Annotated in this window: 31 protein-coding genes (1 of these 31 running past the window's edge); 15 read left to right on the top strand and 16 right to left on the bottom strand. The window is 71.9% G+C overall.

All coding sequences use genetic code 11. From position 1 onward, the window contains the following. The 3 genes from ACZ4D5_RS32655 to ACZ4D5_RS32645 form a co-directional block, all read right to left on the bottom strand. Positions 1-1,198 carry the 5' portion of a phenylalanine aminomutase (D-beta-phenylalanine forming) gene (locus tag ACZ4D5_RS32655; RefSeq protein ID WP_467776077.1) on the bottom strand. Its footprint begins 353 nt before the window's first position, so 1,198 of the gene's 1,551 nt are visible here — the first part of the coding sequence; its start codon is at positions 1,196-1,198; the stop codon falls past the left edge of the window. A 157-nt stretch (positions 1,199-1,355) separates the two neighbouring features. Further along, positions 1,356-2,558, bottom strand: coding sequence for a cytochrome P450 (locus ACZ4D5_RS32650; protein ID WP_467776076.1), 1,203 nt, complete (start codon positions 2,556-2,558; stop codon positions 1,356-1,358). Then, complete coding sequence (locus ACZ4D5_RS32645; RefSeq protein ID WP_467776075.1) at positions 2,545-3,201, bottom strand: TetR/AcrR family transcriptional regulator; 657 nt, start codon at positions 3,199-3,201, stop codon at positions 2,545-2,547. The genes ACZ4D5_RS32650 and ACZ4D5_RS32645 overlap by 14 nt, the downstream gene beginning before the upstream one ends. An 86-nt stretch (positions 3,202-3,287) precedes the next feature. Between ACZ4D5_RS32645 and ACZ4D5_RS32640 the strand changes: the two genes are divergently transcribed. Next, positions 3,288-4,742: an MFS transporter gene (locus ACZ4D5_RS32640; RefSeq protein WP_467776074.1), complete on the top strand. Its 1,455-nt coding sequence runs from the start codon at positions 3,288-3,290 to the stop codon at positions 4,740-4,742. A gap of 138 nt (positions 4,743-4,880) precedes the next feature. On the opposite strand, the gene ACZ4D5_RS32635 is transcribed toward ACZ4D5_RS32640, so the two are convergent. Continuing rightward, positions 4,881-6,437 carry an amidase family protein gene (locus tag ACZ4D5_RS32635; protein ID WP_467776073.1) on the bottom strand — a complete coding sequence of 519 codons (1,557 nt, stop codon included), beginning with the start codon at positions 6,435-6,437 and terminating at the stop codon, positions 4,881-4,883. 174 nt (positions 6,438-6,611) lie between these two features. Then, a complete protein-coding gene (locus tag ACZ4D5_RS32630) occupies positions 6,612-7,007 on the bottom strand; it encodes a RidA family protein (protein ID WP_467776373.1) in 396 nt (131 codons plus the stop codon). A gap of 185 nt (positions 7,008-7,192) precedes the next feature. Here ACZ4D5_RS32630 and ACZ4D5_RS32625 point away from each other — a divergent pair, with 185 nt between their 5' ends. Further along, on the top strand, positions 7,193-8,188 hold the full coding sequence (locus ACZ4D5_RS32625; protein WP_467776072.1) for a helix-turn-helix transcriptional regulator: 996 nt from the start codon (positions 7,193-7,195) through the stop codon (positions 8,186-8,188). A gap of 55 nt (positions 8,189-8,243) precedes the next feature. Continuing rightward, positions 8,244-9,227, top strand: coding sequence for an MBL fold metallo-hydrolase (locus ACZ4D5_RS32620; RefSeq protein ID WP_467776071.1), 984 nt, complete (start codon positions 8,244-8,246; stop codon positions 9,225-9,227). Here ACZ4D5_RS32620 and ACZ4D5_RS32615 read toward each other — a convergent pair. Continuing rightward, positions 9,211-10,110, bottom strand: coding sequence for an EamA family transporter (locus tag ACZ4D5_RS32615; protein WP_467776070.1), 900 nt, complete (start codon positions 10,108-10,110; stop codon positions 9,211-9,213). The genes ACZ4D5_RS32620 and ACZ4D5_RS32615 overlap by 17 nt on opposite strands. Before the next feature lie 69 nt (positions 10,111-10,179). On the opposite strand from ACZ4D5_RS32615, the gene ACZ4D5_RS32610 reads away from it, so the two are divergent. Then, positions 10,180-11,040: a LysR family transcriptional regulator gene (locus tag ACZ4D5_RS32610; protein WP_467776069.1), complete on the top strand. Its 861-nt coding sequence runs from the start codon at positions 10,180-10,182 to the stop codon at positions 11,038-11,040. Between the two features lie 14 nt (positions 11,041-11,054). Here ACZ4D5_RS32610 and ACZ4D5_RS32605 read toward each other — a convergent pair whose 3' ends face one another. The 4 genes from ACZ4D5_RS32605 to ACZ4D5_RS32590 all read right to left on the bottom strand — a co-directional run bounded on the left by ACZ4D5_RS32605 (position 11,055) and on the right by ACZ4D5_RS32590 (position 16,562). Beyond that, positions 11,055-11,651, bottom strand: coding sequence for a vitamin K epoxide reductase family protein (locus ACZ4D5_RS32605; protein WP_467776068.1), 597 nt, complete (start codon positions 11,649-11,651; stop codon positions 11,055-11,057). Between the two features lie 121 nt (positions 11,652-11,772). After that, a complete protein-coding gene (locus ACZ4D5_RS32600; RefSeq protein ID WP_467776067.1) occupies positions 11,773-13,062 on the bottom strand; it encodes an amidohydrolase in 1,290 nt (429 codons plus the stop codon). Between the two features lie 340 nt (positions 13,063-13,402). After that, the gene (locus ACZ4D5_RS32595; protein WP_467776066.1) at positions 13,403-14,767 is read right to left on the bottom strand and encodes a vanadium-dependent haloperoxidase; all 1,365 of its coding nucleotides are present in this window, start codon (positions 14,765-14,767) and stop codon (positions 13,403-13,405) included. 268 nt (positions 14,768-15,035) lie between these two features. Next, positions 15,036-16,562 carry an FG-GAP repeat domain-containing protein gene (locus ACZ4D5_RS32590; RefSeq protein WP_467776065.1) on the bottom strand — a complete coding sequence of 509 codons (1,527 nt, stop codon included), beginning with the start codon at positions 16,560-16,562 and terminating at the stop codon, positions 15,036-15,038. Between the two features lie 177 nt (positions 16,563-16,739). On the opposite strand from ACZ4D5_RS32590, the gene ACZ4D5_RS32585 reads away from it, so the two are divergent. Then, entirely contained in the window at positions 16,740-17,180 is a 441-nt protein-coding gene (locus tag ACZ4D5_RS32585) for a helix-turn-helix domain-containing protein (RefSeq protein ID WP_467776064.1), read from the top strand. A gap of 10 nt (positions 17,181-17,190) precedes the next feature. Next, positions 17,191-17,607: a VOC family protein gene (locus ACZ4D5_RS32580; protein WP_467776063.1), complete on the top strand. Its 417-nt coding sequence runs from the start codon at positions 17,191-17,193 to the stop codon at positions 17,605-17,607. A gap of 300 nt (positions 17,608-17,907) precedes the next feature. On the opposite strand, the gene ACZ4D5_RS32575 is transcribed toward ACZ4D5_RS32580, so the two are convergent. Continuing rightward, the gene (locus ACZ4D5_RS32575) at positions 17,908-18,330 is read right to left on the bottom strand and encodes a nuclear transport factor 2 family protein (RefSeq protein ID WP_467776062.1); all 423 of its coding nucleotides are present in this window, start codon (positions 18,328-18,330) and stop codon (positions 17,908-17,910) included. A 122-nt stretch (positions 18,331-18,452) separates the two neighbouring features. Between ACZ4D5_RS32575 and ACZ4D5_RS32570 the strand changes: the two genes are divergently transcribed. Further along, positions 18,453-18,995: a DUF6368 family protein gene (locus tag ACZ4D5_RS32570; protein WP_467776061.1), complete on the top strand. Its 543-nt coding sequence runs from the start codon at positions 18,453-18,455 to the stop codon at positions 18,993-18,995. 32 nt (positions 18,996-19,027) lie between these two features. Here the strand turns inward: ACZ4D5_RS32570 and ACZ4D5_RS32565 are convergent, their stop codons facing one another. Further along, complete coding sequence (locus ACZ4D5_RS32565) at positions 19,028-19,771, bottom strand: N-acyl homoserine lactonase family protein (protein ID WP_467776060.1); 744 nt, start codon at positions 19,769-19,771, stop codon at positions 19,028-19,030. A gap of 387 nt (positions 19,772-20,158) precedes the next feature. Here ACZ4D5_RS32565 and ACZ4D5_RS32560 point away from each other — a divergent pair, with 387 nt between their 5' ends. Continuing rightward, positions 20,159-20,506: a DoxX family protein gene (locus tag ACZ4D5_RS32560; RefSeq protein ID WP_467776059.1), complete on the top strand. Its 348-nt coding sequence runs from the start codon at positions 20,159-20,161 to the stop codon at positions 20,504-20,506. Positions 20,507-20,539: 33 nt separating this feature from the next. Here ACZ4D5_RS32560 and ACZ4D5_RS32555 read toward each other — a convergent pair whose 3' ends face one another. Beyond that, positions 20,540-21,331, bottom strand: coding sequence for a DJ-1/PfpI family protein (locus tag ACZ4D5_RS32555; protein WP_467776058.1), 792 nt, complete (start codon positions 21,329-21,331; stop codon positions 20,540-20,542). A 166-nt stretch (positions 21,332-21,497) separates the two neighbouring features. Between ACZ4D5_RS32555 and ACZ4D5_RS32550 the strand changes: the two genes are divergently transcribed. The 4 genes from ACZ4D5_RS32550 (at position 21,498) to ACZ4D5_RS32535 (ending at position 24,048) form a co-directional block, all read left to right on the top strand. Further along, positions 21,498-22,379: an alpha/beta fold hydrolase gene (locus tag ACZ4D5_RS32550; RefSeq protein ID WP_467776057.1), complete on the top strand. Its 882-nt coding sequence runs from the start codon at positions 21,498-21,500 to the stop codon at positions 22,377-22,379. 91 nt (positions 22,380-22,470) lie between these two features. Next, positions 22,471-22,851 carry an ArsR/SmtB family transcription factor gene (locus ACZ4D5_RS32545; RefSeq protein WP_467776056.1) on the top strand — a complete coding sequence of 127 codons (381 nt, stop codon included), beginning with the start codon at positions 22,471-22,473 and terminating at the stop codon, positions 22,849-22,851. A 1-nt stretch (position 22,852) separates the two neighbouring features. Further along, complete coding sequence (locus tag ACZ4D5_RS32540) at positions 22,853-23,338, top strand: SRPBCC family protein (protein ID WP_467776055.1); 486 nt, start codon at positions 22,853-22,855, stop codon at positions 23,336-23,338. Between the two features lie 89 nt (positions 23,339-23,427). After that, positions 23,428-24,048, top strand: coding sequence for an L-threonylcarbamoyladenylate synthase (locus tag ACZ4D5_RS32535; RefSeq protein ID WP_467776054.1), 621 nt, complete (start codon positions 23,428-23,430; stop codon positions 24,046-24,048). A gap of 77 nt (positions 24,049-24,125) precedes the next feature. On the opposite strand, the gene ACZ4D5_RS32530 is transcribed toward ACZ4D5_RS32535, so the two are convergent. Further along, positions 24,126-27,338, bottom strand: coding sequence for an amidohydrolase family protein (locus ACZ4D5_RS32530; RefSeq protein ID WP_467776053.1), 3,213 nt, complete (start codon positions 27,336-27,338; stop codon positions 24,126-24,128). Positions 27,339-27,718: 380 nt separating this feature from the next. Here ACZ4D5_RS32530 and ACZ4D5_RS32525 point away from each other — a divergent pair, with 380 nt between their 5' ends. After that, entirely contained in the window at positions 27,719-28,333 is a 615-nt protein-coding gene (locus ACZ4D5_RS32525) for an LmbU family transcriptional regulator (RefSeq protein WP_467776372.1), read from the top strand. Positions 28,334-28,424: 91 nt separating this feature from the next. Here the strand turns inward: ACZ4D5_RS32525 and ACZ4D5_RS32520 are convergent, their stop codons facing one another. Beyond that, positions 28,425-30,008: an MBL fold metallo-hydrolase gene (locus tag ACZ4D5_RS32520; RefSeq protein WP_467776052.1), complete on the bottom strand. Its 1,584-nt coding sequence runs from the start codon at positions 30,006-30,008 to the stop codon at positions 28,425-28,427. After that, complete coding sequence (locus ACZ4D5_RS32515) at positions 30,001-30,723, bottom strand: class I SAM-dependent methyltransferase (protein WP_467776051.1); 723 nt, start codon at positions 30,721-30,723, stop codon at positions 30,001-30,003. Before ACZ4D5_RS32515 ends, ACZ4D5_RS32520 begins: the two co-directional genes overlap by 8 nt. Positions 30,724-31,061: 338 nt before the next feature. Between ACZ4D5_RS32515 and ACZ4D5_RS32510 the strand changes: the two genes are divergently transcribed. Then, positions 31,062-52,136, top strand: a complete 21,075-nt coding sequence (locus ACZ4D5_RS32510; protein WP_467776050.1) for a non-ribosomal peptide synthase/polyketide synthase — start codon at positions 31,062-31,064, stop codon at positions 52,134-52,136. 58 nt (positions 52,137-52,194) lie between these two features. Beyond that, positions 52,195-57,671 (top strand): amino acid adenylation domain-containing protein (locus ACZ4D5_RS32505; RefSeq protein ID WP_467776049.1); only part of this gene is annotated, 5,477 nt, incomplete at its 3' end.

Here is a 57,671-nt window from a genome sequence, read left to right as displayed (position 1 = left end):
TCAGCCCCAGTCGCAGGCCCGGGTCGACGCTGCACAGGAAGGCGGGAAGGCCGTTGCTGTTGCTCTTGTCGAGGAAGCGGTCCACGCGGCGGTTGGCCAGGTTCGTCACCGTGGTCAGGGCGATCGAGAGGTGGTCCATGGCCATGGACACGTACTGCCCGTGGAAGTGGCCGTTGTGGAAGACCTCGGCCTCCTCCGGCAGCACGATCGGGTTGTCGTTGGAGGAGTTGAGCTCGTCCTCCAACGTCTCGGCGATCCGGGCGAGGCAGTCCACCACGGGGCCGAGCACCTGGGGCGTGCAGCGGATCGAGTAGGCGTCCTCGATCGCCAGGGATCCGGCCTTGGCCGAGGTGCCCATCTCCCCGGCGAGCGTCGCCTCGGTCTCCTGTTCGTTGACGGCCAGGCGGGAGTCGGCGAGCCCCTCCCACAGGCGCCGTGCCACCTCGCGCTGGCCCCTGTGCGGCTTGACGGTGTGCACCCGGGGGTCGAAGGGCTTCATCATGCCCGCGAGCCCCTCGACGGAGAGCGCCGAGACCCGCTGGTAGGTGTCCACCAGCCGCTGGGCGGCCCGGTACACCATCGTGCCGAGACCGACCATCCCGGAGGTTCCGTTGATGAGCGCCAGGCCGTCCTTGTAACCGAGCTCCATGGGCGGGATCCCCGCCTCGGCCAGTGCCTGGGCGCCGGGCAGCGTGCGGTCGCCGACCCGGGCCTTCCACTGGCCGGCGCAGACGAGGGCGATGGCCGCGAGCGGTCCCAGGTCGCCGCTGGTGCCCAGGGACCCCTTCTGCGGCACGCACGGCACGATGCCCGCGTTGAGCACGGCGACGAGCGTGTCCAGATTCGCGGGCGTGACCGCGGAGTTGCCGCGGGCCAGAGAGACGACGCGCGACAGCATGACGGCCCGGACCGTGGTGTCGTCGAGGTACTCCCCGACGTTGGTCGCGACCGCGTTGATCAGGTTCTCCTGGAGGCGGCGGGCCTGGGCCACCGGGACGAGATGGTCGACGAAGCCGCCCATGCTCGTGTTGACCCCGTAGATGACCCGCTCGTCCTCGACGAACTTCTCGAGGACCTCGCGCGAGGAGCGCACCCGCGCACGGACCGGAGCGGCCAGGTCGACGGGTGTGCGCTCCCTGGCGACGCTCTCGACCTGGTGAAGTCGGACACGTTCCCCTGACTCTACGACGAATGTCACGTTGCGTCCTTTGAGTTGCCGTGAAGCCCCCTTGCGGGGATCTCGATCTGCTTGCGTCTCACGGCAATGTGTCGCCACGCGATCCAGCGGTGCTCCAGGCACGAGCAAGCGGGCCTGGAGGTGGCCACAGCACACGCCCGCCACCCCCGGCCCGCGCTCACCACCGCACGGGCAGCCGCTCGGGTCCCCGTACCTGGAGCCCCGACTTCCACTCGATGCCCGTCTCCTCGTCCGCCGCCCGCAGTCCGGGCAGCCGTCCCAGCAGCGCTGTCATGGCGACGTTCAGCTCCATCCTGGCCAGTTGCGCGCCCAGGCAGTGATGCATGCCGAAGCCGAAGCCGAGGTGCGCGTTGCGCTCCCGTGTCACGTCCAGGCGCGCGGGGTCGTCGAAGGCCTCGGGGTCACGGTTGGCCGACACGGTCGGCGCGAACACCGTCTCCCCCGGCCGGATCCGCACTCCGCGGAGCTCCACTTCCTCGGTGGCGACCCGGGAGCGGAAGGCCCCGGAGCCCAGCGGCACGTAGCGCAACAGCTCTTCCACGGCGCGGGGCATCAGTTCCGGTCGCTCGCGCAGCCCGTCCATCTGCTCCGGGTGGTGGAGCAGGACGTAGGCGAAGTTGGCGATCTGGGCCGCGGAGGTCTCGTGGCCCGCGATGAGCAGGTCCCGCGCGAGGGCCACCACTTCTGTGTCGCCGAGGCGCCCGTCCCCTGTGTCGCGGATCCTCAGGAGCTCGTCGAGCAGCCCGTCGGCGAGCCCGCTCCGCCGGTCCACCAGCTCGGTGAGGTACCGCGTCAACTCCTCGTCGGCCGCCGCCCTTTCCCGCCCGTCGCGGTCCGTGGTGGAGAACAGGGCATGGGACCAGCGCAGCAGATCCGCGTGGCCGGAGTACGGGACGCCGAGCACCTCGCAGATGACCCGGACCGGCAGCGGCACCGCGAAGGCGCTCACCAGGTCCGCGGGCGGCCCCGGGGCCAGCATGTCGTCGATCAGCCGGTGCGCGATCGCCTCGGCCGCGGGCCGCAGGCTGTTGACGCGCCGCACGGTGAACGCCCGCATGACGGTCCTGCGCAGGCGGGTGTGGTCAGGGGGGTCCAGGGACATCAGGAGCCCCTCGCCCGCGGGGGCGGGCTGTGTCCGGGGGGCGTGGGCGTGCGCGGTGGCCGCGCGGCCGAACCGGGGGTCTCCGAGGACCCGCTTCACGTCCTCGTACCGTGTGACCAGCCAGGCGACGCCGCCGTACGGCAGACGCACCCGGCAGATCGGCTCGTTCGCGCGCAACGCGGCGAACTGGGGCTCCTCTTCCAGCCCGGATGCCGGCGCGAAGGGGAAGCTCCGGGGCCGTGCTTCATCGGCGGCCATGGGCGCTCCCGCCGCTCGCCGCCGGGGACGCCGTCCGCCCGGCCGGTCCGAAGACGCGGTCGAGGTGGTACTTGAGCACGCCCTTGGCGTCCTCGGCGGTGCGCTGTCCGACCAACACGCTGGTGCCGAGGCCGTGGTTGAGGCCGAGCAGGCGCGCGGCCTCGGCACGGACGTCCAGTTCCCGGTCCAACTCCCCCTCGGACTGGGCCTGTTCCAGTATCTCCGCCAGTTGCCGTTCGAAGCGGTTGGGGCCTTCCACGAACGGCTTGGCGGCGAGGTCCGGATCGGTCATCGCCAGCACGGCGTACGAGGTCCACACGAGGCGGAAGTTCCGGCTCTGCTCGGTCGTCGGCAGCGACTCGGCCAGGAGTTCCTCCACGTAGGCGCGCGTCGTCGCCGGGCGTGGCAGCTCGGCCAGACGGTCCGACCACCGCGCGTCGCTCTGCCGCTCCAGGTGCCGCAGCGCGGCGTGCATCAACTCGGCCTTGCCGTCGAAGTAGTACTGCACCACGCGGAGCGAGACACCCGCCTCGGCGGCGACCGATCGCATCGTCACCGCGTGCAGACCCTCGCGGCCCGCGAGGCGCACGAGCCCCTCGATGATCACAACGCGGCGCTCGGCGTGGTCGACGATCTTCGGCACGGTCTTCCTCCAAAGCCCGGGATCCTTTTAGGATACGCGTGTATCCAAAAAACCTACGCGAGATCGACGCGAAGACAAGAGGGCCCATGGGACATCTCGAACCGGACGACTCCTTACTGGCGGACACGCCGCGAAACGATCGGGGCAGGCGCGGCCCCGACGGCCGCGCGGCGACATCGGCGGTCCTCGCCCTCGCCTGCGCCGCACAGTTCATGGTCGTGCTCGACGTCTCGGTCGTGAACGTCGCGCTGCCGTCCATCCAGGACGCCCTCGGCTTCGACCCGGCCGGGCTGCAGTGGGTCGTCAACGCCTACGCGCTGGTCTTCGCCGGTTTCCTCCTGCTCGGCGGGCGCCTCGCCGACCTCTACGGCCGCAAGCGCGTCTTCGCCCTCGGGCTCTTCCTGTTCACCGCCTCGAGCCTGGTGGGCGGCCTGGCCAACAGCCCGGCCCTTCTCATCGCCGCCCGCGCGGTGCAGGGGCTCGGCGCGGCCGTCCTCGCCCCGGCCACGCTGACCATCCTCACCACCACGTTCCCGGAAGGGGCGGCGCGCACGCGCGCGGTGGCGACGTGGACGGCGGTGAGTTCCGCGGGCGGCGCCGCGGGCAACCTCATCGGCGGGGTGCTCACCGAGTCCCTGTCGTGGCGTTGGATCCTCCTGATCAACGTCCCGATCGGCGCCCTCGCCCTCGCCGCCGCACTCCCGCTCCTGCCGGGCGATCGGGAGCGCGGACGACGACAGCAACTGGACGTACCGGGCGCCCTGCTGGCCACCGTCGGAGTCGGCGCCCTCACCTACGGCATCTCCCAGGTCGAGAGCCACGGTTGGTCCAGTCCCATGACCACGGTGGCGCTCGTGGCGGGAGTGCTCGCACTGATCGCGTTCGTCGTGGTCGAGGCGCGCTTCGCCCGCGCTCCGCTCATCCCGCCGCGCCTGTTCCGCATCCGGGCGATCTCCGTGGGCAACTCGGTGATGCTGCTGGCAGGGGCCTGCTTCATCCCCATGTGGTACTTCCTGTCGCTCTACATGCAGAACGTGCTGCACTACGGAGCGCTCAAGACCGGCCTCGGCTTCCTCCCCCACACGCTGGTGGGCATCGCGGGCGCGCGCATGGCACCGCGGGTCATGGAGCTCGTCGGGGCCCGCAAACTGATCGTGGCCAGCGCCGCGGTCTCCGCGGCCGGCTTCCTGTGGCAGAGTCAGGCCACGCCCGGCAGCGGCTACCTCGTCGGCCTCCTCGGCCCCGCCGTCATCATGTCCGCGGGAATGGGCCTGCTGATCACCCCGATCACCACCACGGTCACCTCCGGCGTCAGCGACAGCGACGCGGGCGCCGCTTCGGGCCTGATGAACGCGACGCGCCAGATCGGCGGCTCCATCGGTCTGGCCGTCCTCGTCGCCATCGCCGCGGGCCGGCAGCAGACCGCGGCGGCGCTCTCCGACGACTACGGCCGCGCGTTCCTCGCCATGGCGGCGATGCTGCTCGCCGTCGTCGCGGGAGCACTGGCGCTGCCGAAGCCGCGGCAGGAGAGGCCGCACTGACACACCGGGCCTCTCCTGCGACCGGCCGGGAAGGGCGCCCGCCTCCCGCGCGACGGCCCCTCCCGCCCGGTCCTACGACAGGTCCCTCTGCTCGCCGTCGGGGCGCAGGTCACGTCGGATGGCGCGCCCAGCCGGTGTTCACCGCCCCGCGCCCGACCCGATCGTCGGCAGGTACTGCGGTGCCCGCCAGGCCTTCAGGCGGTTCTCCACCGCGGCCCCCAGGGACAGGAGCTCGGCGTCCTGGCGGTCACCGGCCATCAGGAGCACGCCGACCGGCAGTTCGCCCACGGACCCCGCGGGCACCGAGAGGGACGGATATCCGGCGACGGCGGCCGGCGTGGAGGACGGGATGACGTCGTTGTCGCCGCGCGCGCAGTCCGTCGTCCAGGCGGGCGGGTTCGTGGGCGAGGCGATGGCGTCGAGGTGGTGCTCGGCCATGGTCTCGTCGATGGAGCGCCGGGAGAGGTCCTTCAACTCGGCGCGCATCGCCCGGTACTCGGGGTCGGTGGTCGACGGCGCGGCGAGTGCCTGCTCGAACAGCTCCTGGCCGGCGAAGCAGGTCCGCTCCTCGGGGTGGGAGCGGTTGAACTCGATCAGCTCGGCGAGGTCCTCGGGGCCCTCGCGCGTACCGAGGTAGGCGTCGATGTCCCGGTGGAACTCGCTGAGCAGTGCCGGGAATTCGAGTTCGGCGAGCCGCGCCTGGTACGGAGGTGTCACCTCGACGACGACGGCTCCGGCCTTGCGCAGCTTCTTCGCCGTACGGGTCATCAGCGCGTCCACGTCGTGGCCGAGCGAGGGCAGGCGCCACAGCCCGATCCGCTTGCCGCGCAGACTGCCGCCGTGGCCTGCCGCCGCCTCCTTGGCCCTGCCCTCGCTCAGCACGGAGAACGTGAGCGCGGTGTCGATCACGTTGCGCGCCATGGGCCCGGCCGTGTCCTGCTCGGCGGAGATCGGCACCACGCCCGACTGGCTGACCAGGCCGAGGCTGGGCTTGTGGCCGACGACGCCGTTCATCCCGGCCGGGCACACGATGGAGCCGTCCGTCTCGGTGCCGATCGCCACCTGCGACAACGACGCGGCGAGTGCGGCGGCGGAGCCGGAGGAGGAACCGCACGGATTCCGGTCGAGGACGTAGGGGTTGTTGGTCTGCCCGCCCACTGCCGACCACCCCGACGTCGGCTTGGCCGCGCGGAAGTTGGCCCATTCGGACAGGTTGGTCTTGCCGAGGATCACCGCCCCGGCCCTGCGCAGCCGGGTCACCAGCGCGGCGTCGGTCCCGGGCGGGCTCCCGGCGAGCGCGAGCGACCCGGCGGTCGTCGGCATGTCACGGGTGTTCACGTTGTCCTTGAGCAGGACGGGGATGCCGTCGAGCGGCCCGAGGGGCTTGCCTCTTCTGTGCCTGGCGTCGCTGGCGGCCGCCTGGCGCAGGGCCGTCGGGCTGGTGCGCAGCACCGAGTGGATCTTGGGATCGACGTTCTCGATCCGCCGCAGATAGGCCCGGGTCAGGGCCGCCGAGGTCAGCGAACCGTCCGCCATGCGTGCCTGTAACTCCGGGATCGTGACCGTGTCCAGGTCGATCCCTGGTGTGAGCGACTTCCCACCCGTCGCCCCACCGGCCGACGTACGGTCAGTGGCTTGCGCACCGGCGTGCGGCACGCCCGTCAGAAGGGCCCCCGCGACAAGGGCGGCGGTCATTGCGGCAATGCTCCTCTTTCCCATGCGGATCAGCGGACTACACGGGAACCGTCCGGCGCAAGGGGCGCAGAGCATGTCTCCCCGGCCGATGGCCGGTTGACCGGTCCTTCCGGCTGCTCGACGTTCACCGTACGCACCGCTGAGCCGGGGCGAGTTCGCCCCGGCTCGGGCACGTCACGCGACGGCGGTCGCCTCGAGCTCGACCATCAGGTCGGGGATCGCCAGGCGCGTCACCCCGAGCATCGTGGTGGGCGGTGCCACCCCGGCGGCGCCCAGCCGCGAGGCCAGCACGCCGTAGTGCTCGAAGAGCCGGTCGACGTCGGTGGCGTAGACGTTGAGCCGGACGAGGTTCGCGAGGGTCATGCCCGCCTCGCCCAGCACGGCCTCCAGGTTGTCGAGGCTCAGCGTCAACTGCCCTGCCATGTCACCGATGTGCCGGGGCTTGCCGTCACCGCTCATCGCGGTCTGCCCGGAGCAGTACAGGGTCCGGGTCTCCCCGGAGACGATCTCGCCCTGGTGGTAGCCCAACTCCTTTGACCACGCCCACGGGTTGACGGCCGTTCGCTGCATCGCCACATCAGCTCCATTCGATCCACCGGCACCACGTACGCCCATGCGCACGTCCATGCTCGACTCCATGCGGACGTCCATCGGCTCGGTCGCCACCGGCCTTCTCGTCGCGGAAACGACCTTCGCAGCAGATACACGACATCCTGTGTCACGTATCCCTGTCCGCTTCCCTGGAAGGCCATCGCATGCGCGCCGACCGTTTGGTATCGCTGGTGCTCCTGCTCCGGCAGCACGGTCGGCTGTCCGCCACCGCGCTGGCCCGCGAGCTGGAGGTGACCACCCGCACCGTGCTGCGCGACATCGAGGCGCTGTCCGCGGCAGGCGTCCCGGTCTACGCCGAGCGCGGCCGGAACGGCGGCTTCGCGCTGCTGCCCGGTTTCCGCACCGAGCTCACCGGGCTGAACCACGACGAGGCCCTGGCCCTGCTGGTCGCCGGATCGCGGCGCGGCGCGCAGGCGTTCGGGCTCGGCTCCGCGCTCGCCTCGGCGATGCTCAAGGTGGTCGACGCGCTGCCGGAGAGCTATCGGGACACCGCGGCCGGCGCGGCCGAGCGGCTGCTCATCGACCCGGAGACCGACCTCCTCGCGCGCCGGCTGGTCGCCGACGAGACGCCGGACGCCGTCCTGGCCGAGGTCCTGCGCGCGGTGTTCGCCGGACACAAGCTGCGCATCCACTACGCGGCCGTGGAGCAGCCCCCGAAGTGGCGCACGGTGGACCCGATCGGCCTGGTGACCGTCCGCGAGCAGGGCTACTTGCTGGCCACGAGGTCCGGCGCCGACCGCACCTACCGGCTGTCCCGCATCCTGGCCGCCGAGGAACTCACCGTGCTCGCAGAGCGACCGGACCGGGTCGACCTGGGCCGGGCCTGGCAGGAACGCGGCACGCGGTTCCGGACCGGCGGCGACCAGGTCACCGTGCTGGTACGGGTGGACGCGGCGCGGCGGGAGGACCTGGTGGGCACCGCGCTGGCCGTCCTCGCCGAGGAGGCCGACGCGGAAGACGGCCGGCTGCGCCTCGAAGTGACCTTCCAGGACGCGAGGCACGCCGAATGGGCGCTGTGGCAGCTCGCCACGGACGCCGAGGCCCTGGCACCGCAGTGGTTGCGCACCTCGCTGCGCAACCGCGCCGCGGCGATCGCCGAGCGCTACGGAGCCTCGACCGGGCCGGACCGCGACCGCTGAGCGCAGGGCACCGCGCGCGGCACCGCACCCTCGCGACCCTGCATAATCACCTCCCATGACGATCACGGGCATGAGCGGGGAACTCCGCACCATCGCGCAGGACCTGCACGCCTGGCTGCCGCCGCGGCGGGGATGGGGCCTGGCGAACTGCGGGCTCCTGGTCTCCCGCAGCACCGCCCTGTGGATCGACACTCCCTACGACCACCGCCTGGCCGGGGAGTTCCTCGCGCGCAGCGGTGAGCTGCTGCCCGAGGGCGTGGGCATCGACCGGATCGTGGTCACCCACGCCAACGGCGATCACATGTGGGGTGCCGGGGTGCTGCCGGACGCGGAGGTCATCGCGACCCGGCAGGCGCGCGAGCACCTCCACTTCGACCCGCATCCGCAACAGCAGCACGCGATGCTGGGCGCGATCGACCCCACGACGCCATGGGGTGCGTACGCGGTGGAGCACTTCGGCGGCTACGACTGGTCGACGGTGCAGCCCGTGGCCGTGTCGACCGCGTTCACCGAGGAGCTCGAACTGACCGTGGGCGCCTACCCCGTCCGCCTGTCCGCGCTGCCGTCCGGGCACACCCAGGGGGACCTGTTCGTCCATCTGCCCGCCCAGCGCGTGGTGTTCACCGGCGACGCGGTCTTCTCCTCGACGCCGCAGCAGCCCGGCGACCATCCCGTGCACTGGGCGGGGCCACTGGCCCATCTGATCTCCTCGTGCCACCGCATGCTGGCGACCGGGGCGGAGACCTTCGTCCCCGGTCACGGTCCGGTGCTCGACGCCGCGGGCATGCGTGGGCACATCGCGTACCTGGAGTACGTCCAGGAGCGCGCCCACACCTTCCACGCCGCCGGGCTCACCGCGGCCGAGGCGGCCCGGCGTGTCATCGGCGAGCGGCGCTATCCCGAACTGGGGCTGCCCGAGCGGCTGTTGGTCACCATCGGCAGCGAGTACCGCGGGATCGACGGCAGCGGACAGCCCGACATGGTCGCCACCATGCAGGAGGTCGCCGCGCTCGCCCGGGAGATCAGCGCTTCCCGCTGAGCACCGCTCCCGCGCTCGCCGCGACCACCAGCGCGATCGCGGCGCACTGCGGCAGCGAAAGCCCCTGGTCGAGGACCAGGTAGCCGGCGAGGGCGGCGACGGCGGGCGACAGACTGGCCAGGACCGCGAACGTGGCGGCGGGCAGGCGGCGCAGGGCGAGCAGTTCCAGGGTGTAGGGAACGCCCGACGACATCACCGCGATCGCGAGGCCCAGCGCGAGCACTCCCGGTTCGAGGAGTGTGCCGCCCGCCGACCCCACGCCCAACGGCAGGCTGACCAGCGCCGCGACGGCCATGGCGAGCGCGACGCCGTCCAGGCGCGGGAAGCGGGCGCCGGCCCGGGCGCCCTGCACGATGTACGCCGCCCACATCGCACCGGCGCCGAGCGCGAAGGCCGCACCGGTGGCGTCCAACCGCCCGAAGCCGCCGCTGCCCAGCAGATACACCCCGGCCAGCGCGAGCCCGGCCCACAGGAGGCTGGCCGCGCGGCGGGCCGCAACGACCGAGAGCAGCAGGGGGCCGAGGACTTCGAGGGTGACCGCCGCACCCAGCGGGATCCTGTCGATCGCCTGGTAGAAGAGGATGTTCATGCCGCCGAGGGCCACTCCGTACCCGCCGACCGCGGCCCAGTCGGCGCGTGTGTGTCCCCGCACCCGGGGGCGGGTGACGAGCAGGAGCAGCGCCGCGGCGAGCGTCACCCGCAGCGCGACCGTGCCGAGCGCCCCGGCCCGGGGGAACAGCAGCGCGGCGAACGCCGACCCGAACTGGACGGAGACGGCCCCGGCAAGGACCAGGCCGACGCCGCCGAGGCTGCCGCGGCCCGGGGCGTGCCGGACGACGGTGGGCGCCTGCGTCGTTGGCGGGTTCTGCGCTGTGGAGGTCATGCGTTCCACGCTAGGAATCCGGCCGCCGCGTGTGAAATGCCGAGTTCAGCGCGATTATGCTTCTCAAGCATGACCATCGAGCTGCGGCATCTTCGTGCCTTTCTCGCCATCGCCGAGGAAGGCAACGTCACGCGCGCCGCCGCCCGCCTGCACGTCGCCCAGCCCGCGCTCTCCCGCACCCTGCGCCATCTGGAGGACCACCTGGGGGCACGCCTCGCCGACCGGTCCACGCACCACTTCGAGCTGACCGCCGAGGGCCGCGCGTTCCGCGACAAGGCGGCCGCCGCCCTCGCGGCCGTCGACAGCGCCCTGGACCCGGGCGCTCTCGGCAGCAGGCCCCTGCGCCTCGGACACACCTGGGCGGCGCTCGGCAACCACACCGTGCCGCTGCTGCGCCGCTGGGACGAGACGCACCCCGGCACTGCGCTGCAGCTGCTCCGCGTCGACGACCGCACGGCGGGACTCACCCAGGGCAAGGTCGACGCGGCCCTGCTGCGCGGCGCGGTCACCACGGCCGGGGTCCGCACGGAGCTCCTCGCATCGGAGGAACGGGTCGCGGTCATGCCGGCGGACAGCCCGCTGGCCGCGCTCCCCCGCGTCACACTGGCGGACCTGGCCTCGTACCCGATCGCCCTCAACACCGTCTCCGGCACGACGACCCTGGACCTGTGGCCGCCGAAGGACCGTCCGGTCGCGTCCATCGAGGTCACCAACACCGACGAGTGGCTCATCGCGATCGCCGCGGGCCGCGCCGTGGGGATCTCCACCGTGGCCACGCCGAGCAATCACGCGCATCCGCTGCTGGTCTACCGCCCGCTCGCGGACGCGCCGACGGTTCCGGTCGTCCTCGCCTGGCCCGAGGGTCCGGCCCACCCCGCCGTGCCCGACCTGCTGGCCCTCGCGCGGGACGTCTTCGCGGCCGGCGCCTGACAGGGGCCGGCCGGTCACCAGAGCCTGGCGCCGAACCGTGTCACGACGAGCACGGCCACCACTCCGTACATCAGCACCGGGCCCACCCACGCGTACGAGGACAGCGCCTCCGTCAGGCGGCGGGGAGCCGGCAGGAGGCCGCGGCGCAGGGAGTGCAGCGTGACGTACCAGAAAAGGGGCAGCACCACGGCCCACACGAGCATGCACCAGGGACACAGCGCCCCGATCACGTACAGGCACTGGCCGATCAGCCACACCACGAAGCCGAACGCCGCGGTGACCGCCGCCTGCACGCCCCACCACAGCCGCACCGGCACGGTGGCGCCGGTCGCGAGGACGAGGCCGAGCATGGCGAGCGCCGCGAAGCCGACGGAGCCGAGCAGCGTGCTGGGGAAGCCGAGCACGTCGCTCTGCCAGGCGTCCATGATGTCGCCGCAGTTGAGGACGGCGTTGATGGTGCAGCCCGGCGAGAAGGCGGGGTCGGCGAGCGAGGCGAGTCGGTCGTAGGTGAGCACGGTCGACGCGACGGCGCCGAGGACGCCCGCGCACAGCATCAGCAGACTCAGGGCGCGGCCGACGGGCACACGGGCGGAGGCGGAGGGCTCGGACATGATCCTCAAGCGTGCGTCCGCCCGGTGCGCGCGGGCAGGGGCGATGGTCCCGTGCGCGGCACGAGATCCGGCCCGGAGGAGCGGGGCGTACGTCCCCTTCTCCTCCCCCGGTGCGGAAACCTCACCCCCGTGCGGTCAGGGCCCCCGTGAGGTGGTCGTACGCCACATGGGCATGCAGCCGCACCCCGGTGACGAGGGTGTCGTCGTCGAGATAGAAGTGCGGGTTGTGGTTGACCACGAGACCGCGGCCCCCGGCAACGGGGACGGGAGCGCCCCGGTCGTTCAACTCGGCGTCCTGGACGCCGAGCATGACGTACAGGCCGCCGTATCTGTTCACGAACTCCGAGACGTCGTCGTAGCCGAGCGTCGCTCCCGTCTCCACGACCCTGTCGTCGCCGACCACGCGCCGGAAGGTCGGCAGGGTGGCGTCGATCCACGTCTGCCGGTTGTGCACGGCGGGCACGTCCTGCATGTACTCCACGGCGGCCGTGCAGTTGTACGCCCGGGCGGTGTGATCCGCCAAGGTCTCCAGGCGCCGCCGCACATCGGCCATGTCGTCCTCGACCGCACAGCGGATGGTGCCCCACAGGGTGACCGTCTCTCCGATGATGTTGAAGCGGCCGACGTCCTCGATGTGCCCGATGGTGACGGTGACCGGGTGGAACGCGTCGAGCTGCCGGTAGAGCTGGCCGATGCCCGTGATGATCGCGCCCGCCGGAGGCATGGGGTCGATGCCCTGCCATGGAGTGGAGCCGTGCACCTGCTGCCCCGAGACAACGATCTTGATCAGGCAGGACGCGCCGTACTGGTTGCCGACGCGATAGCCGACGTAGCCCTTCGGGTACGGCGTGACGTGCATGCCGAACGCCATCGTGGGGGCCGGATCGTCGCAGGCGCCCTGCGCGAGCATCTCCCGCGCGCCGCCCTTCTCATCGACCGGCGGACCCTCCTCGGCGGGCTGGAACACGAACAGGACGGTGCCGGGCAGTTGTTCGCGTACGCCGGACAGGACCGTGGCGGCGCCCATCAGCATCGCCGTGTGGCCGTCGTGGCCGCAGGCGTGCGAGACCGGGAACGGGCCGCCCGGGTAGTCCACGGCCACGGCCTTCGAAGCGAAGTCCGCACCGCAGAGGTCCGGCACCGGGAGCGCGTCGGTGTCGGCCCGCAGGACGATCGCCCTGTCGCCGGGCCGACCGCCGCGCAGCACTCCGACCACTCCGTGCCCGGCGATGCCGGTGCGCACCTCGTCGAGGCCGAGCGAGCGCAGATGGTCGGCGACGAGCCGGCCGGTGGCGCCCTCCCGGTTGGACAGCTCCGGATGCTGGTGCAGGTGGTGACGCCACCGGATCACCTGCTCCGCCACGGCGGCCGCGCGCCGGTCCAGTTCCGGGTGGATGGGCTCGTCACTCACGGTGGCCTCCCTGTCGAGGCGGCGCGGGGCCGCGACTCCGGCGTGTACGGGCTCCTGCGCGAGGAGGCCGTCCGGGCCAGGAGACACCGACAGACCGAACCCCGCCACCTCACGCCGCCGCCAGAACCCATCTTTGAACCCTGGCCGGTCTCGTGCTCCCGTCGCGGTGGCCGGCCGCAGCGGTTCCACGAGGCTGCCGGGGTGGCGGGCCCGCCCGAACCGGCCACCGGCCGCCCGTGAATGCCCCTGCGCGACGGGACCGGGGCGCTGGTTGAGCACAAGGCGCGGTGCCGTGACGGTGCCGGGCGCACCGCGCCCGGCCAGACCGCTCGGGGTGTCCCTACAGGAGGGTGTCGGTGATGTGACGGGCCGTCGCGTCACCGACGGCTAGGCCTCCGTCGGAGTCCCAGCGGTAGTGGACCCCGAGGTAGATGCGGCTGAGGGCGTTCTCGTTCGCTGCCGCCGACAGGCTGGTGAAGCGGCGGGTGATGCCGCCTTCGTAGGTGTCGGTGGTGGTCGCGGAGAAGGTGATGGCGTCGGTGTTGAAGTGGGTTCGCATGACGCGTGACCATGCGCCGGCGAAGGTGGCGTGCCCGGAGACGTAGGCGGGGAAGGGCGGGGTGAAGCTCGTCCCGTCGGTGTACGAGGACAGCGGGCGCCATGCCGGATCGTGCGGTGTGGCCGCGTTGTTGTCGGTGTCGGCGAGGTTGATCGCGGACACCGGACGCCACAGGTCGATCGCGGTGTTGTACTTGGCGTCCCACGCCGCGATGCCCGCGTCGGCCAGCGCGGCGGCGAGCAGGGCGAACAGGCGGGCGTTCTGCGCGATGGTCAGCGTGTACTTGCGGGCGATGATGCGGGTGTGCTGGAACAGCTGCATCGGCGGCTTGTACGTGCCGTCGAGGTCGTTGGCCCAGAAGTGGGCGATCTCGGTCTGCTCGGCGGTGCGGGTCACCTTCGTGACCGCCGTGTCGGTGTGCCCGCCCAGTGTGCGTACCTCGTTGACCTGGGCGGCGTACTCCTGGCTGCGCAGCAGCGTGGCGTAGTCGGAGAAGCCCCCGGGCAGGCCGGGCCGGAACTGGTCAGGTGCGGTGAGCCCGAACGGTCTGACGTTGCCCCAGTGCGGTGTGGCCGCGGCCTCGCGTCCCGTGGGCCGCCACGCCCCGGGCACCCCGACGGGCGTGTAGCCGGTGGGGGTGCCGGACCCGTCGTCGGCGCGGGCCTCGAGCAGTGCCTCGGCTGCCGCACGCCCCACGGTGATGCCCCGGTCCTTGTCCGCCTGCGGGACGGACGCGGAGTCCTGGGACAAGGCGAAGCCGTAGTTCCCGTCGAAGTACGTGGACGGATACAGGCTGCGCAGGACGGTCCAGGCGGCCGTCGCGATGGCGGCGTTCAGCGAAGTGGGCCCGGTCAGCGGCTGCTTGGTGAGATAGGGACGGCCGATCGCGGTGACGGAGTTCGCGGCGTCGTACATCGCCAGATGCATGATGGCGGCGGCTCGGGTCAGCGGGCCCGGTGCGCCGCCGACCTTCTTCACGGTGTCCTCGTGGATCTTGCTCCAGTAGTGGACCGCCTCGTAGGGCGCGGCGTCGGCTCGGGCTGTGGGTATCCCCACCGCGGTGGCCGCGACCGCGGCCGCCGCGCCGAGCAGCACCGTGCGCCGGCTCGGTCTTCGTGTGCTCTCGGGCATGCCGGATGTCGTCATGACGTGACCCCTCCCCGCCGACCGGATCGATCGGCTCTGTCAACGCCGGTGAACCTCTCCGATGCGCACGGCCGGAGTCAACGCACGCCCGGTCATTGGCGCGATCACCACACCGGAAGGACCGATTCGCAGGTCCTTGGAGCGTCCGTACGTGAAAGCGACGCGGCAGCGCACCACCTCGGCGGCCTGCCGGTCGCGTACGACCCGAGCAGGCCCGTCGACCCTGCTGCCGCACCGGAGAACTCCGAGATCCCCGACGGTGTCAGGCTCAGCCCCGCCCGACGCGGGCGGGGTCGAGGCGTACCGCCCGGGACGTGACAGGGCCCTTCGCGCTCCCCGGGACGATCCATATCAGGTCCTTCGGGGACTGGCCCCGGAAGTTGCGTGTGGGCACGGCCAGTTCGGCGCAGCCGTCGCCGTTCAGGTCGGACGCGGCCAGGCCACGTCCGAAGCGGTCGCGGTCGTGGTCGTCCGCGGGGCGGGCCTTCGGCATCCCGACGTCGGTGCGGTCGAAGGTGTACGCGGCGCTGCGGGCCAGGCCGTCGTCGCCGCCGAGGAACACCGCCACGTTCCCGGACTGGTCCAGCGGGCCCATGAAGTCGGCGACGACCAGATCGTCGCGGCCGTCGCCGTTCACGTCGCCCACCACCCGGTCGTCGCCGCCGGGCTGCTCCGTGGCGGGGCGTCCGGTGCCGGGGCCCGCCGGACCTCCGTAGAGGATCCGTCCACCGTCGGCCAGATCCGTGCGGCCGTTGCCGCCGAAGTCGCCCGTGGGCCATGTGTCGAGGCTGGTCGGTGGGGATGTCACCGGCTGGGGGTCCCCGCCGCTCTCGGGGTCGTAGCCGGTGTTCCTGCCGTGGCCGAGGGGCTTCAGGCCGCCCGCGCGGACCACCGAGCGATCGGTGCCGACGCGGTGGTACGAGGCGTCCACGAAGAAGTCGCGATGACTCTCGTCCGGGATGTCCTCGCCCTCGTGCCGGAACCCCGTGGTGACGAACTCGTCGCGGCCGTCCCCGTCGAAGTCGCCCGCGGTGAACGACTGCGTGTAGACGGAGCCGCGCCGGGAGATGTCCACGTAGCGGCGCGCCCCGGGCTCTCCGCTCCGGGTGAACGGTCCGAAGTCCACGGCCACGCACCGCACTTCACTGCCGGGCTTCTTGGACGCCTCGTACGGGCCCGACACGAGATCGGCCGCCCCGTCCCCGTCGAAGTCGCCCGAGGCGATGTGGGGCGACCTGGTCGCCGTCAGCCGCGCGCGCTCCCCGCCGAAGCCGCCCTCCCCGCCCCAGACGAACTGCTCCTCATACCGCATGCCCCCGCTGTCCTGCGTCTCGCGGGAGGCGCTGAGGAGGAGGTCGGCACGGCCGTCCCCGTCCCAGTCGCCGGTGAGTTGCTCGATGCCGTAGCCGCTGTTCGTCGCGTCGGTCCAGGCCCTGCCCAGATCGGGGAAGCGGTCGGACAGAGACATCCGGCGGCTCGCCACGTCGCCGCCCCGCGCGCCGAGCAGCAGGAACTGGTGGGCGGACCAGCCGGATCCGGGCTTCTTGTGGATGCCGGTCGTGAGCAGGTCGTGCTGCCCGTCGCCGTTGAAGTCGTCGCGGTTCAGCGGCTTCCGCCGTTCCTTCGGCGCGGCCTCGGCCGGCGTCGGGGAAGCGGCGGGCACGCCTCGGCAGCGGCCGAGCGCGTCCTTCCGGTCCGCGTGTTCGTCCCCGCCCGCCGAGCAGGAGGCGGCGAGCAGCACCACGGCACAGACCAGGGCGGGCGCGGGCCCCGCCCACCGCCTCCTACGACTCACATGTCCCATGCCAGCAGTCTTCGCAGGTCACGGCGGCGAATGGCTCACGCGGCGGTAACCATCCGATCACGTCGGTGCGTGTCGGTGCGTGTGGATGGGTGTCGGTGGGTGCGGTGAAACGAGGAGGACGTGACGGTCGCCGGTGAGGTCTCTGGAGCTCACGCGGGTGAGGACCCGATGTGGGATCGTGAACAGGTGACGACGCTGGAAGACCTCGTCCGGCTCCGCCGGGCACGCGACCTGATGGACCGCGACTACGCCGAGCCGCTCGACGTCCCCGCGCTGGCGCGCACCGCGCTCATGTCGCCCGGCCACTTCTCCCGCAGCTTCCGTGCCGCCTTCGGCGAGACCCCGTACAGCTACCTGATGACGCGCCGGATCGAGCGTGCGAAGGCGCTGCTGCGGCGGGGGGACCTCACCGTCACGGAGGTGTGCTTCGAGGTCGGCTGTACGTCGCTCGGATCGTTCAGCTCGCGCTTCACCGAGCTCGTCGGCGAGAGCCCCAGCGCCTATCGCGCCCGTGGCCACGAAGAGGGCGCCGCCGTCCCGGCCTGCATCGCCAAGATCCATACGCGACCGGTCAGGAACGGAGAAGCCAAACCCACGCCCCGCTCCTAGCGTGGAGCGCATGGACATCAGGCTTTCTCAGTGCTTCATCGCCGTCGACGACCACGACGAGGCGCTCGCCTTCTACCAGGACGCCCTGGGCCTGGAAGTACGCGATGACGTCGCGTTCGAGGAGATGCGCTGGGTCACTCTCGGCGCGCCCTCGCAGCCCGACGTGAGCATCGTGCTCGAACCGCCCCTCGCCGACCCGAACGCCTCCGCCGCCGACAAGCAGGCCATGGCCGAACTGCTCGCCAAGGGGCTGCTGCGCGCCGTCATCTTCGCCACCGACGACTGCGACGCCACCTTCGAGCGCATCCGCGTGGCGGGCGGCGAGGTGCTGCAGGAGCCGGTCGACCAGCCGTACGGGGTGCGCGACTGCGCCTTCCGCGACCCGGCCGGCAACATGCTGCGCTTCACCCAGACCCGCGAGCGGTGAAGCCCCGGGAGGGGGGTACGCGGCCGTAGACGGCTCGCGCGGTGAGCGGGCGCGGCGGATGACGCATGGGGTCCGGCTCCGCCGCGGGCCGCCCTCTCCACTCACCTGGCACGACGGCGGCAACGGGTGGTCACTCGGGGGCCTGGCCCGCCGCCCCGCCGATGGAGTCCTGGTCTCCTGGGTGAGCAACCACGCCTACCGGAAAGGGAAGTGGAACCTGGAGGAGCAGGCGCAGGACCTCACCCCGGGCATCGCCGAGCGGGTCGGCGACGGACGTCGGTCTCGGCGTCGACGTCGGCGTCACCGAGCGGAGCGCGGCCGGTCGTAGCAGTCGTAGTTGCGCTGGGCGACGATCTTGCCGTCGCGGAACTCCAGGAAGGTCGCGATGTGGGCGAGCAGCACGTGCCCCGCGGGCAGATCGCCCCGCGGCACGGCCAAGGTGCCGGTCCAGGCCACTTCGAGGGCCACCTGGTCGCCCATCGCCACCGCGTTGAGCACTTCGAAGGTCTGCTCCCTGAGCGTGTGACGCCCCTGTTCGGCCGCCTTGAGCACGGCGGTCAGATCGCGCACCGCGCCCTTGGGGAAGAACAGGTTGGGGTGTTCGACGTGCACGACGTCGTCGTGGAAGAACCGGGCGAGCTCCTCGCCGACCGCGCCACGGGCAACCGCGTGGTGGTAGTCGACCGCCGTCTCGATGTGGGGATGCCGCTGCAGGTCCGCCATGCGTCTCAGCGTAGGCCGAGCGGTCCGGGATGGCGCCGGTCCAAGCACCCGGCACCGTGGGGCGTCCAGTCGGCCCCGTCGTTCAGTCCGAGCCTTACGGGACATCCCTTGGGCTCCGCTGGATGAGTGGCCCTGTCTTGGTGATCGAGCTGAACCAGGCGGTTCCCGCCGGTACCGTCCGGCGGCTCCGTGGTCTCTTGGCCGACGTCTCGGCGCGCTGCGACGAGAAACGCGTCGGCGAGTACGACCTCCACGTGCGGGCCGAGCTCCTGGGTGTCACGGGCGCGGACCTGCTCGAAGGTCCTCGGCCGATCCTCGTCTCCCTCATGGGGCCCGGGTTCGGCGACGAATCGACTGTCGAGGCGGAGCACGCCGACGAGGTGGATCAAGAGCGGCTCATCGGGTTCACGCCGACCCACGCGGTGGACGTCATCGCCTTCTGCGGCAGCCAGGTCGACCACGCTGTCACCGCTCTGCTGGCCGCGGCCGTCATGGACGTGATCGGGGGCGTCGCCATCGCCGAACTCCGGGCGGATCAGGTGCCGATCGTGGCGAGTCTGCCGGGAGTTCTCGCCACGACGGCCGACCCCTGGCCGGCCGTATACGGCTCGGCCGAGTTTCTGCGGGCCTGGGTCGGGGCTCCCGGGTTTCGGCTGCTCACATAGCGCGGTCACTCCTCGAGCAGCGCGGTCACTCCTCAAGCGACCGGTCGCTCCTCCGTGGGTTCCCAGACCGAACCGTCGTGCGCGAACAGCACCCTGCGCGGATCGAACTCCAACAGCCGCTCCAGCCAAGGGCGGTAGGAGGGCAGCGGTGGTTCGGCTCCGTCCGAGGTGGCCCGGAGCGCCATGTGGTCCGAGGCGAAGTGCGTGGCGAAGTCGTACGCCTGGCCCGCGAGGACCACCGTCCCGTCGGGCTGCCGGACGACCAGGGACTGATGGCCCTCGGTGTGCCCCGGGGTGGGGACGACCCGCACTCCGGGCCAGATTTCCTGCTCCCCGTCGATCTCCTGGTACTCGGCACCGGGGAAGTCGACGAGCTCGTCGATGGTGTAGCCGCCCCGGCGGGCCGTGGCCAGCTCCCGCGCCTGCACCACGATCGGCGTGCCGGCGAACAGGGGGTTACCGCCGCAATGGTCGAAGTGCAGATGGCAGTTCACCACCACGGAGATGTCGGCGCAGGTGACCCCCGCCTCGGCGAGGGCCTCTTGGAGCGGCCTGCGCCGGGGGCGGTAGTGCGCTTCGGTGCCGGGGTCGGCGGCGCCGATGCCGGTGTCGAAGAGCAGGAGGCCCTCGTCCCGCCGCACGAGATAGGCGAGGGCGGGTTCGACGCGCGGCTCCGGTGCTCCCGCTTCCTTCGCGGGCCGGACGAAGTATCCGAGGTCGAGCCGGCGCACGGTCTCCCTCTTCCCCGTGTCCGCCTCTGTCTTCTTCGGCTCCATCAGGCCATGCTTGCAGACGTCAACCGGCGCGGAAGGACCCTCTGCCGACAGCAGAGCGGGCCGAGGTCTTGCGGCAAGGGCGGGAGACGGGGGCGGGGGCCCGGCGGTGAAGCCGAGCAGGAACTGGCCCAGCCGTCGCCTCCGTTGGCACGGCGCGGCTGTCCTGAGCGGATTCGGCTGCTTCGTCGCGGTGCCGCCGGAGCTCGCGGAATCCGGTGTCGGCTGGGAGGTCCTGCCGGCCTCCGGTCATCCGTCGATCCGGAAAACTGACGCCGCCCGCCCGTCACACATCCGCGACGGGGCCCGTCATGGGAACAACGGGCCACGAGGGCCCGGCCGGGACGCCGCCACGCGCCGCCGGTGACCGCCTGATGAGGAGCGTTCCCCATGTCCACCACCCACGTCGTCGTCACCGTCGTCGCCGCCGCCATGACCGGGTTCTCGGCCGCCTCCGTCTTTCTGCGCGCCACGTGGGTCACCCGGCCCATGGCCGACTACGGCGTCCCCACGTCGTGGCTGCCCTGGCTCGGCACCGCCAAGGCGGCGGGCGCCGCGGGCCTGTTGGGCGGGCTGCTCGTGCCGGCCATCGGCGTCGCGGCCGGCATCGGCCTGGTGCTCTACTTCGCCGGTGCCGTCATCGCCGTGGCCCGGGCACGCTGGTACGCGCACATCCCCTTCCCGCTGGTGTACGCGGCCCCTGTCGTCGCCGCCCTCGCCCTCGGGATGACCGCCTGAGCACGCGGGGCGCGCACGGCAGGCCCTGACGCGTCAGCCGGACGCGTCGGCGATCAGCTTCAGGGCCAACGCCTCCGTCTCCGCGTCCGCCTTCTCCGGGCTCCCCGTGTCGTACGGGGGGTCCGGGTCGTACTCGACCGCGAGCTGCATCGCCTGCGCCACCTTCACGTCCGACAGCCGGGCCGCCAGACGGAGGCCCATGTCGATCCCGGCGGACACCCCGGCGGCCGTGATGATCTTCCCGGTCTCGACGAAGCGCCCCGGCGTGTACGTCGCGCCGACCTCCTTCAGATACGGCCGGGACGCCCAGTACGTCGTGGCGGGCAGACCGCGCAACAGCCCTGCGGCTCCCAGGATCAGCGAGCCCGTGCACACCGACGTCGTCCAGAGCGACCGCCGGTGGACGCGGCGGATCCACGCGTGGACCTCGGCGTCGCCCATCATCGCCGTGGTCCCGCGATTGCCGCCGCCGGGCACCAGCAGGACGTCGGCTCGGTGCACGTCCTTCATGGCCCGCTCGGCCACCAGCGACAGCTCCCCGGTGTCGGTGCGCACGGGTCCCGCCTCGTGGGCGACCATCGTCACGCGCACGCCCGGCACCCGGCACAGCACCTCGTACGGCCCCACCGCGTCCAGCGCGGTGAACCCGTCGTACAGCAGGATCGCCACCCGCAGGCGCTCATCACCGGATGCCGCGTGCGCGGAGCCGCCGCCCGTACCGACCGCCATGGCGAGCCCCGCGCCCACCGCCCCCGACACTCCGCCCCGCAGCACCCCACGCCGGCTCGGCTCCCGCCCCGCGCCCTTCGCCCTCACTCCGCTCATGACCGCCAACACCCCTCACTCGTCCACCGGTTGACGGTCCAGTAGTCGCGCCGGACCCGGCCCGGGTTCCCGCCCGACCCCGGAAACTCGTTCGCGTGACGGCGATGAGTTCCGACCGGGCGGGCGGTCCAACCCTGCGAGAACGCCATCACCGAAGGAGACATCCATGACCGAGACAGAGACCCGCACGCTCACCGCGACCGGGGCGACCCTCACCTACGACATCCGCCGCCCCCTGACCGGCGGCGCGACCGATGACCGCATCCTTTTCCTGCTCGGCTCGCCGATGGATGCCGCCGGGTTCACCACCCTGGCCTCTCACTTCACCGACCGGACCGTGGTCACCTACGACCCGCGCGGCACAGGCCGCAGCCCCCGCACCGACGGCGCCCCGGTGTCGAGGCCCGAGGAGCACGCCGACGACCTGCGGCGGATCATCGAGGCGCTCGGCACGGGAGCCGTGGACGTCTTCGCCTCCAGCGGCGGCGCGGTCAACTCCCTCGCCCTGGTGGAGCGGCACGGAGATCTCGTACACACCCTCGTCGCCCACGAGCCGCCGGCGGCACAGGTGCTCCCCGACCGGGAGACGGCGCTCGCCGTCTGCGCGGACATCCATGCGACCTATCTGCGCGAGGGCCTGGGGCCCGGCATGGCGAAGTTCATCGCCGCGACCAGCCGGACCGGGCCGTTCCCGGCCACCTGGGCGGACGAGCCCGTCCCCGCCCCCGCGGACTTCGGGCTGCCGACCGAGGACGACGGCTCGCGGGACGACGCGCTCCTGGGCCAGAACCTCATCGGCTGCACCCACTACCGGCTCGACCTCGCCGCGCTGCGGGCCGCGTCCACGCAGGTCGTGCTCGCGGCGGGCCAGGAGTCCGAGGGTCAGTTCGCCGCCCGCGCCGCGGCCCGGATCGCCGAGGGCCTCGGCAGCGAGCTCGCGGTGTTCCCGAGCCACCACGCCGGTTTCCTCGGTGGCGAGTACGGCCAGCACGGGGCGCCGGAGCCCTTCGCCAAGGCCTTGCGGCACACCCTGGACGCCCACCGCTGAGGTGCCCCGGGAGGTGCGCGGAGCACGCCCGGAGGCCCGGAGGGCCGCTTCCGGTCGACGCCGGGCCTCGGCCGCGCTAACGTACAACCAAATGGTTGTACGTGAAGTGAACGACGAAGCCGTGGACCGACTGTTCCACGCCCTGGCCGACACGACACGACGGGACATCCTGCGCCGCTGTGTCCGGGACGGGACGTCGGTGTCGCGGCTGGCCGAGGCCTACCCGATGAGCTTCGCCGCGGTACAGAAACACGTCGCGGTCCTGGAGCGCGCCGGGCTCGTCACCAAGGAGCGGCACGGCAGGGAGCAGCTGGTGCACACGGACCCCGAGGCCCTGCGTCAGGCACGGCTGGCACTCGACCGGCTCGAAGCGGTGTGGCGGGGGCGCGTGGACCGGATGTCGCAGCTCCTGGCGGAGGCCCCCGCCTCCGCCCCCACCGCCGAGGACAACGACCCGTCAAGGAGACACTGACATGAGCGTCACCAGCATCGACAAGGATCTCGACCGGCTCACCCTGACACTGATCGCCGACTTCACCGCCCCGGTCGATCAGGTGTGGCAACTGTGGTCCGACCCGCGGCAGTTGGAGCGCTGGTGGGGTCCCCCGACCTACCCGGCGACCTTCGAGGAGCACGACCTGACCCCGGGCGGCGACGTCACGTACTACATGACGGGACCGGAGGGCGACAAGCACCGGGGGTGGTGGCGGATCACCGCGATCGAGCCGCCGACGTCCCTGGACTTCACCGACGGGTTCGCCGATCAGGACGGCAAGCCGGTCTCCGACCTGCCGGTCACGGCCGTACGGATGCGGCTCACCGAGCACGACGGCGGGACCCGCATGGAGATGCGCTCCGTCTACGACTCGCGCGAGCAGATGCAGCAGGTGCTCGACATGGGCGTCACCGAGGGCCTGCGCGAGGCCGTGGGGCAGATGGACGCGCTGCTGGGCGGCTGACGGCGACGCGACGCCTCGTGGCGGTGCGGTCACGGCGGCCGCGGCGGTGCCGCGCCGCCGCGGCCGCCGCGGTCACCTAGACTCGCCCAATGGCCAAGTACTTCGACGTGCACCCCGACAACCCGCAGCGGCGCAGCATCACCAGCGTGGTCGACGGCATCCGCTCCGGTTCGCTCGTCGCCTATCCGACGGACTCCTGCTACGCGCTGGGATGTCAGCTCGGCAGTCGCGACGGCATCGGCCGCATCCGGTCGATCCGCAACCTGGACGACCGCCACCACTTCACCCTGATGTGCCAGAACTTCGCGCAGATGGGCCAGTTCGTGCACCTCGACAACGACGTGTTCCGCGCCATCAAGGCGGCCACGCCCGGCAGTTACACGTTCATCCTCCCCGCCACCAAAGAGGTGCCGCGCCAGCTGCTGCACCCCAAGAAGAAGACCGTCGGCGTCCGGATCCCCGACCACACCGTCACCCAGGCCCTGCTGGCCGAGCTCGGCGAGCCGATGCTGTCCAGCACGCTGCTCCTGCCGGACCAGGACGAGCCGCTGACGCAGGGGTGGGACATCAAGGAGCGCCTCGACCACGTGGTGGACGCGGTCATCGACTCCGGCGACTGCGGCACCGAACCCACCACCGTCATCGACTTCTCCGACGGCGAGGCCGAGATCGTACGCCGGGGAGCGGGCGACACCTCGCGCTTCGAGTAGCTTCGAGCGGCTCCGAGCTGCCCCCGCCGCCCGAGCCGCCCCCGCCGGCCGGGCGGCCGGGGCAGCTCGGGCAGGCTTCAGACCAGCGGGTCGCAGCAGCCGTCCCTGCGCATCAGCCGCCCCGTCCTGAGCCAGTGCTCGTGCTCCGCCCGGGACCCGGAGTCGGCCCCTGACCCGGGCAGCCGCTCGAACGTCGAGACCAGGTCCTTGGTCGTGTACGGAGTTCCGCCCCGGAGCACCGCCACTGTCCGCACCATCGCGTCGAAGTCCTCGAACGGGTCGCCGTCGACCACGGTCACGTCGGCGACCTTGCCCTCCTCAAGCGTGCCCAGCTCCCGGTCGAGGCCGAACACGCGGGCCGGCAGCAGGGTCGCCGTGCGCAGCGCCTGCGCCGGGGAGCAGCCGCCGAGGTGCAGGGCGCGCAGGCCCAGGTGGAGCGCGAGGCCCACCGGGACGATGGGCTGGTCCGTGCCGAGGGCGACCTGGCCGCCCGCGGCGAGGACGCGCCGGTAGATGTCGATCTCCGTGCGCAGCGTGGCCAGTTGGGCCTCGCTCGGTGGCGTTCCCGCCGCGGCCTTCACCGACGCGGCGTCCCACGGCGCCATCACGGCCGTGACGCGCGGGTCGTCCGCGAGGCCGGGGTCCGCGCCGAGCAGCGGCGACGAGGTGAAGGGCGTGGCGATCAGGGAGAAGGCCGCGCCGCGAGCGCTGTAGATCTCCACGACGTCTTCGTACGCGCGGCCCTTGGCCGTGATCGCATGCCCGAACTCGGCGCGCTGGGTGGCCTGCAGATGGGTCGTCAGGTCCTGGCCCAGCTGGATTCCGGGCGAGAGCAGATGACCGCCGGTGCGCACGCCGAGCCTTTCGTGCGCGAAGCGTGCCGCCTCCTCCATCACCCAACTCGGAGCCCGCACATAGGTCTTGACGAAGTCCCAGTCGAGCGCCGCGCCGCGTTCCAGGGTGCGCCGCAGGGCCGCTCTGCTGCGGTGGGCGCGGCCCATGCTGTACGCGACGCGGGAGCCGTCGAGGAGTTCACCCGTCGTGAGGAGGCGCGGGCCCGCCAGCTCGCCCGAGGCGACGGCCTCGCGGATCCGTGCCTGTTCGTAGGCGAAACCGCCCAGCGAGACGGCGGTCGTGATGCCGTACGTGAGTTGCCCCGCCGTCTGGCGGCCGCCGTACGTGCTCTGCCAGGGGTGCGTGTGGGTGTCCCACAGGCCGGGCACGACGGTGCGCTCCGAGGCGTCGACGCGCCGGTCCGCGGGGGTGCGGTGGGCGGCGCGGTGCGGCCGGACCGAGGCGATGCGACCACCGCGGACGACGATGTCGACGTCCTCGCGCACCGTCTCTCCCGTGCCGTCCCACAACCGTCCTGCGTGCACCACGAGGTCGGCGGGCGTGGGCCTGCGCCGGTCCACCCGCACCCGGACCGTGCGCGGACGGCTCCCCTCGACTCCGATCAGGCGCAGTTCGGCACCCGACAGGTAGAGCAGGGACTTCGAGTCCCCCGACCAGGACGGGTGGTCGGCCGGTTCGGAGGACAGCACGCGCAGCGCGCCGCGCGGGGTGCCGTCGGGCTCGACGGGCAGCAGACACAGCGCCGACTCGACGACGACCGCGAGCCAGCGGCCGTCCGGCGACCAGACGGGCCCCGAGTCGTACCGGTCGGAGAGCGAGGCGTGGGGTGCCACGGCGTGCAGGCGGTCCTTGCCCGTGGCGGCGTCGACGATCCGGACGAGGTTGTAGCCCTCGCGGAAGCGGAAGTTGAGGCGGTTGCGGTCGCAGAGCGCGATGTACCGGCCGTCCGGTGACCAGCTCGGGCGGCCCGGCAGCCCCCCGCCGCCGAGCGGCGCCACCAGCGCACGCTCCTCGCCGGAGTCGACGTCGCGGACCATCAGGCGTCCGGTCATGTCCAGGCAGGCGAGCCGCGCGCCGTCGGGCGAGAGCGCCGGGTGGACGCGGCCGCCGGTGGCCAGGGAGGTCTCGGCGCCGGTGGCGAGGTCGCGGCGGTACACGCCGAGCAGTCCGTCACGGTCGTCGGCGTACACCAGGGACTTGCCGTCCCTGGCCCAGGTCGGACCGAGCAGATAGCCGGTGGCGGCCGCGCGGCGCAGCCTCTGGGGCGGTCGCTTTCCCGACGTGTCCGCCAGCCAGAGGGAGTTGAGGGCGGCGTAGGCGATGTGCCGCCCGTCCGGCGAGAGCGCGGGCAGGTGGATGCCGCGCGCGGGCCGGGCCCGCCCGAGGCCGAGGTCGTACTCCTTGACCCGGTACCGGGGCCGCTCGACCGGCAGGGTGGCGTCGAACGGGATCTCCTCGACCCGATCGGGCGCGTCGGGGCGTACGAGCGCGAACCGGCCGTCGACGGTGAGCAGCAGCCGTCCCTCGGCGGTCCAGCGCGGCGGCACGGGGGCCACGTCGCCGTCGATCGCGACGGCCTCGGCGTCGACGACGAGGGTGCAGGAGCCGTTGGGGGACGCGGTGGTGCGCAGATAGGCCAGGCGCTTCCCGTCCGCGTCCAGGACGGGGGTCATGACCTGCGCGGCCTCGACCTCGGTCTCGGTGTGGACGACGGTGACGGGGCCGTCTCCCCCGGCCGCGACGGACGCGACGGTACGCGCGTCGAGCGCGAGGCCCTGCGGTCTGGTGACGACCTTGCCGCGGACGAACAGGATCCGTCTCCCGTCCGGCGACCAGGTCGGGTCGAAGTCCTCCCAGGGCCCGTCCTGGAGCGGCCCGTCCTGTCCGGGGCGACCGGTGACGCGGCTGATCTCTCCGGTGGCGAGGTCCAGCACATGGATCCGGTACGAGCCGCCCTTGACCGGGTCGCCGCCGCGCTCGGACGCGAAGGCGATGCGGGTTCCGTCGGGTGACCAGGCCGGACCGCGATCGTCCCAGGGCCCCTCGGTGCGCTGCCGCAGCCGCGTCCCGTCGGCACGCATGGTCCACAGGTGGAAGCCGCCGCCCTGGTAGGCGCCGAACGCGACCGACGTCCCGTCCGGGGCGTACACGGGTCGGTTCGGTTCGAGCCCGGAGGGTGTCAGCGGCACCGCCTCGCCGCCGCCGCGCGGCAGGGACCACAGCGTGGCCTGCGCCTCGACGACCAGTCGGTCCGCGGCGGGCGAGAGGGCCGCCGCGCCGTTGGTGACCCGGGTGAACGACACGGGGACCTTCGTGCGCGGCCGCGCCGGCGCGGGGGCGGCCCCGAGCGCCGCGAGCGCCCCGGAAGCGCCTGCGGCGACGAACAGTTGACGACGAGACAGAGGCAACACGGCGTTGTTCCGGTCACAGTCCATGACAGAGCACACTCGCCCATCACCGAGGCCGTGGACAACACCCCACGAGGACGAGCGGCCGAGGGTTGACGGTATGGCACCGCACAGCACCACTCGGCGCCATCCCAACCCCCCAGGAGTAACAGCAGGTCCGGCATTCGTTGCGCCTCAACTTGCCCGCAATACATACCAGCAGGTCAGCCAGGGCCAATTCAAGCCAATCCGGCAAAGATAAGCCAAAGCTTGCACGTGGCATCAGCATGGGGCCACCATGGCGCCACGGGTCTCGCCCCCATACCGGCACGGATCCCGTGAGCCGACCGAGGGGGCCGCCGCCGATCGCGCGAATGCCCATGTAAGTTGCATCGGGTTGGCGTGTGACCACACGAGATGACAGGGGGATGGCTATGCGACCAATGCCAGATCGAAGCGCGACTTCAACTTTGCACGTCGAGGCGACAGATGGAGTTGCCCTTCTGGATTCCGAGATGCTCTCCGGACGGACCTGTCTCCACCTCCCCGACAACCTGCCGATCGCGTCCTGGTGTCAAGTGGGCGAGCGGATTCAGACCGTCGTGGACTCGTCGGCCTGGTGGATCGGCGATTGGCTCGTATACGGGCAGACCCACTACGTAGGGCGATACCGACGAGCCATGGAGGGGACGTCGCTCCATTACCAGACCCTGCGCAACTACGCATGGGTGGCCCGCAAGTTCGAGCCGGGCCGCCGCCGCAAGGAATTGACGTTCCATCACCACATGGAAGTCGCAGCACTCACCAAGGAGGAACAGGACCATTGGCTTGACTTCGCCGCTCGACTGAACTGGACCCGGGACGAGTTGCGCCGCCAGATCCGGGCCAGCATTTCTCCTGCGCGAGATCAGCCCGACACCCCTCCGGTCCAATTGAACCTACAGCTGGACGAGATCCGACTGGAACGATGGCGGGCCGCCGCCAGGAAGAGCAATCAGGATTTGAAGGACTGGATCAGGTCCATCGTTGACAATGCCGTCTAATTCCCGGATTCCTGCGTAAGGGGTGCCCTCTGCCCCTGCGGTGGGCGGAGGGCACCCCTTGAATGCAGATCTCCCCCCTGTCAAGGAGGCTTTACCAGCGCCATTCCTGCTGGCCGAAGAGATGGCCACCCTTGATGCCGTGGTCGGCGCACCACTTCATGAACTCTTCGATCTGCTTGATCTGGTAGGTGTCCTCGTTGTACGTCGTCGCCATGACGTGGCCCAGCCACTCCTCTTCGCCCATGGCGTAGATGTGCACCTCGCGGGCGCCCAGTTCGGTCGTGATCGCCGCTGCCTGTTCCGCGTTCGACCCGGAGAGTTTGCGGGAGTTGCTCATCGCCTTGGTCACCGGCGTGGTCAACAACGCCTGGTAGAGCCAGGTGAGCGGGGCTCCGTCACACTCCATGCCCAGGAACGCGATGTCGGCGGTTCCCAGGTGCTCCCGCACATAGCGGTAGAGCGTCGGCTCGATGCCCGACGAGTCGGCCCCGATGAACACCTTCTTGCCCGCGAGCTCGACCCAGTACGTCGACTTGCTCCTGATGTCCAGGTCGCAGTGCTCTCCGAGGAACGGCGTCGCCACGACCTTCCCGCCGGGGAACGGCACCTCGTCGAAGTCGTCCACCTCCACCACCGGGAAGCCGAGGTGCTTGAGCGCCAGCGCGATCGACGGATCCGAGAGGTTGCCGCGCGAGGGGCGCGGCACCACGATCGCGCCGACGCGGCCGCGCAGCTGCAACAGCGTCTCCAGCACGATGTGGTCCTGGTGGCCGTGCGTGATCAGGACCAGATCGATGAAGTCCGGGAGGTCGTCCAGCGTGTACCGGCCGGACATGGAACTGTCCGCGCTGATGAACGGGTCGGTCACCACCGAGCCCTCGGGCGTCTGCAGCACCAGGCAGGCGTGTCCGAAGTAGCGGATGCGTCCGCCGCCCTCGATGTGGCGGTCCTCGGCCAGGCTCGGCCGGTCGCTGAGGAGCCCGGACAGCTGGGCCGCCTGCGCGTCGTCCAGCTCCAGCGCCTCACGCAGCCGGGCGTGCGTCGTGGGACTCACGCGCGCCTTGAACAGCTCCTCCAGGCCGCCGTGGCGGAACGGAATCGGCAGTTCCAGCACATCCGGCGACGGCAGCCGCGGCGTGCTCAGGATGAAGGGCCGCTCCGTGCCCGGCTCCAGCGACAGCTGCACCGACTGCCGGTCCTCCGCGTACACCGCGCTCCTGTACAGGAGGGGCTCCATGACGCGCATCGCTGCCTGGTTCTCGGTGTCGTAGACGAGTTCCACCAGGCCACCCAGCTCGGCCGGCAGCTTCGGGTAGAGCGGCGTGAGGTCGAATCCGGTCGCGGCCTCCCGCAGCAGCTCATGCCCCTGGGCGATCGCGGATGCGAATCGCAGCATGTCCGCGCGATCCCGCTTGATCGAGTCGAGCAGGTCCTGGACCTCGTCGCGCCGGTTCTTGTGGATGTTCACGAAGAAGCCGCCACGCAGCGTGGGATTCACGCTGGCCGCCATGTGCACCTGCGGCGACTGCAGGTACGACTCGAGCATCGGAACTTGACGGTTCGCCAGGTTCAGGGCCGCCTGTGCCGGCGCGAGGGTGTGCAGCCAGGCGTAGAACCGGTCCACCAACGGCTCGACTATGGCCTTGGACTTGAGAAAAACCTGCTCGTCAGGCATTCATGCCTCTTTCAGAATGGGTCTGGTTCACGGTGAAGAGCCGGGCGTCGAAGTAGGGGTCGTCCGGTGACACCAACGTCTCGCCGAGCTGCTGCCAGCCGGTCCTTGCCGCCACCGCGGGCAGCAGCCGCTCGCCCACGAGGCAGACGATCACCGGCCGGGGGTGGTCGCGCAGCGACGCCTCGATGTTGCCGAAGACCTGGTCGGCGATGTCCTTGGTGAACGGCTCGTACAGATAGAAGAAGGCCGCGTCGGCCGGGATCGTGAAATCCCTCGCGTCCTCGCAGCGGACCTCGATGTCGTGGCACCTCTGGCTGCTCGCCCGGTACTTCTCGATGTTCGCCCTTGCCATACCGCACAGGTATTCCGAGAACTCGACACCGATGACCTTCTTGAAGGGCAGGTCGGCGGCGGCGAGCAGGACTCGGCCCTTGCCGGATCCGAAGTCGACGAAGGAGACGTCCTGATGGTCGACCGGTGCCGACGCGATGACATGGAGAATCGTACGGATCGGCGTGGGCGAGTATCGGGAATGTGAGCTCAGTGTCTCCTCGTCGGCCTCCGGAATCTCCCACGGCTCGATGGGGCGACTCGTCTCGACCCCATGGGCCGTGTCGAATCCGGCCAGTGCGTCGATCTCCGCCAGCCTGGAGTCGAACCTTTCCTGGAAGTCCAGGGATTGAAGGCCGCGCAGGCGGCTGTCCTCTTCTGTCATGAGCCCCCTTCCGGGGAATGAAACGCAGCAGAACCGCACCGGGACAGCACAGAGGGGTCCTGCGGCGCACGGCGACCTTAGCCCAACAGCAAGAGGAGTTGGGCGCGTTGGCCAAGCCATCAAATCTGTCTCGCCAGCAAATCTGTCTCGCCAGCGAGACAGCCGCATCGGCTACCTTGCTCTCTCGTACGGACAAGCCCGTCGAAGCTTCGACCGCATCGTGTCGAATTCGGAAAAAGCAGCAGTCTCCTTGGTCATACGGTGGGACACATCCGGTCCTGGCCTGTCGATCAGCGACTCAGCCCGTTGTGTGCGGGGCACGAAGAAGGAATGAGTTCATGATCCCGTTGTCTTTCGCGCAGCGTCGGCTATGGTTTCTGCGCAAGCTCGAAGGCCCCTCGGCCACTTACAACATGCCTCTGGCCCTGCGGTTGACGGGGAAAGTCGACACGATCGCCCTGCGTTCGGCCCTGCATGACGTGATCGGTCGGCACGAGTCGCTGCGCACGGTGTTTCCCGAGGCGGACGGCGAGCCGCACCAGCTGGTCCTGGACCCGGCGGACGTCGATGTGCGCTGGGAGCACCGGCACGCGTCGCGCGAGGAGCTGCCCCTCGCCCTTGAGGAAGCCGCGCGCCACGCCTTCGACCTCTCCTCCGAAGTGCCCATCCGTGCCTGGCTGTTCGAGCAGGGCGAGGACGAGCACACACTGCTGCTCCTGATCCACCACATCGCCGGCGACGGATGGTCCATGGGCCCCCTCTCCAGGGACCTGATCGTCGCCTACTCCGCGCGCGCCACGCACACGGCGCCGCAGTGGCCCGAACTTCCGGTGCAGTACGTGGACTACACGCTGTGGCAGCGTGAACTGCTCGGCGACGAGTCCGACCCGGACTCCCTCCTCTCCCGGCAGGTCGCGTACTGGAAGCAGCAGTTGGCGGGCGCGCCCGCAACGGTGTCGTTCCCCACGGACCGGCCGCGCCCCGCCGTCGCGTCGTACAGCGGCAGTCGGCTGACCTTCCGGCTGGACACGGAACTTCACCGGCGGCTGGTGGCCCTCGCGTCCGCCACCGACAGCACGGTGTTCATGGTGCTGCAGACGGCCATGGCCGCGCTCCTGACGAGGCTGGGCTCCGGGAAGGACATCACTCTCGGCAGCGGCGTGGCAGGCCGTACCGACGCGGCACTCGACGACCTGGTCGGGTTCTTCGTGAACACCTTCGTGCTGCGCACCGACACCTCGGGCGACCCCACCGTCCGGGAACTCCTGGCGCGCGTACGCCGGGCGTGCCTGGACGCCTACGAACACCAGGACGTGCCGTTCGAGTATCTGGTGGAGCGCCTCAACCCGAGGCGTACGACCGCGCATCACCCCCTGTTCCAGGTCGCCATGGTCCTCCAGAACGCCCCGAGCGGACGTTTCGAACTCCCCGGCGTGCAGGTGGAGTCGGACGTGGTCAGCGCAGGAACGTCCCGCTTCGACATGCTGCTCTCGCTCGTCGAATCCCATGACCCGGCCACGGGCCCGGCCGGGATCGAAGTCGTCGTGGAGTACGCGACGGACCTGTTCGACCCGTCCTCGGTCGAGGGTTTCATGCGCCGTTGGACCCGGATGTTGGAGCAGGCCACGGCCAACCCCTCAGTGCGCGTGGGGCAGTTGGACCTGCTCGACGACGCCGAACGTGATCAATTGCTGACGGAGTGGAACCGCACCGCCGTCGACGTCCCGCAGGCGGACCTGGCCGGCCTCTTCGAGCAGCGCGTACGGTCGGCGCCCGACGCGCCGGCGGTGTCTGTCGTCGGCGGCGACCGCCTCTCGTACGCGGAACTGAACACCCGGGCGAACCGGCTGGCGCACTGGCTGATCGCGCGGGGAGTCGGCCCCGAGGACCTGGTGGGGGTGGTGCTGCCGCGGTCGCTGGAGATGGTGGTGGCCACGCTCGCGGTTCTCAAGGCGGGCGCCGCGCACGTGCCGGTGGACCCGGACTACCCGGCGCGGCGACGCGAGTTCATCCTCTCCGACGCGGCGCCCCGTGTCGTCCTGGACGAGGACGCCATGGCCCGCGACATGTCCGGCTTTCCCGCCACGGACCCCCGAATCGACGCCCCGAAGGACCGTCTGGCGTATGTGATCTACACGTCCGGCTCCACCGGCACGCCCAAGGGCGTCCTGGTGTCGCACCGCGGCATCGCGAGCCTGGCTCACGTGCAGGCGCGGCAGCTCGGGGTGAGCGCGGCCAGCCGCGTGCTGCAGTTCGCGTCGCCGAGTTTCGACGCGGCGGTGTGGGAGCTGGTGATGGCCTTCTCCTCCGGCGCCCTGTTGGTGGTGCCGGGCGCGGGACGGCTGGCGGGTGACGCGCTGGCCGCGGTGCTGGCCGACGAGGCCGTCACCCATGTGACGCTCCCCGCGTCCGTGCTGGGCGGGATCGCGCGCGGCCGTGAGGCGGGCCTGCCCTCACTGGAATGCCTCGTCCTGGCGGGCGAGGCCGTGCCTGCCGAGCTGGTGGCGCGGTGGTCGGCGACGGGCCGTCGGGTCGTGAACGCCTACGGGCCCACGGAGTCGACCGTCTGTGTGTCGATGGGCGAGGGCACCTCGCGCGGCGTCGTCCCGATCGGGCAGGCGGTGACGAACACCAGGATGTTCGTGCTCGACCCGGCACTTGAGCCGGTCCCGGTGGGTGTGGTGGGTGAGCTGTACGTGGCGGGAGCCGGTCTGGCACGGGGCTACGCGGGCCGTGCCGGCCTGACCGCCGAACGCTTCGTCGCCTGCCCGTTCGCCGCGGGTGAGCGCATGTACCGCACCGGCGACCTCGCACGGTGGCACGGCGACGGCCGACTGGAGTTCGTCGGACGCGCCGACGAACAAGTGAAGTTGCGCGGCTTCCGGGTCGAACCCGGTGAGGTGGAGGCCCTCCTGACACAGGATCCGGGCGTGCGCCAGGCAGCCGTGGTGCTGCGCGAGGACACACCCGGCGACCAGCGCCTGGTCGCCTATCTGGTGCCCGACCTGGAGACCGTCGCGGCGGATGAGCGGCGGGCCGGCGGGGACTCCCAGGTGGCGGAGTGGCAGGAGATCTATGACTCCGTCTACTCGGAGCCGAATCCGGCCGCGGCGGCGACCGGGGCTTCCGGGTCCGCGTTCGGCGAGGAATTCTCCGCGTTCGGCGAGGACCTCCCCGGGTTCGGCGAGGACTTCTCCGGCTGGGACAGCTCGTACTCCGGCGAGCCGATCGCGCTCGGCGAGATGCGGGCCTGGCGTGACGCGGCGGTCCAGCAGGTCCAGGACCTGGGCGCGGAACGCGTGTTGGAGATCGGCCTCGGCTCGGGCCTGCTCATGGCCCGCCTCGCCAAGACAGCACAGGAGTACTGGGGCACCGACCTGTCCGCCGCCGTCATCGACCGGCTGCGCGGCGAGGTGGAACGGGCCGGTCTGTCGGAACGGGTCCACCTGCGCTGCCAGGCGGCCGACTCCTTCGAAGGACTGCCGGTCGGGCACTTCGACACGGTGCTGATCAACTCGGTCATCCAGTACTTCCCCGACAGCGACTACCTCCTGCGCGTCATCGACCAGGCCCTGGCCGCCCTCGCACCCGGCGGCCGCGTCGTCATCGGCGACGTGCGGCACGCCGGAACGCTGCGCACCCTGCACGCCGCGGTCCACCAGGGGCAGGGCCCGACGGCTCGCGCGGTGGTGGACCGCGCGGTCATGCTCGAGAAGGAACTGGTCGTCGCCCCGGAGTTCTTCGATCACGTCGCGCGGCACGACGAGCGCGTCACGGCCGTCGACATCCAGCTCAAGCGAGGCACGTACCACAACGAACTCACCCGCCACCGCTACGAGGTCATCCTCCACACGGCGCCCTCGGCGACCGTGGACGTGGCAGGAGCGCCCCAGGCCCTCTGGACCCCGTCCACCGACCTGGCCGCCCTCTTCGGCACCGCCCGGCTCCCCCTGCGCGTCACGGGAATCCCGAACGCGCGCCTGGTGGCCGAGGTCGCCCTGGAGCGCAGGCTCGACGGGCTCGAGGCCCGAGCGCCGGAGACCGGCGTGGACCCCGAGGACCTGATCGCCCTGGGAGCCGAGCAGGGCCTGAGGGTGGTGACCACCTGGTCGCCCCTCTCCCCCGACCTCTTCGACGCCGTGGTCCTCCCGCCGGACAGCCGCCACGCCCTGCTGACCGGTGTGTACGTGCCGAGCGCCGCACGTGCTCCTCGGACGAACAACCCGGGCCTCGCGCGGGGCATCGGCACGCTCATGGAGTCGGCACGCCGTCGCCTGACCGAGCGACTGCCCGCGCACATGGTGCCGTCCGCGGTGATGGTCCTCGGCACGCTGCCCCTGACGGCCAACGGCAAGCTGGACCGCGGAGCGCTGCCCGTGCCGGACTACGCGGCGGCCGCGGACGGCCGTGCCCCGCGCACCCCGCAAGAAGAGGCGCTGCGCGGCATCTTCGCCCAGGTGCTGGGCGTGGAGACGGTCGGTGTCGACGACAGCTTCTTCGACCTCGGCGGCCACTCCCTGCTCGCCACCCGGCTCGTCAGCCGCATCCGGACCGTCCTCGGCACGGAGCTCTCGATCCGGGACGTCTTCGACAGCCCCACCGTCGCCCTCCTGGCGGAGCGGCTGGGGTTCGGCGCGGACGGGCGTGCCCCGCTCACCGCCGCGGTGCGCCCGGACCTCGTGCCGCTGTCGTTCGCCCAGCGCCGTCTGTGGTTCCTCCACAAGCTCCGGAGCCGTTCGACGGCGTACAACATGCCGCTGGCGCTCCGGCTCAGCGGCGAACTGGACGAGGACGCGCTGCGCGCCGCGCTCACCGATGTCATGGCCCGCCACGAGTCACTGCGCACGGTCTTCCCGGAGACCGACGGCGAGCCCCACCAGCTGGTGCTGGAGCCGACGGACGTCCTTCCCGCGTGGGAACGGCGGCAGGTTCCGCAATCGCGGCTGGCGCAGGCCCTCGACGAGGCGGCGGCCCACGTCTTCGATCTGTCCCGCGAGACTCCCGTGCGCCCCTGGCTCTTCCGCGTCGGCGCGAACGAGAACGTGCTGCTGCTCCTGCTGCACCACATCGCGGCCGACGGCTGGTCCATGGGCCCGCTGACCCGGGACATCGCCACGGCGTACACGGCCCGCGCCCGGGGCGCCGCGCCGCAGTGGTCCCCGCTGCCCGTCCAGTACGCCGACTTCGCCCTGTGGCAGCACGGCATCCTGGGCGACCACGCCGACCCGGACGGTCTGTACGGGCGCCAGGTGAACTACTGGCGCAAGGCACTGAGCGGTCTGCCCGAACAGCTCTCCCTGCCCGCCGACCGCGCCCGCCCCGCGGTCGCCTCCCACGCGGGAGGCACCGTGTCCATCGAGTGGGACGCCGCACTGCACCAGGGCCTGGTGGAGTTGGCGCGCCGGACGGACACGACGCTGTTCATGGTCCTGCAGGCGGGTCTGGCGGCGCTGCTCACACGGCTGGGCGCCGGCACGGACATCCCGGTGGGCTCGCCGGTGGCGGGACGGACCGACGACGCGCTCGACGACCTGGTCGGGTTCTTCGTCAACACGCTCGTGCTGCGCACCGACACCTCCGGCGACCCCACCTTCGAGGAGTTGCTCGGCCGCGTGCGCGACACGACGGTGGCGGCCTACGCCCACCAGGAGGTGCCGTTCGAGCACCTGGTCGAGCTGCTGAACCCGCGGCGCTCCACCGCCCACCACCCTCTCTTCCAGGTGATCCTGGGCTTCCAGAACGAGACGCGGACCGCCCTCGAACTGCCGGGCCTGACCGTCGGTGCGCAGGAGGCGGGGCTGTCCTCCGCCAAGGTCGACCTGGAGTTCGCGCTCGCGGAACGCCGGTCGGCCGACGGCAGCCCGGCGGGTGTCGAAGGCGTCCTGCAGTACAGCACCGACCTCTTCGACGCCGCCACCGCCGAGAAGCTCTGCTCCCGGCTCGCACGGCTGCTGGCGTCCGTCGTCGTGTCCCCCGACGGCGCCCTCAGCGGCATCGACCTCCTGCTGCCGGGAGAGCGGCACACCCTGCTCTCCGACTGGAACGTCGACGCGCAGGCCGCGCCCGAGGCGTCCGACGCCACGCTCCCCGAGCTGTTCGCGGCGCAGGCGGCCCGCACGCCCGACGCCCCCGCCCTCACCTTCGAGGGATCCACGCTCTCGTACGCCGAACTCGACGAGCGCGCCAACCGGCTCGCACGGCACTTGATCGCACGCGGAGCGGGTCCCGAGAAGTTCGTCGCGCTCGCGATACCGCGCTCGGCGGAGCAGGTCGTGGCGCTGCTGGCCGTGGTCAAGTCGGGGGCCGCGTACGTCCCGATCGACCCCGCGCAGCCGGCGGACCGCATCGCGTACATGCTCACGGACTGCGCGCCGGTCCTGCTGCTGACCGTCGAAGCCGTCACGGACCGCCTGCCGGAGTCCCCGGTGGAGCGGGTCCTGTTGGACGCGCCGGAAACAGCACGCGAGATCGGCGTCCTGCCCGCCTCCGGGATCAGCGACGCCGAGCGGCCCACCGCGCTCCTCGCGGACAGCCCCGCCTACGTCATCCACACCTCGGGCTCCACAGGCGAGCCCAAGGGGGTGCTCGTCCCCCACCGGAACGTCACCCGGCTCTTCACCTCGGCCGCGCGGCGGCTGTCCTTCGGTCCGGACGACGTGTGGACGGCGTTCCATTCCTACGCCTTCGACTTCTCGGTGTGGGAGGTGTGGGGCCCTCTGCTGCACGGCGGGCGCCTCGTCGTGGTGCCGCGGGCCGTGACCCGGTCGCCTGCCGACTTCCTGCGGCTGCTGGCCGAGGAACGGGTCACGGTGCTCAGCCAGACCCCGTCCGCGTTCTACGAGTTGATGCGGGCGGACGAGCAGGAGCCGGGGCACGCACCCTGGCACACGCTGCGGTACGTGGTCCTCGGCGGCGAAGCCCTCGACTTCGGGCAGCTCGGCAGCTGGTACGCGCGGCGTACCGGCGAGGCTCCGACTCTGGTCAACATGTACGGCATCACCGAGACGACGGTGCACGTCACCGAGTTGGCGCTGGATGCCGAGACGGTGTCCGCCCGGACGGCCGGCCTCATCGGACGCGCGCTTCCCGACCTTCGGGTGCACGTGCTCGACGACTCCCTGAACCTGCTGCCTCCGGGGGTGCCCGGTGAGATGTACGTGGCCGGACCGGGTCTGGCCCGCGGCTATCTGGGGCGTCCCGGTCTGACGTCGGAGCGGTTCGTGGCCGACCCGTTCGGCCCTGCGGGTTCCCGGATGTACCGCACGGGCGACATCGCCCGATGGACCGCCGAGGGGGTCCTGGAGTACGCGGGCCGCTCCGACGACCAGGTCAAGATCCGCGGGTTCCGCCTCGAACTCGGTGAGATACGGGCCGCCCTGGCGTCCCTGCCCGACGTCGCGCAGAGCGCGGTGGTGGTGCGTCGCGAACGCCCCGGAGACACGCGCCTGGTCGCCTACGTCGTCCCGGCCGGACCGTCGCCGGATCCGGCGGCGTTGCGCGCGAGCCTGGCCGAGCGCCTCCCCGAGTACATGGTGCCGTCCGCCGTGGTACCGCTGGACCGGCTGCCGCTGACGCCGAACGGGAAGCTGGACCACAAGGCGCTGCCCGCCCCCGCGTACGCCTCTGTCGCCGCTTCCCGCCCCCCGCGCACTCCGCGCGAGGAGGGTCTGTGCGCTCTCTTCGCCGAGGTGTTGGGCGTCCGGAGCGTCGGTGTCGACGACAGCTTCTTCGACCTCGGCGGTCACTCCCTCCTCGCCACCCGGCTCGTCAGCCGCATCCGCACGGAGCTCGGGGCGGAGGTCCCGATCGCCGCCGTGTTCGAGGCACCGACGGTCGCCGCTCTGGCGGCACGCCTCACCGACGAGGGCCCGGCGCGGCCCGCGCTGGTGCGCGTGGCACGCCGGGACGTGATGCCGTTGTCCTTCGCACAGCGCCGCCTGTGGTTCCTCCAGCAGCTGGAAGGCGGCTCGGCGTACAACGTGCCGATGGCACTCGGCCTCACGGGCGTGGTGGACGAAGAGGCGCTGCGCGCCGCCCTGCTCGACGTGCTGGCCCGCCACGAGTCGCTGCGCACCGTCTTCCCGCAGAGCGACGGAGAGCCGCACCAGAAGGTGCTGCGCGCCGATGACGCCCTCCTTGTCCTGGAGCGCCGCGCGCTCTCCCGCCCCGAACTCCAGGACGCGCTGGCGGAGGCGGCCCGCCACGAGTTCGACCTGGCCCGCGAAGTACCGCTGCGTGCCTGTCTCTTCCAGGTGGGCCCGCAGGACAGCGTGCTGCTGCTGTTGCTGCACCACGTCGCGGCCGACGGCTGGTCGATGGACCTCCTGACGCGGGACCTGGTGACCGCCTACACGGCGCGCGTCGACGGCGCTGCCCCGAACTGGCCCGAACTGCCCGTGCAGTACGCGGACTACACCCTGTGGCAGCGCGACATGCTGGGGGCGGAGGGCGACCCGGACAGCCTGTACGGCAGGCAGATCGCCTACTGGCGGGAGGCGTTGCACGGGCTGCCGGAGCAGATCCCCCTGCCCTCCGACCGCCCCAGGCCCGCCGTGGCCTCCCACGAAGGCGCCTCCGTGCACTTCGAGTTGGACGCCGAACTGCACCGGTGCGTGGTGGAGCTCGCCCGGCGGTCCGACACCACCGTCTTCATGGTGATGCAGGCGGCCCTCGCCGCGCTGCTGACCCGGCTCGGCTCGGGCACCGACATCCCGCTGGGTTCCCCGGTCGCGGGCCGCATGGACGACGCGCTCGACGACGTCGTCGGATTCTTCGTCAACACGCTGGTCCTGCGCACCGACACCTCCGGCAACCCCCGGTTCGAGGAGCTGCTGGGCCAGGTCAGGGAGACCGCCTCCGCCGCCTACGCCCACCAGGACGTGCCGTTCGAGCACCTGGTCGAGCTGCTGAACCCGCAGCGGTCCACCGCCCACCACCCCCTGTTCCAGGTGATCATCGCCTTCCAGAACCACGCGCGCGCCGACGGGACGGCGCAGCTGCCGGGTCTGCGGGTCGCCCGGCACGCGGCCGACCTCGAAGCGGCCAAGGCGGATCTGGAGCTGATCCTGGCCGAACGGCGGGCGGACGACGGTGCGCCTTCGGGTTTCGCCTGCCTTCTCCAGTACCGCACCGACCTCTTCGAACGCGGGACGGTGGAGCGGCTCGCGGGGGCGCTGCGCAGGCTCCTGCGCGTCGTGGTCGCCGAACCGCGCACCAGGCTGGGCGAGATCGACCTGCTCGGCGAGGGCGAGCGCGAGCGTGTGCTCGTGGAGTGGAACGCCCCGGCCGCCCCCGCGCGCTCCGTGACGGCGACTCTCCCCGAGCTGTTCGCGGCCCAGGTGGCACGGACTCCCGACCGCACCGCCGTCGTGGACGGTGAACTGTCGCTGACGTACCGGGAGTTGGCGCAGAAGGCGGATCGGCTTGCCGGACGGCTCGCGGCCCGGGGAGTCGGTCCGGAGAGCCGGGTCGCCCTGGCCATGGAGCGCTCGGCCGACCTGGTCACCGCGCTGCTCGCGGTGACGGCGGCCGGAGCCGCCTATGTGCCGCTCGACGAGCGGTGGCCCACCGAGCGTCGCGACGCGGTGCTGCGGGACACCGAGACGCGCCTCCTCCTGGTCGATCACGGCGCGGGCGGCACGCAGAGCCTCCCGGGCGTGCGGGAACTGGCCGTGCGCGAGGACGAGGACCACGAGGACGGCGCCGCGGACGGCTCTGTCGAGGGCCCGGCATCGGTGGACGGCCTCGCGTACGTGATGTTCACCTCCGGATCCGCGGGCACCCCCAAGGGCGTGGCCGTCACCCACCGCAACGTGGCATCGCTGGCCCTCGACAGCGGCTTCGCGGCCGACGCGGACCTGCGCTTCCTGATGCACTCCCCGCACGCCTTCGACGCGTCCACCCGCGAGGTGTGGGCGCCGCTCCTGAACGGCGGCACCGTGGTGGTGGCGCCCCCGGGCGAGCTGAGCGTCGCGGACCTGGAGCGGACCGTCCTGACGCACCGCGTCACCGGACTGTGGCTGACCGCCGGGCTGTTCCGGCTCGTGGTGGACGAGCGTCCGGGCCTCTTCGCGACGGTGCGGGAGGTGTACACCGGCGGCGACGTGGTGCCGTCCGCGAGCGTCCGGAGGCTGCTGGAGGCGTGCCCGGCGACGACGGTGATCGACGGCTACGGCCCGACAGAGACCACCGTCTTCGTCTCCTGCCACCGCATGACGGCCGCCGACGGGGTGCCGGACCAGGTGCCGGTCGGCAAGCCGCTGGACGGCGCCCGCGCGTACGTCCTGGACGCATGGCTGCGCCCCGTCCCCGCCGGTGTCGCGGGCGAACTGTACGTCGGCGGTTCGGGAGTGGCACGGGGCTACCTCGGCCGGCCGGGGCCGACGGGCGAGCGCTTCGTGGCGGACCCCTTCGGACCGGCCGGAGCCCGGATGTACCGCACCGGGGACGTCGTCCGGTGGCGGCCGGACGGTTCCGGCGCGCTGGAGTACCTGGGCCGCGCCGACGGCCAGGTGAAGGTGCGCGGCTTCCGCGTCGAGCCGGGAGAGATCGAGGCCCGGCTGACCGCGCTCCCCGGAGTGCGCCAGGCCGTCGTCGTCCTCCACGAGGACACCCCCGGCGATCAGCGTCTGACGGCGTACGTCGTCGGAGCCGAGCGCGAGGACGCACCCGGGTCCGGGACGCCGGACCCGATCGAAGGGGCGGACCTGCTGGCCCGCCTGACCGAGCAACTGCCCGAGTACATGGTGCCGTCGGCCGTGGTCGTGCTGGACCGGCTGCCGCTCACCGAGAACGGAAAGCTGGATCGGAGGGCCCTGCCCATGCCCGAGTACGCCACGGACTCCGGCGGCGACGCCCCGCGCACCGAGCGGCAGGAACTGCTCGGCGGACTCTTCGCCGACGTACTGGGGGTGGACCGGGTCGGGGCCGACGACAGCTTCTTCGACCTCGGCGGCCACTCGCTCCTCGCCACCAGCCTCGTCAGCCGCATCCGCACGGTGTTCGGCACCGAACTGCCGATCAAGGCGGTCTTCGAGGCGCCGACGGTGCGCGTGCTGGCCGAGCGCCTGGGCGACGGCGAACGGCGCCGCGCGCCCCTGGTCCCCGCCGAACGGCCGGGCATCGTGCCGCTGTCGTTCGCGCAGCGCCGCCTGTGGTTCCTGCACAAGCTCCATGGCCGGACGGCGACCTACAACATGCCGGTGGCGCTCCGGCTGACCGGGCCGGTGGACATCGACGCGTTGCGCGCCGCGCTGCTCGACGTCCTCGACCGGCACGAGTCGCTGCGCACGGTGTTCCCCGAGTTCGACGACGAACCGTTCCAGCTCGTCATGGACGCGCAGGACGCGGACCTCAGCTGGGAACGGCGCCCGGTGACGGAGGCGGAGCTGCCCGCCGCCCTGGAGGAGGCCGCCCGGTACGGATTCGAGCTGGCCGCCGAAGTCCCCGTGCGGGCCTGCTACTTCGACGTCGGACCCGACGACGGCGTCCTTCTGTTGCTGCTGCACCACATCGGCGGCGACGGCTGGTCGGTCAGCCCGCTCGTGCGTGACGTCCTCGCCGCGTACACCGCCCGCGCACAAGGCGAGGCCCCCTCGTGGGCCCCGCTGCCGGTCCAGTACGTCGACTACACGCTCTGGCAGCACGAACTGCTCGGCGACGAGCACGACCCGGACAGCATCTACCACAGCCAGGTCGGCTACTGGCGCGAGCAGTTGGCCGGTCTGCCGGAGCAGCTCAGCCTTCCCGTGGACCGGCCGCGTCCCGCCACTCCCTCGCACCTGGGCGACTCCGTGCGCCTGGAGTGGAGCGCGGAGCTGCACGAGCGGCTCCTGACACTGGCGCGGCGGACGAACACCACCCTCTTCATGGTGCTGCAGGCGGGGCTTTCCGCCCTGCTGACCCGGCTCGGCGCGGGCACCGACGTAGCCCTCGGCTCCTCCATCGCGGGCCGCCTCGACGATGCGCTGGACGACGTCGTGGGGTTCTTCGCCAACACGCTCGTCCTGCGCACCGACACCTCGGGCGACCCCGGCTTCGAGGAGCTGCTCGGGCGCGTGCGCGGCACGAATCTGGCCGCCTACGCGCACCAGGACGTGCCGTTCGACCACCTGGTGGAGCTCCTCAATCCGCCGCGCTCCGCCTCCCAGCACCCCTTCTTCCAGATCATGCTCGTCCTCCAGCCCGACCTCGCGTCGGAGTTCGACGTACCCGGCCTGCGGGTGGGCGCGGAGCAGGCGGACACCGAGACGGCCAAGTTCGATCTCGCCGCGCACCTGATGGAGCAGCACGACGAGGCGGGCCGGCCCGCCGGCATCTCCGGCGCGATGCGCTACGCCACGGACCTGTTCGACCGTTCGACGGTCGAGGGGCTGCTGGCGCGGTGGGTGCGGTTGCTGGAGCAGGTGGCCGCGGAGCCCTCGCTGCGCATCGGCCAGGTCGACCTGCTGGGCGACGCCGAGCGCGGCCGGATGCTGACCGTGTGGAACGACACGGCCGTCGAGGTGCCCGAGGCGACGCTGGCCGAGATGTTCGAGATCCAGGTGCGGCGAGCGCCCGACGCCGTGGCCCTGGTGTGCGGCGAAGACGTCCTTGCGTACGGCGAGTTGAACGCCCGCGCCAACCGCTGGGCCCACTGGCTGATGGCGCAGGGCGTGGGGCCCGAGGACCTGGTGGCCGTGGTGCTCCCGCGGTCGGTCGACATGGTGGTGGCCGCCCTCGCGGTGCTCAAGTCCGGCGGCGCCTACGTGCCCGTGGACCCGGACTACCCGGCCGAGCGCCGCGCTTTCGTCCTCGCCGACTCGGCGCCGGCCGTCGTCCTGGACGAGGACACGATGCGCCGCGACGTGTCCTCCTTCCCGGACACCGATCCCGAACCCGACGTCGAGCCGCGGCATCCCGCGTACGTCATCTACACCTCGGGTTCCACGGGCACCCCCAAGGGCGTCGTGGTGGAGCACCGGTCCGTGGTCAACTACCTCAACTGGTCGACCCACCACTACCCCGCGGCCCGTGGCGCCACCCTGGTGCCGACGTCCATGGCGTTCGACCTCACGGTCACCGGCCTCTACACCACGCTGACCGTGGGTGGGCGCGTCTACCTGTCGACTCTGCGGGACGCGCCGTCGAACAGGGCCGACGTCCCCGTGGCCCTGCTGAAGGCGACCCCCTCGCACCTGCCGATGCTGTCGGAGCTGCCGAAGGCGTGGTCGCCCGGCGAGATGCTGATCCTCGGCGGCGAGGCGCTGACCGGCGAGGCCGTCGCCCAGTGGCGCAAGGACCACAAGCGGGTCACGGTCGTCAACGCCTACGGACCGACCGAAACCACCGTCAACTGCACGGAGTTCCGCATCGGCCCCCGGGACGAGGTGCCGTCGGGGCCGGTCCCGATCGGCCGCCCCTTCTGGAACATGCGGGCCTACGTCCTCGACTCCCACCTCAACCTGGTGCCCACCGGCGCGGTCGGCGAGCTCTACATGTCCGGCGGGCAGCTGGCGCGGGGCTATCTGGGCCGTACGGGCCTCACGGCCGAGCGCTTCGTGGCGAATCCCTTCGAGCCGGGTGCCCGCATGTACCGCACCGGTGACCTGGCCCGCTGGCGCCCCGACGGCCAGCTGGAGTACGTCGGGCGCGCCGACGAGCAGGTCAAGATACGAGGCTTCCGCGTCGAGCCCGGCGAGATCGCCGCGGTCCTGCTCACCCACCCCGCGGTGGACCAGGCGGTCGTCGTGGCCCGGGAGACCGACGGAAGCGCCCAGCTGGTCGGCTACGTGGTGGCCGCGGCGGACGCGGGCGCGGACGGAGCCGCGGAGCGGGGCGGCGTGGACACCGCCGCGCTGCGCACCTACCTCGCGGGCCGCCTGCCCGAGCACATGGTGCCTGCCGCGGTGGTGGCGATCGACGCCGTGCCGCTGACGCCCAACGGCAAGGTGGACCGGCGGGCGCTGCCCGCCCCGGACTTCGGCACGGCGGGCGGGCGAGCGCCGCGTACGGCGCGGGAGGAGACGCTCTGCGCCCTGTTCGCCGAGGTCCTGCACCTGGAGCGGGTGAGCGTCGACGACAGCTTCTTCGACCTCGGCGGCCACTCACTCCTTGCGACCCGGCTGGTCAGCCTCATCCGCACGGAGCTGGGCGTCGAGATCCCCATCGGCGTGGTGTTCGACATCCCGACCGTCGCCGGGCTCGCGGCCCACCTGGACCTCGGCGGGGCGGCCCGTACCCCCTTGGTGCCCATGCCCCGTCCCGACGTGGTGCCGCTCTCCTTCGCGCAGCGCCGGCTGTGGGTCCTGGACCGCCTCGAAGGCCCAACGGCCGCCTACAACTGGCCCTTTGCCCTGCGGATGCCGCCGTCGCTGGACGTGGACGCGCTGCGGGCGGCGCTGGGGGATCTGGTGGAGCGGCACGAGCCGTTGCGCACGGTCTTCCCCGAAGTGGGCGGCGAGCCGCGCCAGGTGGTGCTCGCGCCGGCCGACGCCCCGCTGGACCTGCGGGTCGAGCGGGTGGCGCCGGACCGGCTGCACCAGGCCGTGCAGGCCGAGATCGGCCACCCGTTCTCCCTCGACAGCACACCGCCGGTCCGGGCGTCCCTGTTCGTCCCTGACGCGGAGTCCGGCGACGGCACGCCCGAAGGTCCCGTCCTGGTGGTCGTGATGCACCACACCGTCAGCGACGGCGCCTCACGGGCTCCCCTGATGAAGGACCTCGAGACGGCATACGAGGCACGGCTCGCGGGGACGGCCCCCACCTGGCAGCCGCTGCCCGTGCAGTACGCGGACTACGCGCTGTGGCAGCACGACCTCCTCGGCGGCACCGACGATCCGGACAGCGTGATGTCGCGGCAGTTGGCCTACTGGGAGGACGCCCTCGACGGCATCCCCTTCCAGATCGAACTGCCCACGGACCGGCCCCGGCCCACGGTGTCGAGCTACCGGGGCGACACCGTCTCCTTCGCCTTGGACGCCGAACTGCACGCCGCGCTGCGCGGCTTGGCGGCCGACTCCCGCTCGACCATGTTCATGGTGCTCCAGGCGGGCTTCGCCGCCCTGCTCAGCCGGCTCGGCGCCGGAGACGACATCCCTGTCGGCGTGCCCATCGCGGGCCGCACCGACGAGGCGCTCAACGACCTGGTCGGCTTCTTCGTCAACACCCTGGTGCTGCGGACCGACACCTCGGACGACCCCCGGTTCGACGAACTCCTCGTACGCGTCAGGGAGCGCTCGCTCGCGGCGTACGCCCACCAGGACCTGCCGTTCGAGTACCTGGTCGAGGCGCTGAACCCGGTGCGTACGCGGTCCGGCAACGCCCTCTTCCAGGTGATGTTCGCGCTGCAGAACACGGACATGCCGTCGCTCCGCCTCCACGACCGGGAAGTCGCCGACTATCCCCTGGAGCACGACAGCGCCAAGTTCGACCTCTCCTTGCACCTGGTCGAGATCGAGTCGGACGAGGGCGGGCCCGCCGGGATCGCCGGCGCCCTGGAGTACGCCACGGAGCTGTTCGACGCCTCCACGGTCGAGCGGATCGCCGCCCGGTACGAGCGGCTGCTGCGCGCCGTGGTGCTCGACCCGACCGCTCGGATCTCGGAGGCCGAACTGCTCTCCGCCGACGAACGGGTACGGGCTCTGGACGCGCCGAACACCGCCGCGTCCCCGTCGCCCGCCGCCACGCTCCACGCGCGCTTCGAGGCGCGGGCGGCACTGACGCCCGCGGCCGAGGCCGTGCGCGCCGGAGCGGAACAGCTCGACTACGCCGCCCTCAACGAGCGCGCCAACCGACTGGCCCGTCTGCTCACCGGCCGGGGCATCGGCGGCGAGGACGTCGTGGTCCTCGCGCTCCCCCGGTCGGTGGACCTGGCCGTCGCGATGCTGGCCGTCCTCAAGGCCGGTGCGGCGTTCCTCTGCGTCGATGCCGACGGCGACCGTCCCGGCGCCCCGGAAGGCTTCGGCGGTGCCGTGCCCGCCGGCCTCGTCACCACGGCGGAGATCCTGGGCGGCTTCACCGAGTTGCCGCCCGTCACCGTCTGCCTCGGCGCCGCCGGGACCGAGGCGGAGCTGGCGGCCCACGCGCCGCACGACCTCACCGACGCCGAACGCGCCGTGCCCGTTCGCCCCGACAGCGCGGCGTACATCGCGCGCACCTCGAAGAGCCGGACGGGCGTCGTGCTCTCCCACGCGAACGCGACCGAAGCCCTCGACGCGCTGCTCGCCCGCGTGCCGGTGGGCGAGGACGACCGCGTACTGACCGCCGCCGCGGCCGGTCACGGCACCGCGGCCCTGGAGCTCTTCGCCGCGCTCCTGTCGGGCGGCAGCGTGGTCGTCGCCCCGGCCGGGGTCCTTCACGACACGGTGGCCCTGAGCCGCCTCGTCGCGAACAGCGGCGCGACGGTCTTCGCGACGACGCCCTCCGTCCATCGCTCGCTCATGTCCACGCGCGGCGGTGACCGGGACCTCGCGCCCCTCTCCGGCCTTCGCCTGCTGATCGGTGGCGAGGCCGGGCACGCCCCACGGCGGGATGCGGTCGGTCTCTACGGCACGACGGAGACGACGGGTTGGGTGACCGCCGGTGCCATGGACCGGCCGACGCTCGGGACGCCGCTCGGCGACAGCCGGGTGTACGTGCTCGACTCCCGGCTGCGGCCGGTGCCGGACGGCGTCGTCGGCGAGCTGTACGTGGCAGGCCCGCTGCTGGGCCGCGGCTACCTCGACCGGCCGGGACTCACCGCCGCACGGTTCGTGGCGAACCCGTACGACGGCTACGGCAGCCGGATGTTCCGCACGGGCGACCTGGTGAAGTGGCGGGCCGGAGGCGGCCTCGAGTTCGTCCGCAGGGCCGACGAGCCCGTCACCGTGGGCGGAGTCCGCATGGACCTGCGCGGCATCGAGGCCGCCGTCGAGGCGGAGGACGACATCGCCGCCGCCGCGGTCCACGTGCGGGAGGACGGTGGTGTGCCGCGGGTGGTCGCCCACGTCGTGCCCGCCCGCCGCGGCCCTGGCGGCCCGGACGTCGCCGACCTGCGCGAGCGCCTGCGGCGACGGATGCCGGAGCATCTCGTACCGGCCGCGTTCGTGGCCGTCGAGACCCTGCCCCTGACCCCGGCGGGCAGGCTGGACCACGCGGCGCTCCCGGCCCCCGGCCACGCGGACCCCGATGCGGCGCGCGGGCCGAGGACACCGGAGGAGAAGACGCTGTGCGAGCTCTTCGCCGAGGCCCTCGGTGTGGAGCGGGTGAGCATCGACGACAGCTTCTTCGCCCTCGGAGGCCACTCCCTGTCGGCCATCCGCCTGCTGGTACGCGTACGCGGAGCGCTGGGCGTCGAGGTGCCGCTCGGGGCGCTGTTCGAGGACCCGACCGTCGCCGGTCTCGCCGCCCGGCTCGACGGGGGCCGGGCGGTGCGCCCGACGCCGACGCCGCGCCCCAGGCCCGAAGCGGTTCCGCTCTCCTTCGCCCAGCGGCGCCTGTGGTTCCTGCACAAGCTGGAGGGCCGCTCGGCCACGTACAACGTCCCGCTCGCGGTGCGCCTCACGGGCCCCGTCGACGAGGACGCCCTGCGGACGGCCCTCACCGACGTGATCACCCGTCACGAGGCGCTGCGCACGGTCTTCCCCGAGACCGAGGGGGAGCCCCGCCAGGAGGTACGGGACATCACCGAGGCCGACTTCGGCTGGCGGGTCCGCCGCACGGCCGAGTCGGAGCTGTCGCGGCGGCTGGCGAGCGCCGCCCGGTACGCGTTCGACCTGTCCTGCGAGATCCCGGTACGGGCCGAGCTGTGGCAGGTCGACGGTGCGGACGACGACGGTGCCGTCTCCTCGCGCGTCCTGATGGTCCTCATGCACCACATCGCGAGCGACGGCTGGTCGCTGCTGCGCTTCCTGCGCGATCTGTCCACGGCCTACGACGCCCGGCGCGGCGGCGGATCGCCCCAGTGGGCCGACCTGCCGGTGCAGTACGCCGACTACACGCTCTGGCAGCGGGACGTCCTCGGCGACGAGGAGGACCCCGCCAGCACGGCCGGGCAGCAGATCGCCCACTGGCGCACGGTGCTGGCGGGGGCGCCGGAGGAACTGCCCCTGCCGGTCGACCGGCCCCGGCCGGCGGAGCCGAGCTACGCGGGCGCGACCGTCCGGTTCGAGCTGCCCGCCGAGCTGCACCGCGCCGTTGTCTCCTTGGCGGCGGACTCCGACGCGAGCCCGGCCATGGTGCTCCAGACCGGCGTGGCGACGCTGCTGTCCAAACTGGGAGCCGGCGACGACATCGTCCTCGGTACGGACACGGCGGGCCGGGTCGACGAGGCCTTGGAGGACCTGATCGGGTTCTTCGTCAACATGCTGGTGCTGCGGACCGATCTCTCCGGAGACCCCACCTTCCGCGAACTGGTCCAGCGGGTGCGGGAGTCGAACGTTTCCGCGTACGAGCACCAGGACCTCCCCTTCGAGCGCCTGGTCGAGATCATCAATCCCCACCGGTCCGTCGCACGGCACCCGCTGTTCCAGGTGCTGGTGAGCTTCGGCGTCAGGGGCGGGAGCGCGGAGCAGGGCTCGGGGGACCTCGATGCCGAGTGGCTCCCCCTCGACACGGACACGGCCAAGTTCGACCTGGAGTTCTCCTTCAACGAGCGCCTCGCGGAGGACGGAACGCCGGACGGGGTCGCGTGCTCCCTGCGCTACGCCACCGAGCTCTTCGACCGCTCGACGGTGCTGGCCATCGCCGATCGCCTCGTCGCCCTGCTGAGCACGGCGCTGGCCGATCCCGCGCGGAAGGTCAGCGGCCTGGACGTGCTCACCGCCGAGGAGCACCGGGCCCTGGAGACGTACGCGGCGCAGGCCGGGCTCTCGGCGGACGGTGCCTCGGGCGGGGCGGCGACCGTGGTCGCGATGTTCGAGGAGCAGGCCGCGGCGACGCCCGATGAGACCGCCGTGGTCGCGGGCGACGCGTCGCTCACCTTCGCGCAGCTGAACGCGCGGGCCAACGCGCTGGCCCGGCGTCTGATCGGCCGGGGAGCCGCGCCGGGCCAGGTGGTCGCGCTCGCGGTGCCGCCGTCGGCGCGGGCCGTCGTCGGCCTGCTCGCGGTGCTCAAGACCGGCGCCGCCTACCTGGCGCTCGACGTCGCACCGGGACAGGACGGATGCCCGGAGGCCGCCGAGTCGGCCGCCGCGCTCCTGGTCGTCGCGGAGGCCGGCCTCTACGGCCCCGCCGGGGACGGCGTGAGCCGGTCGCCGCTGCCCGACGACACGCGGCCCGCCCGCACAGGCGCGGTCCACGGTGACGTGACCGACCAGGAGCGTTCGCGGCCCCTCCTGCCCGCTCACCCGGCGCAGGTCTTCGCGGAGTCCTCCGCCCGCCCCGTCCCGCACGCCGTGCTCGCCGGGCTGATCGCGGAGCACCGGCAGGACCTCTGCGAGCGCGCCGCGGGCGAAGCCGGCCGGCGCCTGCGGGCGGCGACGGCCCTGCCTCTCTCCACCGCCCACTCCTGGGATGTGCTGGCGGCTCTGGTCGCCGGTCACGAACTGCGGGTGCTGGACGCGCAGCAGCGGCAGAGCCCCGAGGAGACCGTGCGGGCCGTCCGGTCGGCGGGGGTCGACCTGCTGGGCTGCACGCCGCTCCAGGCCGAACAGCTGCTGTCCGCAGGGCTGTTGTCCGCGGGCGGACACCGGCCGACCACGGTGGTACTCTCCGGTGACCCGGTCGGCACCGCGTTGTGGCGGCGCCTTGCGGAGCAGCCGGGGGTCGAGACGTACGCGATCCACCGTCCCGCCGGACAGGGCGGAGCGGCGCTGGCCGCCCGTGTGCGGGACACCGAGGTACCCGTACTCGGCCGCCCGGTCGCCGGCACCCGGGCGTACGTGCTCGACACGGCAGGGCATCCTGCGGCGCCCGGCGTGACGGGCGAACTGCACGTGGCGTGCGGTCCGCACCGCGACGACGCGTCGGCCTGCGCCACAGGGGAGTTGGTGCGCCACCGCGCGGGCGAGCACGGCCTGGAGCTGGAGTTCGTCGCGCATGCCCGTGACTGCTCCCTCGCACGCGGGCCGCGCTGCGAACCGCGGAACACCGCGGACGTGCTGACCTCGCACCCGGCCGTGTCCGAGGCCGTCGTACTCGTACGGGAGGACGCGACCGGAGCCGAGGTCCTGACCGCCTACGTGGTGGCCGGGCGCACGGACGGGGAAACCGGCCAGGGGTCCGGGCACGAGCCCACCGCGCAGGCGCTGCGGTCGTACGTGGCCGAGCGGCTCTCGGAGAACCACGTCCCCGCGGCCGTGATCCCCCTGGACCGGCTCCCGCTCACCGCCCACGGCGAGCTGGACCGGAAGGCTCTCCCGGTGCCCCGCACCGTCGCGGCCGACGGCTTCGGCCAGGGGCCGCGGAATCCGGTCGAGGAACAGCTCTGCGCCCTCTTCCAGGAGGTCCTGAACGCGCCGCGGATCTCCGTGGACGACAACTTCTTCGAGCTGGGCGGTCACTCCCTCTCGGCGGTCAAGCTGCTCGTCAGGGTGCGTGCCGTGCTGGGCGTCGAACTCCCGGTCAGGGCCATGCTCGAGAACCCCACGGTGGCCGGTCTCGCGCGGCGCGTGGCAGGCGACTTCACCGGGAGCGCGCTGGCGGTCGTCCTGCCGCTCAGGGCCCATGGAGACCGCGCGCCGGTCTTCTGCGTCCACCCCGGCAGTGGCCTCGGCTGGACGTACTCCGGGCTGCTCCGCCACATCGACCAGGACACACCCGTCTACGCCGTGCAGGCGCGCGGCCTCACGGGTGACGAACCACTGGCGGAATCCGTCGAGGAGATGGCGGAGGACTACGTGGCCCGCATCACCGAAATCCGCCCCGAGGGGCCCTACCACCTCCTCGGCTACTCCTTCGGCGGCGTCGTCGCCCACAAGATGGCGGAAATCCTGGAGCGACGCGGGGATCGAGTCGGGCTTCTCACCCTGCTCGACTGCAATCCGACCCCCGACGTCACCAGGCAGGAAGTGGAGAACGCCCGGAGCAGGGCCCGGGTGACCGATGTGTACCGCGCCATGCTCGGCATCTTCGACATCGAGCTGAGCGACGAGGAGGCCGCGCGGCTCACCGACGAGACGACGGCTCGGCTGCTCGCCACGGAGAACACGGCACTTGCGGGCATCAGGGAGTCCGAGGCCCGGGCCATGATGCACGTGACGATCAACAACCTCCGTCTCGGCCTGGACGTGACGCACCGTCCCGTTGCCGCCTCGGCGCTGGTGTTCGCCGCGATCGACGACGAAACGGACCGCCGGCTCGAACCCGACGAGTGGAGTCCGTACGTCAAGGGCGCATTCGAATTCCGGGAAGTCGAGTGCAAGCACACCCACATGCTGAATCCCGAACCGCTCGACGAGATCGGGCCGGTCATCGCCGAGAAGCTGCGCATCTCGTTCCAGGACGGCCTGGATTGACCCGCTCCTTCGAGAGCACCATCAGCCGCCGATCAACGGAACTGGCACTTTCAGGAGAGTGAGCAAGAAGTTGGACACCAAGGCGTCTCCGTCGGACCCCTCCCAGAACGCTCCCGGCGAGGGTGAGCAGTCGAACCGCACGTACGAGCAGGTGCTGCGCGGTCTGATCGCCGAGGTCCTGAACGTGCCGGAGGTCGGTGCGCACGACGACCTCTTCGAGCTCGGTGGCCATTCACTGTCGGCGATCCGCCTGCTCGTCCGGATCCGCAGCGAGTTCGGCGTCACCCTGCAGATCAAGGAGATCTTCGAGGCACCCACCGCGGCCGCCCTCGCCGTGCTGCTCGGCGGCGGCTCGGACGGCACGGAGGCGGGCGCGGCCACGCTGGCGCCGGTGGCGCGCCCCGCCAGGGTGCCCCTCTCCTTCGCGCAGCGCCGGCTGTGGTTCCTGCACAAGCTGGAGGGCCGCTCCGCCACGTACAACGTGCCACTGGCGCTGCGCATGTCGGGCACGGTCGACGCCGCGGCACTGCACGCCGCTCTGTGCGACGTGGTAGCCCGGCACGAGTCGCTGCGCACGGTCTTCCCCGAGGTCGACGGGGAGCCGCACCAGCTCGTGCTGGAGCCGGCGCAGGCGGAGTTCCACTGGGAGCAGCAGCAGGTCTCCGGCCCCGACCTGCCGCGCGTGCTGCGTGCCGCGGCACGCCACGGCTTCGACCTGGCGACCGAAGTCCCCCTCCGCGCCCAGCTGTTCCACACGGGGCCGGGCGAGACCACGCTGCTGCTGTTGCTCCACCACATCGCGGCCGACGGCTGGTCGATGGCCCCGCTGGCCAGGGACGTCATGGAGTCCTATGCCGCACGCGCCGAGGGCCGCTCCCCGCGGTGGTCCGAACTCCCCGTCCAGTACGCGGACTACGCCCTGTGGCAGCGTGAGCGGCTGGGGGACGCGTCGGACCCCGCGAGCGCCTACGCGCGGCAGATCTCCTTCTGGCGGGAGACCCTGCGAGACCTCCCCTCCGAGGTCACCTTCCCCACCGACCGCCCCCGGCCCGCCGTGCCCACCTACGAGGGTGCCCGCCTGGACCTCGACATCGACGGTGAACTGCACCGGCGCATGGTGGAGTTGGCTCAGCAGTCGGGCAGCACCGTCTTCATGGTCCTGCAGGCAGGCATGGCAGCACTCCTGACCCGCCTCGGCGCCGGCACCGACATCCCCCTCGGCAGCGGCGTCGCCGGACGCACCGACGAAGCACTCGACGACCTCGTCGGCCTCTTCGTCAACACCTTCGTCCTACGCACCGACACCACCGGAAACCCCACCTTCCACCAACTCCTCCACCGCGTACGCGAAACAAGCCTCGCCGCCTACGCACACCAAGACATCCCCTTCGAACACCTCGTCGAACTCCTCAACCCCCACCGCACCACAAGCCACCACCCCCTCTTCCAGGTGGCGATGGTGCTGCAGAACGTCCCGCGGGAGGAGTTCCGCCTTCCGGAGCTCCAGGTGCGGAGCGAGTTCATCGGCACCGGCACCTCACGGTTCGACGTACTGGTCGAGATGTACGAGCGGCACGGGGAATCCGGTGACCCGGACGGCATCCGGGTCCATGCCGAGTTCTCGACGGATCTCTTCGACCGTGCGTCGGTCGAGGGTCTTCTGGCGCGCTGGGTCGGGTTGTTGGAACAGGCCGTGGCGGATCCGCTGGTGCCGGTCGGCCGGCTGGCGGTGGTGACCGGGGCCGAGCGCGAACAGCTCCTGGGGGCGTGGAGCGGTTCGGCCGTCGCGGTTCCGGACGCGGGCCCGGTCGAGCTGTTCGAACGATCGGTGCGAAGGTCCGCGGGATCGGTCGCCGTGGAGTGCGGCCACCGGTCGCTCACCTACGGGGAGTTGAACGGCCGGGCGAACCGTCTGGCGCGGTGGCTGGTGTCCCGCGGAGTGGGGCCGGAGCAGTTGGTGGGCGTCGTCCTGCCGCGTTCGGTCGAGATGGTGGTCGCGGTGCTCGCCGTGCTCAAGGCGCGGGGCGCGTTCGTTCCGGTGGACCCGGAGTATCCGGCGGAGCGCCGGGACTTCATGCTGGCGGACGCGGCTCCCGTGGTGGTGCTCGACGAGGCGGCCCTCGCCCAGGACCTGTCCGGATTCTCGGACGAGGACCTGGGCGAACAGACGGATCCGGGGTCTCCGGCGTATGTGATCTACACCTCGGGATCCACCGGGATTCCCAAGGGCGTGGTGGTCTCGCACCGGGGCGTGGCGAGTCTGGCGCACACCCAGACGGAGCGGCTCGGCGTGACCGCCGCGAGCCGTGTGCTGCAGTTCGCCTCGCCCAGTTTCGACGCGGCCGTGTGGGAGCTGGTGATGGCTTTCGCGAACGGCGCCGCGCTCGTCGTACCGGAGGACGCGCATCTGGCCGGAGAGGCCCTGCAAGGAACGCTTGAGGGCCGCCGCATCACACATGTGACGCTGCCGCCTTCGGTGCTCGGCACCCTGCCCGCGGGCGCGGAGTCCTCGTTGCCGCTCCTGGAGTCGGTGGTGCTGGCGGGCGAGGCCGTGCCGGCCGAGCTGGTGACGCGGTGGTCGGCGACGGGCCGTCAGGTCGTGAACGCCTACGGGCCGACGGAGTCGACCGTCTGCGTGTCGATGGGCGAAGGGGCCACGGGCACGGTGGTCCCCATTGGCCGGGCGGTGACCAACTCGCGGGTGTTCGTGCTGGATTCCGGTCTTGAGCCGGTCCCGGTGGGTGTGGTGGGTGAGCTGTACGTGGCGGGAGCCGGTCTGGCACGGGGCTACGCGGGCCGTGCCGGCCTGACCGCCGAACGCTTCGTCGCCTGCCCGTTCGCCGCGGGTGAGCGCATGTACCGCACCGGCGACCTCGCACGGTGGCACGGCGACGGCCGACTGGAGTTCGTCGGACGCGCCGACGACCAGGTGAAGTTGCGCGGCTTCCGCGTGGAACCGGGCGAGGTGGAAGCACTCCTGACCACCGGCACGGGGGTACGCCAAGCGGCTGTGGTGGTGCGCGAGGACACACTGGGCGACCAGCGTCTGGTGGCCTACGTGGTGCCGGATCCGGAGACGGCCGCGGCCTCGGCTCCGGATGCCCCGAGCGGCGAGGACGCCCAGGTGGCGGAGTGGCAGGAGCTCTACGACGCCGTGTACGCGGGGGCGGCGGGGTCTGCCTTCGGCGAGGACTTCTCCGGCTGGGACAGCACGTACACCGGTGAGCCGATCGCGCTGACGCAGATGCGGGACTGGCGCGACGCCGCCGTGCGACAGGTTCAGGACCTGGGCGCGGAACGCATTCTCGAAATCGGCGTGGGATCAGGCCTGTTGATGGCCCACCTCGCCAAGACAGCACAGGAGTACTGGGGCACCGACCTCTCCGCCGCCGTCATCGACCGACTCCGCGACGAGGTGGCACGGGCCGGCCTGTCGGAACGGGTCCACCTGCGCTGCCAGGCGGCCCACTCCTTCGAAGGACTGCCGGTCGGGCACTTCGACACCGTCCTGATCAACTCGGTCATCCAGTACTTCCCCGACAGCGACTACCTCTCGCGCGTCATCGACCAGGCCCTGACCGCCCTCGCACCCGGCGGCCGCATCGTCATCGGCGACGTCCGCAACGCCGGAACACTGCGCGCACTCCACTCCGCCGCCCACCACCACCGCGGCACAGCAACCCCCACCGTCATCGACCGCGCCGTGATGCTCGAAAAGGAACTGGTCGTCGCCCCCGAGTACTTCACCGACCTGGCCGCACACGACCAACGGATCAACGCGGTCGACATCCAGCTCAAACAAGGCGCCCACCACAACGAACTCACCCGCCACCGCTACGAAGTCATCCTCCACAAAAACACCCCCGACTCCCCCGACACGCTCGACACCCTCGACGTCGCCACCGCGAACCAACTCCCGTGGAACCCGGAAGCGGATCTGACCGAGCTCCTCCGCAGCGTGGACAAGCCCGTACGTGTGTCGGGGATCCCCAATGCGCGTCTGACGGCCGACATCACCGCGGAACGTCGACTCGACGGCCTCGACGAGCCGTCACCGACGACAGGCGTCGACCCCCACGACCTGACAGCACTCGGAACCGAACTCGGACTGCGGATCCTCACCACCTGGTCACCCCAGGCGGTGGAGCTCTTCGACGCCGTCGTCCTCCCGCCGGGCACCGACCATGCCGCGCTGTCCGGGACATACCTGCCGCACCCCGCGCCTGGCCCCCGGACGAACAGCCCTCGCACCGCGCGCGGCATCGGCGCGGTCGTGGAGGCGGCCCGCCGACGTCTGGTCGAGCACCTTCCCGAGTACATGGTGCCCTCGGCCGTCGTGGCTCTGGGCCGTCTGCCGCGCACTCCGAACGGGAAGCTCGACCGCGGAGCGCTGCCGATGCCCGACCACGCGGTCGGCGGCGACAGTCGCGGCCCGCGCACCGCCGAGGAACAGGTCCTGTGCACGCTCTTCGCTGAAGTCCTCGGCATCGACCGGGTCGGCATCGGCGACAGCTTCTTCGACCTCGGCGGCCACTCTCTCCTCGCCACCCGGCTCACCAGCCGTGTCCGCACTGTTCTCGGCGCCGAGCTCCAGGTCAGGGACGTCTTCGAGACGCCCACCGTGGCGGGGCTCGCACAGCGGGTGAACCAGGGAAGCCGCACCCGCGCGGCACTCACGGCGGTGGAGCGCCCGGACCTTGTCCCCCTCTCGTTCGCGCAGCGCCGCCTGTGGTTCCTGCACAAGCTGGAGGGCCGCTCGGCCACGTACAACATGCCCCTGGCCTTCCACTTGACGGGGTCCGTGGACTCTCGGGCGCTGCACAGCGCCCTGCGTGACGTCCTCGGTCGGCACGAGTCGCTGCGCACGGTCTTCCCGGAGGTCGACGGGCGGCCGTACCAGCGGGTGCTGGACGTCACGGACGCGGACTTCGGCTGGGAGCACCGCACGGTCGTCGAGTCGGAACTCGCACCGGCCCTGGAAGAGGCGGCCCGGCACGGCTTCGACCTCTCCGCCGAAGTGCCCGTGCGCGCCTGGCTCTTCGAGGTGAAGGACGGCGAGAGCGTCCTGTTGCTGTTGCTGCATCACATCGCGGCGGACGGCTGGTCGATGGGCCCGCTGGCCCGCGACGTGGTCACGGCCTACACCGCCCGGTCCCGGGCAGCCGCCCCGACGTGGGCGGAACTCCCCGTCCAGTACGCGGACTACACCCTGTGGCAGCGCGACCTCCTCGGAGAGGAGAGCGACCCCGACAGCCTCTTCCGGCGGCAGGTCGACTACTGGACGCGGCACCTGCACGGCATGCCGGAGCTGGTGAGCTTCCCCACCGACCGGGCGCGGCCCGCGGTCGCCTCGTACGAAGGGACGACCGTCAGGCTCACCGTGGACGGTGAACTGCACCGGCGCATGGTGGAGTTGGCGCAGCAGTCGGGCAGTACCGTCTTCATGGTCCTGCAGGCAGGCATGGCAGCACTCCTGACCCGCCTCGGCGCCGGCACCGACATCCCCCTCGGCAGCGGCGTCGCCGGACGCACCGA

The organism is Streptomyces sp. NPDC025651, from assembly GCF_055558735.1.
Note: the sequence above shows the minus strand (reverse complement) of the source record. Positions and strands in the feature narration are given on the sequence as shown.

Coding starts and splice junctions, on each gene's coding strand:
- ACZ4D5_RS32555 (WP_467776058.1), bottom strand. CDS start 21,331: ATGAGCGGAGTGAGGGCGAAGGGCGCGGGGCGGGAGCCGAGCCGGCGT.
- ACZ4D5_RS32545 (WP_467776056.1), top strand. CDS start 22,471: ATGGTTGTACGTGAAGTGAACGACGAAGCCGTGGACCGACTGTTCCAC.
- ACZ4D5_RS32525 (WP_467776372.1), top strand. CDS start 27,719: ATGGCTATGCGACCAATGCCAGATCGAAGCGCGACTTCAACTTTGCAC.
- ACZ4D5_RS32520 (WP_467776052.1), bottom strand. CDS start 30,008: ATGCCTGACGAGCAGGTTTTTCTCAAGTCCAAGGCCATAGTCGAGCCG.
- ACZ4D5_RS32550 (WP_467776057.1), top strand. CDS start 21,498: ATGACCGAGACAGAGACCCGCACGCTCACCGCGACCGGGGCGACCCTC.
- ACZ4D5_RS32515 (WP_467776051.1), bottom strand. CDS start 30,723: ATGACAGAAGAGGACAGCCGCCTGCGCGGCCTTCAATCCCTGGACTTC.
- ACZ4D5_RS32585 (WP_467776064.1), top strand. CDS start 16,740: ATGTGGGATCGTGAACAGGTGACGACGCTGGAAGACCTCGTCCGGCTC.
- ACZ4D5_RS32560 (WP_467776059.1), top strand. CDS start 20,159: ATGTCCACCACCCACGTCGTCGTCACCGTCGTCGCCGCCGCCATGACC.
- ACZ4D5_RS32615 (WP_467776070.1), bottom strand. CDS start 10,110: ATGACCTCCACAGCGCAGAACCCGCCAACGACGCAGGCGCCCACCGTC.
- ACZ4D5_RS32595 (WP_467776066.1), bottom strand. CDS start 14,767: ATGACGACATCCGGCATGCCCGAGAGCACACGAAGACCGAGCCGGCGC.
- ACZ4D5_RS32565 (WP_467776060.1), bottom strand. CDS start 19,771: ATGGAGCCGAAGAAGACAGAGGCGGACACGGGGAAGAGGGAGACCGTG.
- ACZ4D5_RS32530 (WP_467776053.1), bottom strand. CDS start 27,338: ATGGACTGTGACCGGAACAACGCCGTGTTGCCTCTGTCTCGTCGTCAA.
- ACZ4D5_RS32630 (WP_467776373.1), bottom strand. CDS start 7,007: ATGCAGCGAACGGCCGTCAACCCGTGGGCGTGGTCAAAGGAGTTGGGC.
- ACZ4D5_RS32535 (WP_467776054.1), top strand. CDS start 23,428: ATGGCCAAGTACTTCGACGTGCACCCCGACAACCCGCAGCGGCGCAGC.
- ACZ4D5_RS32610 (WP_467776069.1), top strand. CDS start 10,180: ATGACCATCGAGCTGCGGCATCTTCGTGCCTTTCTCGCCATCGCCGAG.
- ACZ4D5_RS32620 (WP_467776071.1), top strand. CDS start 8,244: ATGACGATCACGGGCATGAGCGGGGAACTCCGCACCATCGCGCAGGAC.
- ACZ4D5_RS32635 (WP_467776073.1), bottom strand. CDS start 6,437: ATGACCGCCGCCCTTGTCGCGGGGGCCCTTCTGACGGGCGTGCCGCAC.
- ACZ4D5_RS32540 (WP_467776055.1), top strand. CDS start 22,853: ATGAGCGTCACCAGCATCGACAAGGATCTCGACCGGCTCACCCTGACA.
- ACZ4D5_RS32570 (WP_467776061.1), top strand. CDS start 18,453: ATGAGTGGCCCTGTCTTGGTGATCGAGCTGAACCAGGCGGTTCCCGCC.
- ACZ4D5_RS32640 (WP_467776074.1), top strand. CDS start 3,288: ATGGGACATCTCGAACCGGACGACTCCTTACTGGCGGACACGCCGCGA.
- ACZ4D5_RS32575 (WP_467776062.1), bottom strand. CDS start 18,330: ATGGCGGACCTGCAGCGGCATCCCCACATCGAGACGGCGGTCGACTAC.
- ACZ4D5_RS32625 (WP_467776072.1), top strand. CDS start 7,193: ATGCGCGCCGACCGTTTGGTATCGCTGGTGCTCCTGCTCCGGCAGCAC.
- ACZ4D5_RS32605 (WP_467776068.1), bottom strand. CDS start 11,651: ATGTCCGAGCCCTCCGCCTCCGCCCGTGTGCCCGTCGGCCGCGCCCTG.
- ACZ4D5_RS32650 (WP_467776076.1), bottom strand. CDS start 2,558: ATGGCCGCCGATGAAGCACGGCCCCGGAGCTTCCCCTTCGCGCCGGCA.
- ACZ4D5_RS32510 (WP_467776050.1), top strand. CDS start 31,062: ATGATCCCGTTGTCTTTCGCGCAGCGTCGGCTATGGTTTCTGCGCAAG.
- ACZ4D5_RS32580 (WP_467776063.1), top strand. CDS start 17,191: ATGGACATCAGGCTTTCTCAGTGCTTCATCGCCGTCGACGACCACGAC.